Genomic DNA, 54,218 nt, shown 5'->3' with positions numbered 1-54,218 from the left:
CACTTGCGCTTGAGCGCTGCTTGCAGCAACGCCGCCCCCAGTGACCCGCCAAGATGTGGCCGGCGCATGCTCCAGTCCAGGCACGGGCAGGCAAATTTGCGCCGCAGTGCATTCAAGTCCTCGACCTCAATGCCCAACCCCGCAAACAGCGCCTTACCGTTGTCGCTCAAGCGATACGTCTGCTCGTCGGTTGCCACCAACCACCCCGCTTCGAGCAAACGGTCGTGCAGCATCACCGCCAGTGTCCCGGCCATATGGTCGTAGCACGTGCGGGCGAATTGCAGGCGATCGGGTGTGTGTGGCTTGAAGGTTGGCGCGGCGTTCTGGCTGATCACCATCAACGCTTCCAGCGCCTGTGCGACGCGTTTGTCGGCGAGGCTGTAATACCGATGGCGACCCTGAACATGCAGACGCACCAGCGCCAGGTCCTTGAGTTTGGCCAGGTGCGCACTGGCGGTGGAGGCGCTGACTTCAGCAACGGCTGCCAGCTCGGTGCTGGTGCGAGCTTGGCCGTCCATCAGCGAGCAGAGGATTTTCGTCCGCGCCGGCTCGGCGATGGCGGCGGCCACCTGCGAGACGCCGATGTCTTGATGTTCTGCGTGCATATTTCGCTCCCCGACGAATCATCGCCGTTACGGACTGCAGATAGTAGCAACACTTTCCTCATCGACAAGGCTGCGAACCATGGACCCGATCATCGCTGTGACTCACGTCGATCCTTATCCCTACTACGCAAAACTACTCAACATGGGCGGACTGACCTTTGATCCCGAACTGAGACTGTGGGTCGCCAGCAGCGCTCGCGCCGTCTGCGCGGTATTGGCTCATCCAGACTGCCGGGTACGGCCAGCGCTGGAGCCGGTGCCCAAAGCGATTGCCCGGGGCATGGCCGGCAAGGTCTTCGGCCACCTGATGCGGATGAACGACGGCGAACGCCAGCGCTGCCCACGTTCGGCATTCGAGCTGCCACTGGGGCTGATCGATCAGAACGAAGTCCTGGCTCGAGTCAACGCACGACTGCTCAGCACGGATGCGGACGGCTTGTACAAAGCCATGTTCCGCGGTCCGGTGTCGGTGGTGGCGGCGTTGCTCGGGTTTTCTCCGGCGCAGAGTCGGACGATCAGTGCGCTGACGGCGGATTTTGCGGCGTGCCTGTCGCCACTGAGCACCGACGTGCAACTGGCGGCTGCCCATGTCGCCGCCGAACAGTTGCGCGGGCAGTTCATAGAGTTGTTGGCCGAGCCCGCGGTGAACAGTTCTTTGTTTGCGGGTATCAGGCAGCGCTTTGAAGGGGATGAAGAAAACCTGATCGCCAACCTGATCGGCCTCTGCTCGCAGACGTTTGACGCCTGCGCGGGATTGATCGGCAATGCGCTGCTGGCGTTACATCGTCAGCCCGAGTTGCGTGGCGAATCAGTGGAAGCCTTGCTGAGTGAACTCCAGCGCTTCGACCCGTCGGTACAGAACACCCGGCGCTTTGTCGCCGCATCCTGCGAAATCGATGGTGTGCGCGTCGAGGCTGGCGCGGTGATTCTGGTGCTGCTGGCCTCGGCCAACCGCGATCCGGCCCTGAACGACAACCCAGACCAGTTTCTACTGGATCGCCCAAACCGCCGCAGTCTGAGCTTTGGCAGCGGTCGACATCAATGTCCGGGGCAAGCGCTCGCCATGAGTATTGCCAGTGCGACGGTGAAGGAAATTCTCACTCACGGCATTGAACTGGAACACCTGAACTGGCACTACCGCCCCTCCCTCAATGGGCGGATTCCACTGTTCACTGAAGTGAAGAATTAAGCGCTGTGCAGTTCGATGGTCAAGTGCGACAGCTCATGCACCGGTGCCAGCCGCGCGCGAACGGCTTCTGCGGTAACCCCTGCACTCGCTACCACGCTGACAATCGCCGCCCGTGCTTGCGGGCCAACCTGCCAGACGTGGAGATCGCTGATCCGCACGTCGCCCGAGGTTTCCAGCAGCTCGCGGATTTCGGCAGCCACCGGCTCATCGGTGGCGTCAAGCAACACAGCGGAGCTGTCACGCATCAGGTTGAACGCCCATTTGGCAATGACGATGGCGCCGACAATACCCATCGCCGGATCCAGCCAGACCCAGCCGAGATACCGGCCAGCCAGCAACGCGGCAATCGCCAGTACCGAAGTCAATGCATCGGCCAGCACATGAACGTAGGCTGAACGCAGGTTGTTGTCGTGATGGTGATGACCGCCATGTTCGTGGGCATGGTCATGATGATGGCCGTGGTCATGCCCGTGGTGGCCCATCAACACAAAGGCGCTAACCAGATTGACCGCCAGCCCCACAACGGCAATCACTGTCGCCTCGCCAAACGCCACGGTGGTCGGCTGGAACAGACGCAGGATCGACTCGCCGGCAATGCCCAGCGATACCAGCCCCAGCACCATGGCCGAGGCGAAACCGGCCAGATCACCGACCTTGCCGGTGCCGAAGCTGTAGCGCCTGTTGTTGGCATTGCGCCGGGCAAAACCATAGGCCGCAGCGGCAATACCCAACGCGCCGGCATGGGTCGCCATATGAAAACCGTCGGCCAGCAATGCCATGGAGCCAGTGATATAACCGGCGGCAATCTCGCCGATCATCATTACAAACGTCAGCGCGACCACCCAAAGTGTGCGACGGGCGTTTTCATCGTGAGAGGCGCCGAGAAACTGGTGATCGTGGCTGTGGCGATCAATCTGTGGAGTCAGATTCATGATGTTGGCGCTCTATTTGGAATAACGGCGGATAGCCTGAAGCAAGTCTTCGGCACCTTGTGCGCGCGCTTCGTCGCTGAGGTCGGGGTGCGCGACGTGCTCACGGGTGTGAGCTTCGATGAATTGCTCCATCAAGCCGTTGACCGCCCCCCGAATCGCCGCGACCAGATGCAGGGTCTTGGCACAATCGGCATCACCTTCGAGCGCTTTTTCCACCGCTTGAACCTGACCGGCAATGCGCCGGACGCGGTTGAGCAGTTCATCTTTGTGTTCATGAATATGCGACATACCTATACCCCCTACCCCTATACTTCTTGCATGCTCGCTGATTACATCGCCACCGGCAAGAGGCAACCGGATGAGAGGAGCAGACCCTTGCCGATCCTCCGCGTCTGCAAGATGGACGTGTGCGTATAAAGGTTATGCGGCATCGCTGATCGCCGACAGCGACGGCTTGAGCCTTGGTTGATGCAGTATTGGGATCAACCGTGACACTACCGGCCACTTCCGGCGGGCAGAACGGTGTAGTAGCGATTTCGTGCAAGCTGAGTTTCACCCGCACATTCGTAAATCAGTCGAAAACTCAGCTCAGGCGTTTCGACCTCGTTGACGAGAGCTCAAGATCCCGTCACACCCAGCAATTGCTGGCGCAGTTCGGGATTGCGCGTACGCGGATTCAACCAGATATCAAAAAACGCCCGGGCAAACTGCGGATCGTCGATCTCATGCTGCAACTGCTGACCGACAAAAAAACGTGCGCCCTGCCCCGGCAAATACACTCCGGTGATACGGGTGCCGGCCTGAACATCGACGAACGCCTGCTGCATCTGTGTCTGCCAGCCGGTCAGTTGTGCCGGGGTGACGGAGGCTCCATTCAGACGTTTGATTTCATCAACGCTGGCTTCGACCAGATCGTCGCGAGAAATCTTGCGCTGGTAGATCAACTCCAGGGCAAAAGGCTGCCCGTCTGCCAGAGGCTGCGCGGCACTCCACAGCCGTGCGTTATAAACGTCGAAACCGAACACACTGAAATCGCCGGTACCAATGATCCTGGCGCCGGGCACTTCGTCCTGCCAGTTGGCCCAGACAGGCGCCACCAGCAAGGCCCAAAAGCTTATGGCACAGCACCCACGCAAAACATTTTTTGATCGGCTCATTACGTCATCGACTCTGCGAATCCCTCATAAGCAAAGCATAGCCGGATATCAGACCAAAAATCTTGTATACAAAAATTGCACGCATCTGCAGCAATGTACGTGCAGCAATGCTACCGTGGCCGTCTCTCACTCACGGAGACACCCGCGTGCTGATCCTCAAACTGCTGCTGATTCCCGGATTTTTGCTGCTGATCTCATTGGCCGGCAAGCGCTGGGGGCCTAGCGTCGCCGGTTGGCTGTCGGGTTTGCCGGTGGTGGTCGGGCCGATTCTGTTTTTCCTGGCGATCGAACAGGGGCCGCAGTTTGCCGCGCAGTCAGCAGTGGCCGCGTTGTCGGCGATGTTCGCCATGATCGCCTTCTGCATCACGTACGCGCAGGTCGCGCAGAAGGCGAACTGGCCGTGGGCGCTGAGCGCTTCGCTGGCAGTCTGGGCGACGCTGGCGTTGGTCTTGTCGCTGATCCCGGCGTCGCTGCCGTTTTCTATAGGGGCGGCCGCAGTTGCTTTATTGGCGGCGCCCTACCTGTTTCCCAAGGTGCAACCGGTACTCAATCGCTCGGCGCCAAAGTCGGACAAACTGATCTGGCGGATGATCGCCGGTGCGGCGTTGACGCTGCTGGTGACGATGCTGGCCAGCACCGTCGGTGAACGCTGGAGCGGATTGCTGGCAGTCTTCCCGGTGCTCGGCAGTGTCATGGCGGTGTTTTCCCAGCAGACCCGCGGCCCCGAGTTTACCGCCGCGTTGTTGCGCGCGACGGCGACCGGGATGTACTCGTTTTCGGCGTTTTGTCTGGTGTCAGCGCTGACCTTGCCAAGCCTGGGCTTCAGCGGATTTGCTATTGGCGTGGCCGTGTCAGTGGCCATGCTTGGCGTCACGCGCAAACTGCTGGCCAAACCGGCACCGCAGCCGCAAGCCTGACGAGACGTGCTGGAGTGCCGAGGCGCTGCGTGGGATGATCGCCCGCCTGGCATGACCACTTCCCGGAGATTCGAATGACATTGTTGAGCAAGAAAGCCGTCGTCCTGTTGCTGGCGGCGGTTGCCGGCCTCGGCGCCATCAACGCTCAGGCCGCCAAGGCCAAGGAAAAAACCGCCACCGAGAAGGTTTCGATGCTGGGCGGCAAATTCGCCTTCACCCTGCCCAAAGGCTTCGTTGCCGAACCGCTGCCGGCCAGTCCGACCGGTGCCACGGGCACGATGTACACCAACCAGACCAGCAAAACCGTGGTCATCGCCGCAGAAAACCAGATCCCCGAAGGCAACAACGTCAAGGACAACGACAGCGAGTTCCTGGACGGCAGCGTGTCCGATTTCATCGAAGCCCAGCGCAAAGCGCTACCGGACTTCAACAAACTCAGCGAAAAAAGCCTGACCCAGAAAGGCACTGGCCTGGGCTTGCGTCAGGTCGACAGCACCGCCAGCCAGGGCGGTGGCCAAACCCTCAACACGACGTTGATGGCGGGTTCCGGCACACGCATGGCGCTGGTTCAGGTGATCTCCCGGGTCAGCGACAAGAAAGGTCACGATGCGCTGGTGAAGACCATCCTCAAGGATTGAGCTGCTGCAACCAAGCGTTCAAGTCCCGCAGTTCGGCCGCACTGATGCTGTGGCCGACGCCGGGATACGCGTGAAACTGCGGTTTGTAATCCAGTTTCTGGAGTAATGCATTGGCCTCAGTACCGAGGTGATACGGCACTGGATCATCGGCCGTGCCGTGACCGATGAAGATGCTCAGCGGCAGCGGTTGTTGCCCTGTCTTCAGCTCTGCCTTCAACACCGGCAATAAACGCCCGCTCAACGCCGCAATACCACCCACCGCCACGGGTGGTCGCAGGCCCACCTCGTAGGTCATCATCGCGCCCTGGCTGAACCCGATCAGGTACACCTTGTCCCGGGCAGCGTGATATTTCTTAGCCGCTTGCGCGACAAAATCCCGAAGTTTCTGGCCGCTGGTTTTCAGATCATCAGTCTCGCCGTTGTAGGCACCTTCGCCTTTCTTGCGAAACCACTGGAAACGCCCTTCGCCCAACGCCAGCGGTGCCTGCACCGAGAGGTAGTTGTACTGCGCTGGCAGCTGAAATTTCATGCCGATCAGATCGGCTTCATTGCTGCCGTAACCGTGCAGGAAAATCACCAACGGACGTGGATCGGCGTCAGGGTGAACCTGTTCGATGTACTTGAGCGGCAGATCGGATTGCAGTGTGATTTGAGCATGAGCGGCGGTGGACGCCAGGAGGGTCAGCAGAGCAAACACCTTCAACATAAATCTTCCTTCACAGGGTGCAGGGTTCGGGGGGAGCCTAACATCCTGAAGCGAGGATCCAAATGTTGTGGTGCCACTGATGCCGCCATCGCTGGCAAGCCAGCTCCCACAGGGATCTATGGTGCTCACATAACCTTGTGGGAGCTGGCTTGCCAGCGATGAGGCCAGCAAATACAGCAAAAATCGGTCAGTCGTTAGTCAATTTACCCGTGCGAAACGGTACCCGCCCCGCCACTTTCGCTTGCCAGATCCCCGGCTCGGTGTAACGCCCGCGATCAATCGCAAACAACACCCCGCTGGTTCCTGCACGCACGGTGGTGACGCGATCTTGCAATGGATCCACCACCTCGAACAACGCATCCCCCTGCTCTACCCACTCGCCCGCCGAGCGCAGAAAACTCACCACACCATGGTGCGGCGCGAAGAGGTATTCGGTGCCTTCGAATGGCATGCCTTCGCAGCATTCGCCTGGCGCCGCCGGCCATTCACCGCTGATGAAACCCTGCTCCGCCAGAAACCCGAGAATCGCTTCGCAGTTGGCCTGCGCCTGGTCGACCCGGGTATCGCCCATGCTGCCCAGCTCCAACGTGGTCGCGAGGTTGGCCGCTGGAATTGCCGCGTCCGGGAAGGCTCGTGCCAGACGCAGCCACGGCGTCGAACAGGATTCATCGAACGAGCTGCCACCGGAATCTTCACACAACAACGCCACGCCAGCCTTCAAGCGCGCCGCCAATGACTGCCACTGCGGCCAGTGCTGGGGCAACGCATACAGGTGGATTGAGGCTTCGAAATCACAATGCAGATCGAGGGTGATATCGGCATCGCAAGCGTGGCGCAGCAACAAACGATGCAGGGCTTCCAGTTGCGAGGCCGGGGCCGGCAGATCATCGAAGACCTGGAGCATGGTCTGGCGGATCAGCGCAATATTGGCGTCGGCATCAGAACCCAGGCGATCACCGATCAACGCTGCCACTGGCGCACTGAGTTCGACGAACGCTCGGTTGAAGTTCTTGCCGCTGCCCAATTCGAAGCGGCCCATGTGATTGCCTTGCAGATGCTGATCGAGTCCGATCGGGTTAGCCACCGGCACCAGTTCAATCACACCTTGCAAACGACCCTGCGCTTCTAGTGCATTCAGGCGCTGCTTGAGTTCCCACGCGGTGCGCATGCCCGGCAGTTCATCGGCGTGCAGGCTGGCCTGGATGTACACCTTGCGGGCACCCGCGCCGTAACGAAACACACTGAGGGAACGTTCGCTGCCCAAATGGCTCCAGGGCAGAAGATGGTCGATGCGTTGCATAAGAAAACTCCGCGAACTCTGTAGGAGCTGCCGCATGCTGCGGCAGCTCCTACATTGGAAAGGTGTTGTGCAGGATAAATCATGGGCATAAAAAAAGTGGCCACCGCGCAAACGGGGCCACTTTTTCTACGGCGTATTAATGGCCGTACACGTCAAAGTCGAAGTACTTGTCCTGCACTTTCTTGTACTCGCCGTTGGCGCGGATTTCAGTGATGGCTTTGTTGAACTGCTCAGCCAGGGCCGCATCGCCCTTGCGAACTGCAATCCCGGCGCCGCCGCCGAAGTATTTGGCGTCTTCGTAGGTCGGGCCGACAAATTCGAAGCCTTTACCCGCGTCGGTTTTCAGGAAACCGTCGCTGAGGTTGACCGAGTCGGCCAGCATCGCGTCCAGACGGCCAGACGTCATGTCGAGGTTGGCTTCCTGCTGCGAGCCGTAACGCACCAGATCGATCCCGGCCGGCACCAGCACTTCGGTGGCGAAACGGTCGTGGGTACTGGCGCGCAGTACACCGACTTTCTTGCCTTTGAGCTGGGTCAGCGGATCGGTGACACTGGAGCCTGTCTTCATTACGAAGCGGGCCGGTGTGTGGTAGTACTTGATGGTGAAATCGACGTTTTTCTTGCGGTCGTCAGTGATGGTCATCGAGGACAGGATCGCGTCGATTTTCTTCACTTTCAGCGCCGGGATCAGGCCATCGAATTCCTGCTCGACCCAGGTACATTTGACTTTCATCTGCTCACACAGCGCATCGCCGATATCCACGTCGAAACCGGTGAGTTTGCCGTCAGGGGTTTTCATCGAGAATGGCGGATAACCGGCTTCGATACCGATGCGGATCGGTTTGGCGTCTTCGGCCACAGCGGTCAGGGACAACATCGACAGTGCCAGGGCACCGAACATCACTAGCTTCTTCATTTATTACTCCTGTGTGCGGAGGCTTTTATTGGCAGCTTTCGATTCAGCGTTCGGTCATGGCCATATAGCGGCAAAAAACCGAAGTGGTCGGCAGTCTATGGCGGCGCGCACAGGGCAAATTGTTTTTAAGCGACAATTACTTACAGAACTTCGGCGCACTGATTGACCGGGGTCAACAGGTGCGCCGTCGTGGTGCAAAGACTGTAGGACAAGCCCTCAATCGGTACCAAAAATCTCGTGTAGGAGCTGCCGAAGGCTGCGATCTTTTGACTTTGCTTTTTAGAAGCAAGATCAAAAGATCGCAGCCTGCGGCAGCTCCTACAATGGGATCAGCATTCGCAGCCGATTGCGGTTTTGGCGGCTTGCTCATCGCTCAATTGAAAACCTTCGTCGAGCCAACCTGTCACGCCACCGATCATCTCCTTGACCGGGTAATCCAGCGCCGCCAGTTTCACCGCAGCCTTGTTCGCGCCATTGCAATGCGGGCCGGCGCAATAGACCACAAACAGCGTGGTTTTCGGGTAACCCGCCAAACCTTCAACGGTCAGCCGCCGCGTTGGAATATTGATCGCGCCCGGTATATGACCTCGCTCGAAGGCCACTGGTCCGCGAACATCGACCAGCACAAAGTCGACCGCACCGGCCTCAAGACTGCTGAACACGTCGGAACAATCGGTTTCGAACGTCAGACGACTGCTGAAATGCATGAGGGCGATGGCCGACGGGGCGGCAGGGATTTCGCAAACCAGGCTGGTCATAAGGTGTTGCTCCTTCATCTGAGTGGGTGTGAACAGACTTTATCCAGCCAACGCTTATCGCTAAAGTGGCGCACAAGACACCCACCGGGAATTTTCCGCCAAATGCCTACTTCACCAGGTTTGGTTGCGATTCTGGCCTACGACGGCCTCTGCACATTCGAGTTCGGCATTGCCGTGGAGATCTTCGGGCTCGCCCGGCCGGAGTTCGACTTTGCGTGGTACGAGCATGCAATTGCGGCGGTCGATCAAGGCCCGATGCGCGCCATGGGCGGAATTCAGGTGCTGGCTGACGGAGGGTTAGAGCTGCTGACCGAGGCCCGCACCATCATCATCCCCGGCTGGCGCGACCGGAATGCTGCGGTGCCTCCACCGTTAATCGACGCACTGTGCCGAGCCCATGCCCGCGGTGCGAGATTGCTGTCGATTTGTTCAGGTGTGTTTGTGCTGGCAGCCACCGGCCTGCTCGACGGCAATGGCGCCACCACCCATTGGCGTTACACGGCGGAACTGGCGCAGCGCTTTCCAGCCATTGCAGTCGATCCGGATGTGCTCTACGTCGACTCCGGCCAGTTGATCACTTCGGCAGGCAGCGCGGCCGGCATCGACGCTTGCCTGCATCTGGTGGCGCGGGACTTTGGCACTCAGGTTGCCAATTCCGTGGCACGGCGGTTGGTGATGTCGCCGCAGCGTACCGGCGGTCAAGCGCAATTCATTCCGACCCCCGTCAGCCAGACGCCGCGCAACGATCTGTCACGCGTGATGCAGTGGGCGCGCGAGCGCTTGCACGAGCCGTTGGAGGTGCGCGACCTGGCGAGTGAAGCAGCGATGAGCGAGCGCACGTTTTTGCGACGCTTTACTGAGGCCAGCGGTCAGTCGCCCAAGGCGTGGTTGCAGCATGAGCGGTTGGCGCGGGCGCGGGAGTTGCTGGAGAGCACTGACCAACACACCGAGCAGATTGCCGAGCGCTGCGGTTATCGGTCGGTGGAGAGTTTTCGCGTGGCGTTTCGCGGGGTGGTTGGAGTGCCGCCGTCGGTGTATCGCGAGCGCTTTGGGGGTGGGGTGAAGGTCAATTCTTGAGTGAATGTTGAAGGCCCCATCGCGAGCAGGCTCGCTCCTACATTTTGGAATGCATTCCCCATGTGGGAGTGAGCCTGCTCGCGATAGCGTTCTTTCTGCTCACGATATCCGAAAGCCAAACCTCAGGAGGACTTAAACCATGAAGGAACATCACCCCGGCTTCCTGAATACTGAAACAATTTTTGCTGCACTCGAATCAGTCAAGCGAACGCATCCTTCGCTGCAAGGGATCATTGAAGACACGCTCGACGATATAGACGTATTCACCTGATCAACACAGATGGTATTTGGATGAAGTAACGAACCTCACCCACATCAGCGCCCACAACCTCAATCCTCCCGCGTCAAAACCTCCAGCAACTCAATCTCAAACACCAGATTCGAATTCGGCGGAATTTTGCCCATGGTCCGTTCCCCGTACCCCAGATGCGCCGGCACCAGCAGTTTGCGTTTACCGCCCACCTGCATGCCCATCAGCCCCTGATCCCAAGTAATTCGCTTGTTACACCATCACTCTCTCCCAGCAAATGGCGCTGTCACGCGTTGCTGTGTGAAATCTGAGAACCGGTGTGAGTCAATACTCAGCAGATTTCGCGTACACAAGCACTGTCCTTTCATGACGTGAGTAAATCATCCATGGCGCTGTGATATGGTGATCCGGGTAGTATTACGACCTTAATCCAAGCTAAGGAGAAGCCGAGTGCTAGGCGAAAATGAAAAGTTTGTAAGCATGGCCTACCGTTACTACTACGGCGACGAGCTAATAACGGGTAGTGTGATTGTCTCGAAAGCAATGCAGTTCGCGTCTGTCTATGTGCAGTACGCCGTGGCGAAGCAAATTGCAGAGACGCTTAAGGAGCAGGGACAGTCTGTCTGGCGATATGGTCGAGCTTTAATCGGCGGCACATCTAACGTCGATAAGTCTACGGGTGTCGATATTGATATCGATGGTCTATTTGATACTTTTACTCTTCAGGTCTATGACGCTGGCGCCCCAATGCACCTAGTGAAGGATCAATAAAGAGTATTGCGATTGTTCGTTTCGGCGGGTGTTGACCACGTCTGCCACACCACCACAATTCCCTGAAATTCAGAATCGGCAATCTGGTGATACTTCGCGTGCGCGTGGTGCTGAATCCGAAGGATATTGGTCACGACTGTTTGACCGGCAGTAGAATGTGGGCAGTGGGGATGCCCAAGATTGCTCAAATCCATAGGTATGGCGTTTGATAGTCGGTGAGCAGTCTGAGAGTGCGCAGGATTGCGTGTGGGCTGTTTTAACTTGACATGAATGTCACGCACAGCCTTGGCGTTTGTCGTTGCTCACAGAGTCTATGCCTAAAATCAGAATACAAATTCATGGTACATGGCGGCAACTTCTGCGCGGGTGATACCGATGTACACCATTGTTACCGCTGGACTGGAATGGTTCAGGGTCTTGCAGATCATCTCGATTGAAACGCCACCGTTGTACATCAGCCAACCACGGGTCTTACGCATTGAGTGCGTACCCAGTTGAAGACTCATCTCATCACCCACGGCCTTGAATGCAGCGCCTACAGCAGCACGGCTGACAGCCTTTCCCTTCGCCCGGTTGCTATCCACCTGAAACAAGAAGGTGTGATCCGGCTGTGCCTTCCTACGACGTTCAATGATCGCCTTGGCTGAAGTATTCAAATCAATGTGCCGAGTCTTACCGGTCTTGCTCTCTTTGATGGTCAGGATGTCACCTTTCACATCGTCGAAGGTCAGGCTTAGTAAGTCACTGATACGGAGTGCAGTGTTCACACCGAAACGCCAGATGTCTGCGTACAGAGGATTACCTTTGGCATTGAGTGAAAGCTTGCGGGAGATTGTCTCTGCTTCACCGGTTGTCTTCACTGCTTCTACAATGTTCATCTAGTTGACACTCCGCGCTAAATCGCATGAATGTGTCAATTAGAGCATGGGTCACTACGCTATGGCAAGGGTTTACAAGGGTTCGTTTATTGACACAATTGTATTGTGTCAATTAGAGCCATGACTTATGACTACCACGATTGTGATTTCTGCTGATGTGCTGGTGATGGGTGCAGCCTTTGGTGATCAGGCTCAGGCTGCATTTCCCTCGGGGTTACGCGCTGGCGTTCAGCTCCTTCTGGTAGTCACGACCACGGAGCGTGATTGCGATTTTCAGAAAGCTGTCTCCATCGTCGGCGCCACTGTAGATCGCGGTGACGTAACCCGCGTCTCTCAACTCCTTGATGGTGGCGTAACTGGGTGTGGATGTTTCATCGACTGCGTACAGGTTTTCATCAGTGATGGCGTTCAGGGCATCTTTGTACAGGGACATATGCATCTCCAGCGAGGGATAAGATTACCGGACATCCGGTAATTCAGATTTCGCTTGACATATTGTACCACATGATTTTTCGACTAATTTTTGAGGCGGGAGGCTGCTGGTTTTGTTCCGGTTTTCAATCAGATTGAATCGGTGTGTGAGGGAATCGGGAGGGATTGTCAAACGTGCTTAACGCAAAATGGCTCAACCCCCTTATAAAATCAGGGCTGTAGCGAAGGTGGCTGCGCAAATTAAAGTTTTATGGTGTGGTGGTGATCCTGATGCGTTCCTGATAGCTATTCCTGATAGCTATTCCTGATCGTCAGGATCATGGTGCGCATGGCACCAGCATCGGCTTGTTCAACACTGAATATCTTTTGATCCTGACGTCACCAAATACTTTCTGAAGGTCGTGTGGTCTTTGGTTCTCGATTGCACTGGCTATGGTGTAAGGCTTCAAACCTTCAAGCTTCCTGCTTTTGACATTCATGACGGATGTGAATGACTTATCAGCAACTTCTTGTACGTCTGACTGGGCGGTTGTCAGGATCATCAGGTACGCCTGCAATCCCTTTTCACCTCTACCATTTCCCATCTTGGTTTGGATGCGTACCAAGAACGGTTGACCGGGGAATTGCTTTCGCAGCGTTTGCAGGAATGCTTCCTTGTCAGTCAGCAGTCGGTTACTCAGCGTAAGATCGTCATAGAACACTGAGTACTGATGTGACCACTTGTGTCCTTTCAGCAGTGTCAGGTATTTACGCTTGGTCTTGTCTTGGCTCGCTTCACTCACTTCTCTCTCTCCTTCTCTCTAAGGTTAATCTCTCAAATACATGCTCTCAAACACAGCACTAGAACTCTCAACCCCTCTCTTTCCTAGTTTACTACAAGGCTATTGCTGTGGTGTACGGTCACGCAATCCCGTAAACATTGGTCCAAACCGACATTTTTGGGAAAAAGTACAAAATTAATAGTGCGGCGATTTTCGCATTAATAGTGCGGCGATATCAACCCCGATTTTGTGGTGGTCGTTGCGCGCCCCGTACTTTCCTGAAGGCAGCAAAAAGCCCGTGCGGTCACATAGACTGCCGGGCGATTGCGTTGGATTGGCATTGGGATAAACGCTCTCAGAACGCGTTATACGAGGTTTTGTCTGGTATCGCCGTGTTAGTCGGGCACCAGCAGATTACCAAAGGTGGCCGATACTTCTTTCTCAATTTCTGAAAGTAATTTGGCCCGCTTATCTTCCTCTTTCTTTTTCTCTTTCGCTTCTGCCGCTTGCAGCAATTGAGCAGTCAGCAACTGCTTATAGTTCTCACGCTCGCTTTCAAGCCAAGCAACGTATTCAAGCTTCACTTGATCACCAAGCGCTTGACGTTCACTGATCTTAATTGAGTCAGGCTTTTCCATACGGCAACTGTAACTACCGGGAGCAGTTGACACCGGGTATTTCAGACATAGCATGTAGCCTTTGGTATGGTGATCAATTACATTACTCAGGAACTGAATCGGGATTTCACCACGCACGAGCACGGTACATTCATCAGTTTGATCATAAACATTATACCGAGCTTCTTGACGTCGCTTTAACACAGTCTCTTCAAAATTGGGCGGCACGCCCTTGATGGTTATTTTATCAGTCATTTCATTTTCCTTTTGTAGATAAGTGCGATCATCGTTTGTACGATGATTTGTTTGTATTGCTCCTCACTAAGCTTAGTGATGGTGTTATTAACGGTGGCGAGTGTATTTGCATCACCTGCAACGCTACCAGCGCCCTGTACGTGTACCACTTGATCTAGATGTTGTTTGGCTGGATGTTTAGCGCGCCGCTCAAAAGCTCTTGTGAGTCCACGAGTGAAGTGGTCAGAACTCCTCATTTGTATTGCTCCTGCGCTTGATGAAGCACCAGCACACCATACTCTGTCGCCATTTTATCGATGATGTCAGTCGTACGCCTAAACTCTGCTTTGTCGCCGGTTTCGATTGCCGACTGTTTCAAATGCATGAAATGAACCATTTGTTTGATGGCAAGCAAGCGATCCAGATCGAAACAAGTTTCGATAGTCATTTTTTATTCCTTTGATTGTTTTTGTGAAAGACACCTGAGATAAGGTGTTTTGGGCATTTCAGATGCCCGGTTTACAAGGGGTGTAGACATGACAAACACCGTACCCTGTAGGGTAGCCAGGAGTACGCATATTTAATCGGTTTGGGCCAATGAAATTGGCTTAGTGCTAGAGCTTTTAATCTGTCAGTGATTGCAAGAAACTTGGGCTAACATTCGCGAGGTCACCCACATTTACTAACACGCCATTGCGACGCGCTTTAGTTGCCAATTTATAGTACTTATCAAGCACGGTGGTTGATGCAGAATGAAACGCATGATGTTCATCTGGTGTTGGCGCATGAGATGTTGTGATTACTTTCAGGATCAACTGAGATGGTTTGTTTACAACAATATAGTTGGGCATTGACTTTCTTTATATGATGGTTATCCTCTTACTCTGGTGAAAAGTATTTGGGGGGGGGGGGTTAGATGGGTGTATCAGGTGTTTGTAGTTTTTTCTTCTCGTCACTACGGCGGATATTGTTGGTGGTCGTGGTAATCAAAACCTGTAGACAGTGCTGATGATTAGTATGACCCGCCCGACGCATCAGCTCTTCCAGTTGAAAAAAAGCACGCTCGTTCAGTTGCACTCGCATTTATACACACTCCATAGTTTTAGTTAGGCAATCATGTAGGTGATCATTAATCGAAACGCCAGCAGCATCAGCAGCTTTGGTAAAGAATGAATGGTTGGCAATACTGAGCATCAGTTGTACGGGCAACATGCTAACTTTCGATTGCCGCCAATACTTAGCACGACAGGCTGCGTCACACGTTTTTGTTTGTGGTCGTCGGTTAGCCAAAGGGGTATTGCAGGCGCGACAGACGTTAATATGCATAGATATTACCTCGTTAGTAATTGATAGTGTTTTGAACTGTTTACGGCAGACGAACTTAAACCCATATCCTCGTTTAAGAATATGGGTTTAGGTTCGGGAGAGAGATTGTTGGAGGATCAGACCACGTAACAAACCGAGAAGGCAAGGTTTGCTTGAAAGGTGCCGCAGTTGCTCGCTAAAACAACTGAAAAGAGTCGGGGTGATCTGTTCTCTCCAATGTATACATTCTATCATCAAATACGAATGATTGTCAATACCGTAACGACTGTTTTGAACACTTACTTCAACTATTTGTTTGTATCTGGTTAAACTCCTGACGTTAGGCGCTGCATTGCTGCATTTGCACTTTCGAATTTCTCAATAGTCATAACGTTGGTGTTTCGTAAACCGGTCGGATTGAGCAGTGTAGGTGACTTAACATGTTTGTATGATCGGTCAGCAACATGCTGCATCTCTCCATCTGGATTGTTCTTGTATGCCTGTACATCAACTGCTTCAGGTATAACATTTGAAATGGTGTATTCCATTTCACCATCTTGAATACGATACCCTAATGCAGTGTTCCCTTTACGAGCAACGCCGGTATAAACCCATGGTACATTTGACTCAGCAACGTAAAGCTTGCGTCCCGGTTGTACTGTTATTGAGTACCCTGCTTGTTTCAGCAAGGCAGACAGCTGTATAGGATCATGAAAGGCTAAGCGGTCATGCTCCAATGTTGCTTCATACCCCACAAAGATCGAGGTGGATTTAGATTCAACACCATTGTCTGCTTTACGATCCAGCACACTCAATTCAATGTCGATGGATGCACGTCTTTCATTTGCTAAATCAAACTCAGATTCTAACTCTGGCGAATCGGTCCTTGCCAACAACTTCGCCATCCTCAGAATTGAAGCTGTTAATTCCTCGCGCTCAGTAACAAGGTAAAGCTTACGTTTTTCATTGTCGGTTAATTGTATAACCTTCATTGCTTTATCAATCCACGACGGGGCACTCGACAAGTAGATAAAGTGAACAACTTGATATGGTATGGTTTCACTGTTCGTACAACCTGCATCTTTCAAACGATGGTGAGTAAGACACCGCATATTATTCGGTTTACCTTCCTTGTTATGAATAATGTAATTGGCATTACATACACCACACTTGACCATACCAACAAGAAAATTCTTTGATGTACGACTTCGTGACTGAGTTTTCACTTCCTGTCGTCGCTTCTGCGCCTGCATGAATACTTCGGGAGTTACAACAGGCTTGTAAACACCGGGTATATCATTCCAGAAACCAATTGCTGTTTTGTTCTGTAACCATGCGTCGATGGTTGGTGATGAAATCGACGCAAGTTCAGGCATACCAGATGCACGGAGGCGATTAGCAATAGTATTCTTACCGACACCACTAATATACAAATCAAATACTTGCTTAACATATGGTACAAGATGCGACTTCAATTTTCCGTCTGTTGTCAACCATGCGACAGCAAACCGCTTTATCGGCTCACCATTCTTTGCTTTCTCACGTCGTATGGCATAACTGGCTTTAGTTCGTTCACTTAGTGTTTTGGAGTAGCCCCATGCCGCTTGAACTTTGGCGACTAAAAGGAACAAGTGATTGTTGTTCACTGATTGTCTGTTGTAGGTGATTCCGTCGTCCAACGTCACAAGATCAACGCCAGCGTTCACGATACGAGAGAGTAGCGGGAACATTTCAAATGGCTCCATCCTGCCCACTCTGTCGATTTGCTCGATTAAAATGGTTGAACCCTTGGGAATGGTGCCGTCCTCGATTGCTGCTAACAGACGACCAAAAGCGTTATCGACATGATCACCACTGTAACCAGACCGTCCAAGATCGTCGTACGGTTTGTCGTATAGGGTGTAATCAGGGTGTTTTTCCAACCACCGAGTGACAGCTTGTCGCTGACGTTCATGGCTTGATCCAAGCGATTGTCTACCTGTTGAAAACCGGATGTAGCTGATTGCCTTTGGCATTGGGAAACCACACACCTTCGTCGAAAAGGTGGCAGTGTAACATTCAGATGATCTGATCCCAGCCCTTGATCACGCGGCCGGTGCCGATCACACACTGAAATGGTTTGCCACGGCTGTAGGAAGAGTCGAATTCGGTGCCGTCTTCCAGCCAGCCGGTGTATTGGGTGGTGATCAGCGCGCCTTTGACGGCGGCTTTGCCCTCGCCCGGTTGCAGCTCGATGATTTGTAGTTCGTCGGTCATGGCGCTTCACTCAGAAAGGATGGCCCGTTGGGGGCACGGACGGCGTTTTTCGCAGAATTCGTTGCCGATGGCAATGCATGGAACCGAAACACGCAGCGCTGCTCACATGTGTATCGACATCGTATTTAGCCAAGGAAGCTCTGATGACCGACTCACGTTTGCTGCGCAGTTTCATTCCGCCGTACATCCTCAATCGCATCATCGCCCACGGTTCGGAGCCGCAACGGACTGCGGCGATGCGCACCCTCAATCATGTGCGCAGCCTGCTGCCCAATCCCGGCCCGCCTTCGCGTCCGTTGGCCCAGGCAATCCTGCCGCCATCGAACAAACCCGGCATCGCACAGCGCAGCATCCATGATGCTCAAAACAAAATGCTGCTGCCCGGGATTGAGGTACGTGTGGAAGGACAGGCGGCAACAGGCGATCCGGCGGTCGATGAAGCTTATGAGGCGCTGGGTGCCAGCTATGATTTCTTCTGGAAGGTGTTGGGCCGCGACTCGATCGACAACAACGGGTTTGCCCTGATCGGCAGCGTGCACTACGGTCAAGGCTACGAGAACGCTTTCTGGAACGGCGCTCAGATGGTATTCGGTGATGGTGATGGCGAAATTTTCCAGCGTTTCACCCGCTCGCTCGACGTCATCGCCCACGAACTCGCACATGGCGTGACGGAAAGCGAAGCCGGTCTGATTTACGCGAACCAATCGGGTGCACTTAACGAATCACTGTCGGATGTGTTCGGCGTGTTGACCAAGCAATATTCGCTCAGCCACACGGCGGAGCAGGCTGACTGGCTGATCGGCGCTGATTTGCTGATGCCGCAAATCCACGGACAGGGTTTGCGCTCGATGTCGCATCCCGGCACGGCGTATGACGACCCGTTATTGGGCAAGGATCCGCAACCGGATCACATGCGCAAGTTCGTCATTACAACTGAAGACAATGGTGGCGTGCACATCAACTCAGGGATTCCCAACCGCGCGTTCTATCTGGCGGCTCGGGCATTGGGCGGCTTCGCCTGGGAGAAGGCCGGACGAATCTGGTACGACACGCTGTGCGACAAACGCTTGAGTCAGGACGCAACGTTTGAGGCGTTCGCCGGGTTGACGGTCGAAAACGCTGGCAAGCGTTTCGGTGCCAGAGAGGTGGCTGCAGTGCGTGAGGCCTGGGCTCAGGTCGGTATCGAATTGGTCTTGGAGGTTGTATGAAAATTCTGCCCGAGTTGGGTGACGATTCCGTGGTGCGGGTTTCACGCCAGGGTGGCGTGGCGGCCATTCATAGCCTGAGCCGCCCCCGTGAAATCGAATTCGCTCAATGCGACATCAGCGAACGCACCCGAATCTGCTCGGTGCTGGAGGGGTGCCTGCCGCTGGACAGCGTCGAAACCGGACGCGGCGATCAGCGCTTCTATCAGATAGAAGTGCGCTACCGGTCAGGGGAAATGGTGCTGAAAGTGCCGGAGGATCAGGCACCGGGGGATCTGGTTCATCTTTGGGACAAGGGGCAGTTGTTGTAAGCAAGATTCTACAAAGTTCAGCGCAAGGATATGGGTCCAATCGCGGTTTCAAACGGATTCCAACACCTGACGAAATCAGTCAGTCCCAAATCGCCGGCCAAAAACCACACCGTTAAAGGTGTGCGTACAGCACTGACAGCGCGGCGCCATGTCCTCAGCTTTCAATGCCGGATTGACAATTTGAAGGCGCTTTTGCTGATCGACGTACAAACCATTGAAGTAACTCGACTCGCCCAATCGTACGACTTCCTCGCGATCCTCCTCATAGATGGCGACCATCCAGAATACGGGCTCCGGTCGATCCAGACGCGACACCGCTTCGCTGAAAATCTCGTCCCAGTTACCGCCAACACGAGACAAAAGAAAGCGAAACAAGGGTGTGTAATCCATGCCGTAGCGTTTGCCTGCATGCATCGAACCACGTACGGCGTCGCTGCGATTTTCGCTCTTGGTATTACGCTGATCGCGGTATTGCGCGACTAACGCATTGCGACGCACCCCCCAAGTACGAGTGTTTTCTTTCCGATAAAGAGGTTTCTTGTCCAACTCATTGCTCCTGACTTCCCGTCACTCGAAACACCCCCAGGTTTTTACCCGAACGGTGCTCGATTGCAATCTGCCTTCCTTGGCCAATTGTTACCGAATGGCTTAACGCTCTACCGGCTGCATCTCGACAATCGTCCCGTTGGTGATCATCACCATCACGTACTGATCTTTGATCTGCACCCACTGCGCTTGCTCAACCGGTGCTTTCAAACCTTTCGCTTTCCAGTTTTTCAAGGCTTTGTCGCTGCGTTGATAAACGTCTGGCGCGCGGTCGTTGATCTTTAGTTCGCGATCGCTGACGGGGGACTGGACGGAGGGATCGTTCGAGGTTTGCGCCGCTTGAACAATCGGGCTGATCCCGGCAATGCCGGCGACCAGGGCCAGGCTGGCGAATAGGGTTTTGCTGTTCATCGGTGAACCTCCAGAGATATGTACTACCTGAACTCCGACTGCGCGGCGGCGAAATCATTCCTTGTTTTTTATTTGGACTGGCAGGGAGATTTCTTTCGTTAGACAGGCCTTCATCGCTGGCAAGCCAGCTCCCACAGGTTTCGATGGCGGTTACAAAACTTGAGCTCCTTACAGATCTTTGTGGGAGCTGGCTTGCCAGCGATGGGGACGGCACTTCCAATACATTGCAATGCCCGAAAACACGGCTGTCGCGAGCAGGCGTTTGCGCTAACATGCCGCGCCCCTTTCTGCCGCGTGAACAAGGACATCACCGTGAACAGCACCCTCATTATCATTCTGGTCGTTGCCGGGCTCCTCGCCCTCTATGCCATCAAACTCTTCAACGATCTCGTCGCCCGACGCAACCAGATCAAAAACGCCTTCGCGCAACTGGAAGTACAACTCAAGCGCCGCTACGACCTGATCCCCAATCTGGTGACCACTGCCAAGGGTTACATGGCTCATGAGCGCGAAACGCTTGAAGCGGTGATTGCTGCGCGTAACAGTGCGGTAGCCGGTTTGCAGGCGGCTCAAGCGCAGCCGGGTAATGCGCAGAATATGGCGCAACTGGGTCAGGCCGACAGCGCATTGAGCAGTGCCATGGGCCGGTTGAATGTCACGGTCGAAGCCTACCCGGATCTCAAAGCCTCACAAAACATGCAGCAACTGAGCGAAGAGCTGAGCAGCACCGAAAACAAAGTCAGTTTCTCCCGCCAGGCCTACAACGATGCGGTGATGACCTACAACACGCTCAAGCAAAGTTTCCCCGCCGCCTTGTTCGCCCCGCTGTTCGGCCACGGTGCCGATGCATCGCCGCTGACGTTTGCCGACAGCGCGGCCATTCAGGAAGCTCCAAAGGTTTCGTTCTGACCCTTGGCCAACGGATGGCGAAATGAATTTTTTTGAACAACAGCGTCAAGCCAAGCGACGCACCCTGCTGCTGATTTTTTTGATGATGCTCGCGGTACTCAGCCTGATCGCGATGTCTTGTCTGCTCATGGTCATTCCGGTCGAGGATGGTGACGGAAACGTCATTATGGATCTGGAGCTGAATCGGCAACTGGTCGGCACCGTGTCGGCGGTGATCATCAGCATTGTGTTGATGGGCAGCCTGTCGAAACACTGGGAGTTGTCCGAGGGCGGCAAAGTGGTTGCGCGGCGTCTCGACGGCCGGCTGATCAACCACAGCGCGCAGACGCTGGAAGAGCAGCGATTGCTCAACGTGGTGGAAGAAATGGCCATCGCTTCCGGCACCGCGGTGCCTTCGGTGTACTTGCTGCCGGATCTGGGCATAAACGCTTTCGCTGCGGGACTCACGCCACAGAATGCGGTCATCGGCGTAACCCAGGGCGCGATCAATCTGCTGACCCGTGAAGAGCTGCAAGGGGTGATCGCCCATGAGTTCAGCCACATCTATAACGGCGACATGCGCCTCAATACGCGGCTGGTCGCCATCGTCCACGGGATCATGGTACTGGGGTTGACCGGCTCCTATATCCTCCAAGGCACGGAGCACGTCGGTAAAACGCCGGCGAGTCGCAACAAGTTCGTGGCCATCCCGATGTTGATTGGTTTTGCACTGTTGATTGTCGGTATTGCGGGGACGATATTTGGCAATCGGATCAAAGCTGCAATCAGTCGGGAGCGCGAGTTTCTGGCCGATGCCACCGCGGTGCAATACACCCGCAATCCGCAAGGCATCGCCGGTGCGTTGAAGAAAATTGGCGGTTATGAACTCGGCTCGGCCATCAAATCCCCCCGCGCCGAGGAATACAGCCACCTGTATTTCGGCCCGGGCGCCACAAGCTCTGACTCGTTGGCATCGCATCCGGATCTGAATGAGCGAATCCGCCGGGTCGACGCGCAATGGGATGGCAGTTTCAGCAAGATCGCAGCACCGCTGACCGAGACCCAGCCCACTGTCGTTCTGCCCGTACCCGATGCGTTCGGCGGCGTGCCTGCTGCCGCCATGGCGGTGCTTTACGACATGAACTCGATTCAGGCTTCCGTTGCCGCCATCGGCGCGCCGCAAGCCGAACATCTGATCGAAGCGCGGCGCATGCTGGAAGACATTCCGCAATCGCTCAAAGCGGCGGCACGCACTGTCGACGGTGCGGAGGCCATCGTCTATGGACTGCTGCTGTCGCGCTCGGTTTCCTTGCTGGGCGTGCAACTGGAGATACTGCGCGAGGCAATCGACGACAGTATGTTCAGCACCCTGAATCTGCTACGTGAACCTTTGTCGTCGCTCAATCCTGGCCTGCGTCTGCCATTGCTGGACCTGGCCATTCCTAGCCTGCAACAACTCGGCAAAAAACCATTCGCCAAGGTCAAGCACAACCTGAATCTGTTGATCGAAGCCGACAACGAAACCGAGCTGCTGGAGTGGACGTTGTTACGGATTGTCGAGCGCAATGTCGAGGGCGCCGCACCTGTGCAATTCAAGTTTGGTTTGTTCCAGTGCGCCGAAGAACTCATGGCGCTGCTCACCGCACTCGCCCGCGCCGGGCAGCAGAACATGCCGGCAGCATCGCAGGCACTGCAATTTGCCTGGCAAGGCCTGACGTTCGAACGGCCACAGGAAATGCGCGTCGAGCTGGAGGAACTGACGGGGCTGGAAGCGGCGATCAAGCGTCTGCGCCACCTCATGCCAGAGGAGCGGCCCGCCCTGCTCAACGCCATGACCCGTTGCGTGATGCACGACGGCGTGATCACCGTGGCTGAAGCAGAACTGTTTCGCGCCGTGGCGGATTTGCTCGATTGCCCGCTACCGCCATTGCTGACTGCGCAGGCCTTGGCGGATGACAGCGTTAGCGAGCCTGCTCGTGACGAAGCCAGCGTCGCCTGACCCACCGCCATCGCTGGCAAGCCAGCTCCCACAGGGATCGAAGGTGAACTCACTATTTGTGCACATTGCAAATACCTGAGGGTTGGAACGCCAGCCCCAAAAAGGATGGGTAATGCATTCAACAGTTGTGCACACCACAAAACCCGTGGGAGCTGGCTTGCCAGCGATGAGGCCGGTACAGACAACATCTCCAGCGCCTGAACGCACGCCTTCGCGAGCAGGCTCGCTCCCACTGATGATCGCAATGCCAGCCCATTGATCCACTTTCAGCATCAATCCATGCCAACAATGCAATTAACAGATTGTTACATCTGCGCCACCATCCGCCTCAATAAAAACCGTGCGCCGCCTCCCCGTAGCGCACGTCATAAAAGCGGTGGAGTTCTTTTCTATGACAGCCTCAATCCCACACGGCGGCTCGCGGGCCGGTGCCATTTTCCGAGTGACCTCGGGTAACTTCCTCGAACAGTTCGACTTCTTTCTGTTCGGCTTCTACGCCACCCAGATCGCGGCGGTGTTCTTTCCGGCGAGCAGTGAATTCGCCTCTCTGATGATGACCTTTGCAGTGTTCGGCGCAGGCTTCCTGATGCGTCCGCTGGGGGCGATTGTGCTTGGCGCCTACATCGATGATGTCGGCCGGCGCAAAGGGTTGATCGTCACCCTGTCGATCATGGCCAGCGGCACGATATTGATTGTATTGGTGCCCGGTTACGAAACCATCGGCCTGTTCGCCCCGGCGCTGGTATTGATCGGGCGACTGTTGCAGGGTTTCTCGGCCGGTGCGGAACTGGGTGGCGTATCGGTGTATCTCTCCGAGATCGCCACGCCGGGCCGCAAAGGTTTTTTCACCGCGTGGCAATCAGCGAGTCAGCAAGTGGCGATCATCGTCGCGGCTGCCTTGGGTTACGCGCTGAACGCATGGATGGCGCCGGAAGTGGTTGCCGATTGGGGCTGGCGGATTCCGTTTTTCATCGGCTGCATGATCGTCCCGTTCATCTTTTTCCTTCGCCGTAATCTGGCGGAAACCGAAGAGTTCGCCGCACGCAAGCACCGCCCGAGCATGGGCGAAGTGTTCCGTACCCTCGGCCAGAACTGGGGCGTGGTACTCGGCGGGATGCTGATGGTCGCCCTGACCACCACCGCGTTTTACCTGATCACCGTGTACGCGCCGACCTTCGGCAAAACTGTGCTGCACCTGAGCACTTCCGACGCGTTGCTGGTGACACTGTTGGTGGGTGTGTCGAACTTCTTTTGGCTGCCGATCGGCGGCATGTTGTCCGACCGCATCGGTCGTCGTCCGGTGCTGATCGCGATGTCGCTGCTGGCCCTGGCCACGACCTATCCGGCGCTGTCGTACCTGGTGCAATCACCGAGTTTCAGCCACATGCTGCTGTCGCTGTTGTGGCTGTCGTTTATTTACGGTTTGTACAACGGCGCGATGATTCCGGCGCTCACCGAGATCATGCCGGTGGAAGTACGCGTCGCCGGTTTCTCCCTCGCCTACAGCCTGGCCACAGCGATTTTCGGCGGTTTCACGCCGGCGATGTCGACCTTCCTGATTCAGTACACCGGCGACAAAGCCGCGCCGGGCTACTGGATGAGCATCGGCGCGCTGTGCGCGTTGCTCGCGACGCTTTACCTCTATCGCCGCGCAGGCGGCCGTCTGCAACCGGCTACTGCATAAGGAACCACGACCATGAAAAAACTGTTGAATCTGGGCGCCCTCGCCCTCCTCGCTTTCAGCGCCCTGGCGCACGCCGAACAAGTAAACGTGATGACCTCGGGCGGCTTCACCGCGGCCTATAAAATCCTCGGCCCGAAATTCGCCGCGACCACGGGCAACACCCTCGACACCCAGTTCGGCCCGTCGATGGGCAAGGCGCCAGAGGCAATCCCCAATCGCCTCGCGCGTGGCGAGCATGCCGACGTGGTGATCATGGTCGGCTACGCCCTCGACGAATTGATCAAACAAGGCAAGGTCGACCCGGCGTCGCGGGTAGAACTGGCGGACTCGCGGATCGGCCTGGTGGTACGCGCTGGCGCGCCGAAACCGGACATCAGCAACGTCGAGAGCCTGAAGAAAACCCTGCTTGACGCGCAATCGGTGGCGTACTCCGACAGCGCCAGCGGCGTGTACATCGAGCAGCAGTTGTTCAAGAAACTCGGCATCGAAGATCAGTTGAAACCGAAGGCGAACATGATCGCGAAAATCCCCGTGGGCTCGGTGGTTGCCACGGGTGATTATCAACTGGGCTTCCAGCAGGTCAGCGAATTGCTGCCGGTGCCAGGCGTGAGTTTTGTGGCGAAGATTCCAGAGTCGGTGCAGTCGGTGACGCGCTTCGCTGCGGGGATTCCGGTCAACGCGCAACATCCCGCCGAGGCCAAAGCGTTACTCGCCTACCTCGCTGCGCCGGCCGCACAGGCTGACGTGCAGGCGACCGGGCTGGATTCGGTCAAGCGTTGATAATCGGCGGCTGGACTTTCATTTCCACCACCAGCCGCTCCAGTTCCAGTGCCGCCGGGGTCAGCGTGCGATCCCGGCGCTTGATAATGCCAACGCTGCGCATCACTTGCGGATCCGTCAGCGGTATCCGCGTCAGGATCGGATGATCCGGCCCCGGCATCGCCATCAGCGGCACCGCCGCTACGCCCAACCCCGCCTCCACCAGGCCAATCATCGTCGTCACATGCCGGGTTTCGCAGATGCTCTGACGCTGCGGCACCACGCTGCTCAAGGCCTGATCGAGTAAAAAGCGGTTGCCGGAAGTCTTGTCCAGCGAGATGTAATCCTGCTGGTAGAACTCGTCCCACGTCACGCTGCTACGCCCGGCCAACGGGTGATCGCGACGACACGCCACGACATAGCACTCCTGCACAAGCGGCTCGAAGTCGACTTTGGCATCCTGCGTGCCCATAAAACTCAAACCGAAATCGGCCTCGCCATTGACCACGGCGCTCAATACGTCGTGGGCGCTGGAGTCGAGGACTTTGACCTTGATGCGCGGGAACTGCTGGTGATAGCGGGCAACCACACGCGGCATGAAGTAGTACGCGGCAGAGGGCACGCAAGCGACGGTGACGTGGCCCAGTCGGGTCGAAGCAACTTCGCTGATGCCCAGCAGTGCAACGTCCAGATCATCCAGCAAACGTTCGACACTCGGCATGAAACCGCGACCGGCCTGGGTCAGGCTGACTTTGCGCGTGGTGCGCTCGAACAGTTTCACGCCCAGAGCGTCTTCAAGCTTCTCGATGCGACGACTCAAGGCCGGTTGCGAGAGTCGCACGGTGTCGGCGGCTTTGCGGAAACTGCCCTGCTCGACCACGGCGCGAAAGGCTTGCAGGTCGTTGAGGTCGAAGTTGATGGCCATGACGGGACTCGGGGATTGATTCGCTTGGGTTATAAATGTAACCAATTGATGCAATATGTTACAGATCTCAATCGCTCCTACGGGGGGATTGTGTTGATCATCCGAATCAGGGGGATTTGGTTTGACGAGGTTTCAGCCTTTATCCTTGTCGCCCCCCCGCCGTGCCGTTGTCAGGAGTAAACCCATGCCCCATGAAGGCAATTTGTTGCAAGCCGCCGTTGTTTTTCTGCTCGCGGCGGTGCTCACCGTGCCCTTGGCCAAACGTCTGCAATTGGGCGCGGTGCTTGGTTATCTGTTTGCCGGGGTGATCATCGGCCCGTCGGTGCTGGGCCTGATCGGCAATCCGCAGAGCGTGGCGCACATCTCGGAGCTGGGCGTGGTGTTGCTGCTGTTCATCATTGGTCTTGAGCTGTCGCCGCGACGCTTGTGGGTGATGCGCAAATCGGTGTTCGGTGTCGGTCTGGCGCAGGTGCTGCTGACCGCGTCGGTGATTGGCGTGCTGGCGTTGGCCGTGTTCGGTCAGCCGCTGAACAGCGCGATTGTGCTGGGCCTCGGTCTGGCGCTGTCGTCCACCGCGTTCGGCCTGCAAAGCCTTGCCGAGCGCAAGGAGCTGACCAGCCCCCACGGGCGCCTGGCGTTTGCCATTCTGCTGTTCCAGGACATCGCCGCGATCCCGTTGATCGCGCTGGTGCCGATGCTGGCCGGTGTCGATCATCACACCAGCACTGCCGACGATGTACGCCACAGTCTGCAGGTGCTCGGTGGTATTGCCGTGGTGGTGATCGGCGGGCGCTATCTGTTGCGGCCGGTGTTTCGCGTGGTGGCGAAAACCGGTCTGCCGGAAGTGTCGACGGCAACCGCGCTACTGGTGGTGATCGGCACCGCGTGGCTGATGGATCTGGTCGGTGTGTCGATGGCACTGGGGGCATTTCTTGCCGGTTTGCTGCTGGCCGATTCTGAATATCGCCATGAACTGGAAGCGCAGATCGAACCGTTCAAAGGCCTGCTGCTCGGGCTGTTTTTCATCAGCGTCGGCATGGGTGCCAATCTGAGTCTGTTGCTCAGCGCGCCGATTACCGTGCTGGGGCTGACGCTGTTGTTGATCGGCTTGAAACTGCCGTTGCTGTTTGTGGTGGGACGTCTGGCCGGTGGCTTGAACAAGGTCAGTGCGATTCGACTCGGCATCGTGCTCGCGGCAGGGGGCGAGTTCGCGTTTGTGGTATTCAAGATCGGGCGCGATCAGGGTCTGTTCGAGCCGCGTCTGTATGACCTGCTGGTGCTGACTATCACCCTGTCGATGGCCGTGACGCCGTTGTTGCTGTTGCTTTGCGCAAGGCTGGTCAGCCCAAAAGTGCAACCGGTGGAAGTACCCGAGAAATTCCGCGCGATCGACACGGACACGCCGCGGGTGGTGATCGCCGGCATGGGCCGGATGGGGCAGATCGTTGCGCGGATTCTGCGGGCGCAGAACATCAAGTTTGTCGCCCTCGACACTTCGGTGGAAACCATCGAACTGTCACGCAGTTTCGGTGGTGTGCCGGTGTTTTATGGCGACCCGATGCGCCCGGAAATTCTGCACGCAGCCAAGGTCGGTGAGGCGGAATATTTTGTGATCGCCACGGATGATCCGGAGACGAATATCAAGACCGCCGAGGTGGTGCGCAAGCTCTACCCGCACATGAAGATCATCGCCCGGGCCCGTAACCGTCAGCACGTTCACCGCTTGGTGGATGTTGGCGCCGAGGCGATTCGTGAAACGTACTACTCAAGTCTGGAAATGAGCCGGCGCACGCTGGTTGGCCTCGGGCTGACCCAGGCCCAGGCCGATGCGCGGATCAAACGCTTCAAGCACCACGACGAACAGGTGCTGGAGGCGCAACACGCGGTGTACGACGACGCAGCCAAAGTCCTGCAAACCGCCCAGGAAGCCCGGGCGGAACTGGCGCGGTTGTTTGAGTCGGATCAGCTTGAAGAAGAATCGCGCAAAATCTGAGAGATCAGGCGCCGCGCAGACCGCCATCGCTGGCAAGCCAGCTCCCACAGGATTCAGCGTCGCATACAAAATTTCGATACGACTCGGCCACTGTGGGAGCTGGCTTGCCAGCGAAGAGGCCGGCCTGTTCAACATCAATCTTGCTCAGGTCAGGCAGGTTCTAACTCGAGCGTCTGCTTGACCGGCGCAGTCTCGAAGCGATCCGCCAGAAACGGCGTGATGTCCAATGGCAGCGGCTCGTCGTTGACCATTTTATCCAGCAGCACACCGGTAATGGCCGAGGTCAGAATCCCGGTACGGAAGTGCCCGCACGCATTCAGATATCCCTCCACTCCACGCATTCGCCCAAGAATCGGCAACTCATCCGGCGAACCTGGGCGCAGTCCCGCCCAGGTGCGTTTGAGGTTGACGTGCGCAAGCTCCGGCAAGCAGCGCACCGCCCCCTGCACCAGCCCGGCGATTTCCGGGTAGGTGGTGGTGACGTCGAAGCCTTTGTCTTCGGTAGTGCTGCCGATGAGGATCTCGCCGTTGTCCTTTTGCGCCACGTAGCAGTCGCTGGTGGTCAGGCAGCCGTTGAGGATTTTCGGCATGCGCTCGGTCAGCAGAATCTGTCCTTTCACCGGTTTCACCGGAATGCGGATGCCGGTCGCCCATTCGCTCAGGTCCGCCGCCCAGGCACCGCCGGCATTGATCAGCGTCTTGCAGTGGAACACGCCCTCCTCGGCCGTTTGTACGCCGGTTACCCGCGTGCCGTGGTGCAACACGCCGGTGACGTTGGTGTTGACGAAGATATCGACACCATTCTGCCGCGCGCCTTCCATGTAGGCGTCGGCGAGGCGGAACGGGCTGACCTGATGGTCGCAGAGAAACTCCAGCGCCCCGCGTGCTTCATGACTGACGCTGGGCTCGGCTTCGCGCAGTGCGGCTTGATCGAGCCAGCGCACCTGATCGGCCAAATGCGGAATGCAGCCGACGATATGTTCGGCGTAGAGGCGGTCTTCATCGTCATAAATCACGAATTTGAGCCCGGTCTTTTCGAACTTGAAATCCATGCCGTGATTGTCTTTCAGTTCACGGTGCAGCGCCGGGTACAGCGCGTTGGACTGCAAGGCGAAATCAAAGAACGACTCTGGCAGGATGTGCGGCGTACTGGCGTCCACCGCCACCGCCGCGCCCTGGGTTTCGCGCTTGCGGTTGGCCGACATCATGCGGAAGAAAATCACCCCGCACCCCAGGCCCACCGACTCGCCGATCGCCCATAAACCACCGGCTGACGCGCGGGTCGCATTGCCCGGACGCTTGGCGTCGATCAAGGCCACCTTGAGGTTTTTGCGTTTGGACAATTGATAGGCGCAGGACGCCCCGATCACACCGCCGCCGGCGATGACCACGTCGTAGAACTTACTCATGGGAAGCGGCCTCCGTGCCGACAGACTGGAATGCGGAGAAAGGAATCGGATCGATCGGGAAGCGCGGGCGCAGCCAGCCGACATCCTGGCGTCCGGTGGACTGGCGCAAGCGGTCGCTACAGTAGCCAACGCACATCCGCCCCTGACAGTCGCCCATGCTCACGCGGGTGCGCATTTTCAGACTGGCAATGTCTTGCACGCCCTGCTCCAGCGCCAGATCGATGTCGGCGCGGGTCGCGTGTTCGCAGCGGCAAATCACTGTGTCGGCGTTCGGCAATGCGGTCTGGCCAACACCACGTTCGGTGTAACGATCCACCGCCGCGCGAAAACGCACGATGGATTTGAGTTTGCCCAGATAGCGGTCGCGGCGAACCTGCGCCAGATCCGCGTCGAGCACACCGCGTTGCAGCAGGATGGATGTCGCCGCGATCTTGCCGGCCAGCATCGCCGCTTCACCACCGCGAATCCCGCCCATGTCGCCGGCCAGATGGATGTGAGGCTGGTTGCTCTGCTGCCAGACATTTGAATGGGCGCGCAGATAACCGTCGTCGCTGAAGCCATGATCCAGGCCCATTTGCTGACTGAGTTGGGTGCGCGGAATAAAGCCGTAACCGACCGCCAGGGTCTGCGCCTCGAAGCGTTCGACACGGGACATGTCCGGCGTCCAGGTCTGCGAGTACGGCGCGACACTGACGCTTTTCAGTTCGCCTTCGCCGTGGGCTTCGACCACGCCCCAGCCGTAGTTCATCGCGATGCCGTGCAGTTTGAGGTAGGCGAGCATGCTCAAGCCGTCGAGGAACAATTGCGGCTTGTTCAGCAACGCCAGGCTTTCGCGGGCGATCTTGCCGAACGCGCAGGCCTCATACACGCCTGCGACTTTGACGCCCGACGCATGCAGTTGCGTCGCCACCAACGGCAGCAGTGGGCCGGTCCCCGCGATAATCACCGGGCCTCGCGGTTTGACCACGCCACTTTTGATTTGCAGTTGCAGGCCACCGAGCAGAATCACCCCTGGAAGGGTCCAGCCGGGAAACGGCACGCTGCGCTCATGGCAACCGGCCGACAGCAACAACTGTGGATACTCGATCTCGTGAAGCTGCTCGTCAGCGTCCAGCACTACCAGCGCGCGGGTGCCTTCGGCGCCGACCACGCGGTGATTGAGGCGCACGTCGATCAACCCCGATTGCTCCAGGAAATCACCGTGCAGTTTGCCCAGCGCTTCGGAGTAACGTGGCCCGAGATAATCCAGCTGCACGCCTTCACGCAGCGGCCCGCGATAGACCACCCCACCGAGGCGCGAGGCCTCTTCCAGCAAGGTGCAGCGCACGCCATGGCGCGCCAGTTCGATGGCCGCCGCCATCCCCGCCGGACCACCGCCGACGATCACCGGTTGCAGACTCATACGACCTCCTGCCCGGCGATGCGGTTGACCTGGGTTTCGATCTGCATGCCATCACGCACGACGGTCTGGCAGGCACGGCGTTTATGCCGGCCATTGATTTTCACCAGGCAGCACTGGCACACGCCCATGCCGCAGTACGCGCCGCTGATCTGATCATGATCGTTGCGCGCAATCTGGCGCACGCCGAGGGACTGGATAACGCTGAGGACGGTTTCGCCGATGGCGGCAGTGACCGGTTGACCGTTGATGTGCACGGTCATATCCGCCTGCGCCAAGGGCTGGATATCGAAGGTTCTTTCTAGGCAGTGCATTGCGATGTTCATCCGTGAAAAGGTTCGGTTGAGGTTGTGTCAGCTCCTTGCTGCACTACACCTTGCGTCCCGTTTGATTCTTGGCTCGGGCGGGCTCGCGAGGTACTCCGTCAGCGCAACGAGGTGCGCGCGAGAACAATGTAGTTCATGTTTTAGCAAAGGCCTGGATCATTTACGTTAGGCGATATCGCCAGCTGAAATATTGATCCAGGCCAGTGAAAGCAGTCGGATTGTTCAACGATCAGTTGGAGAAGACGAATTGGCCTTTGATCTTCTTTGCACCAATGAACCCAAGGTCGGGAAACAGTTTTGTCTTCAGCCAGGCAACGTAGAACACCAGTGCCAGAGTGATGCCCACCGCTATCGCCGTCGATACCGGATCCTCAGCGTAACCCTTGAACAGGCGCGACATCTGGCTGAGTGTCAGCAGGACGTAGGCGGTGTAAGCCGCTGCGGAGTTTTTGTAGAAACCCCACGCAAACAAAAGCGGGATGCCGCCAGCGATCAGCATGATGCTCAAGACCACGCCAATGCTGAACGAATAGCCAAGCGTCAACGCCGCCAATGCAGTGAGCGCTGCCTGAACGCACATCAGTCCAACGAGGATTTTGATCTTCAGTGAATGGCGCTCGATGAGGACCGGATCCGGACGGCCAGCGATCCAGGCGGCCAGCACCCGATCCTTGACCTTGCCGCCTGACAGCGCCTTGAAGGTTTCGGTCCTGGAGCGCCCGGCCTCGAGCATTTCCACCAACTGCCGTTTGATTTCCTTCTTGTCCAACGCATTCATCCTTAAACAGAACCTGAAGCGGCCCATCCGCTTGGGGCGCAGATTCTCGCTGTTGAACCCCCAGAAAGCAAAAAGCCGCTTCTACCCGAAGGTAGAAGCGGCCGAGGCATGAGCCTCAATAGAGCAATTAGTGTACGAACAGCGCAATCAGGATGATGATCGGGATCGGAATACCGAGGAAAAACAGCAGTAGTGAGCGCATGGTGATTCTCCCTATTTAACGAACTGGAGGCAGTGTGGAGGTAGTGGTGTAGGTGTCGACTTCAACGTACTCGACCGCATCCCGACGACGACCGCCGAAGATGGCTGCAAAGCTTGCGAAGAACGCACCGGCCAACAGCGCGACGAACATCCACAGCGAGGTCATGGCAGCGACTTTCGCGGCGGTATCGGCGGCTTGCTGAGCTTTCAGCTTGGCGTCGGCAATGGCTTTCTGAGTGCGGGCATACACTTCATCGACACGACGTTCGGCATCGGCCTGACTCAGGTTGGTCCGCTGTGCGACCAGTTGTGCGAGGTAAGTGCGGTCTTCGGCGCTGAGCTGACCATCGGCCAGGCTTTGGGTGAAGATCCGGGCCACTGCACCGTGTGCAGCGTCATCGCTGACGGACGCTGGACGGTCATCGCGGAACAGGTTGTCGATGTAGTAACCGTACTGGTTGCTATCGGTGTTGGCTGCAGCCGTGCCGGCCGCCTGGGTCATGGCGCTTGCTGCACCACCGGCAACACTGGCACCGGCCTGCACGCCGCCGCTGATGACACTGCTGACCGAACCAACGACCAGCACGGCCGTCACCAAGGTCGCCACACACCAGGCAAGGAAGCCATGAGCGGTGTCGCGGAAATACACTTCGTCACCGTGCATGTTCGCCCACTTCACCCGCAGGCGGCCGGCGATGTAGCCACCCAGCCCGGAGGCGATGATTTGCGTCGCCGCCAGCCAGACAATCGTTGAAATGCCCAGGCCTTTAGCGCTGATGCCCTCCCCGGCCCAAGGTGAAACGGCAGAGAAACCCAACCCGAAGCCCAGCAGCACCAGAATCATCGACAGTGCAGCGGCCGCCGCAGCACCTGCGAAAATCGCGCCCCAGGACACCCCTGAAACGTTGCTCGACTCTCCTTCGTAGGCAGCATAAAAACCATCAGAGGATCTATTCATTGTTGTAGTGCTCCAGGCATGAAAAATGGTGTTACAACTCGTCGGGTGAGGAATTGCAGCGACCGTGCCAGTTGCGCAAATTTAATAAATCCTTTTAATTCAACACGTTAGAAAATCTGAACTTCTTAGGACGTTGCAAATTGCAATAAGTCGCTGAATTCGGCGGGTTTTATGCATTGGCCAAAAGACGATCACTTACGCTTGTAACTCTTGTTGCCACTGGGGGTAAGACAGTACACCCCGCCCCGTGGCCCGGTGCAAAACGAACCCGTGCCACAGGCGCATCCATCGTCGCTTTGCAGCAGCGTTTGCGGTCGGCTCTGGCCCTGGTTGCCGTACATCGCCGCACAGCTTTTCTTCGAGCCACTGATAGAGCCGTCGTTGCACAGAAACAGGTCGCCGTCGCAGCGATCAATTCCACCTTTCTTGCCCGAGCACGGGGTATTGGCGGCGAATGCCGAAGCGCTGAGCAAGGCCAGCAACAAAGCGATAACAGGCATCCAGCCAAAGCGATTGAACATGCGCACGGAACCACTCCCTGTTGAGGTTATGGCCAGATGATATCAATGTTCCGGAAAATTAATCCTCGACCCCGCCCAATGGTGGCTACAACATGAAAGTTAATTTAAAGCGCCACGGAAAATTCTTGGCAAAATGCTGCCATTCCGTTTGAACCGATCAAGGCGAGCCCTATGACACGTATTTTGACCATCGAAGACGATGCCGTGACTGCCCGGGAAATCGTCGCCGAATTGAGCAGCCACGGCCTCGATGTGGATTGGGTCGACAATGGCCGCGAGGGCCTCGACCGTGCCGTGAGCGGCAACTACGACTTGATCACTCTCGATCGTATGCTGCCGGAGCTCGACGGTCTGGCCATCGTCACCACCCTGCGCACGATGGGCGTCGCTACGCCGATTCTGATGATCAGCGCCCTCTCCGATGTCGACGAGCGCGTGCGCGGCTTGCGCGCCGGTGGCGATGACTACCTGACCAAACCGTTCGCCACCGACGAGATGGCGGCGCGAGTCGAAGTCTTGCTGCGCCGGCAGAACAGCGGCGCCACCCAGGCCACCACTTTGCAGGTCGCCGATTTGCAACTGGACCTGATCAGCCACGAGGCACGCCGCGCCGAACAAGTGCTGACGCTGCTGCCGACCGAGTACAAGTTGCTGGAATTCCTGATGCGCAACAGCGGCCAGATTCTCTCGCGGATGATGATTTTCGAAGAGGTCTGGGGCTATCACTTCGACCCCGGCACCAACCTGATCGACGTGCACATCGGCCGTTTGCGCAAGAAGATTGACGCGGCGGGCAATGTGCCGCTGATCCGCACGGTACGAGGCTCCGGTTATGTCATTGCCGAACCCGTCTGACGGCTGGCGTTCTTCCAGCAGCCGCTTGCTGGCGCTGTACAGCTCGCTGTTCGTGGCCTGGAGCGCGATCCTCATGGGGGTCATGTATTACGAGGTTTCCGGCTACCTCGACAACCTCGCCAAACATTCGCTGATGCAACGTCAGCATCTGTTTTCGCACTTTCGCGGTGAGCAACTGGAAGACGCCCTCGCCGCCAGCATGACCTTCGATATTCGTGGCATCGACGCCTACGGCCTGTTCGATGCCCAAGGCGTCTACCTCGGTGGCGCCTTGCAGCAGATCCCCGAAGGCCTGCCGCTCGATGGCAAGATTCACATGCTCGCCGAATGCGCCGACTCCGATGATCCGACCTTGCCCAGCGACAGCTGCGACGCCGTCGCGACCCAGACCCGCGATGGCCGCTGGCTGGTGTTGCTGCGCGATAACGGTTCGCTGTTCGCGGTGACGAAGATCATTTTGCATGCGTTGCTCTGGGGCGTGTCGCTGACGATCCTGCCGGGGATTGCCGGTTGGCATTTGCTGCGACGGCGGCCGTTGCGGCGCATCCGGGCGATTCAGGCGAGTGCGCAGTCCATCGTGGCCGGAGACTTGACCCACCGTTTGCCGCTGTCCAATCGCCGCGATGAACTGGACATGCTCGCCGCCATCGTCAACGCCATGCTTGAGCGCATCGAGCGTTTGATGAACGAAGTCAAAGGCGTTTGCGACAACATCGCCCATGATTTGCGCACGCCGCTGACCCGCTTGCGCGCGCAGCTGTATCGCATGCAACAGCAGGCGGGCGAAGGCTCGCAAGAAGCGGCGCAACTGGATCTGGTGTTGGCCGAAGCGGACACCCTGATGGCGCGGTTTCGTGGGTTGTTGCGGATTTCCGAACTGGAGGATCGTCAGCGCCGTTCCGGTTTTGTCGAGCTCGACCCGGTGTCGTTGCTGGAAGAACTGCACGAGTTTTATCTGCCACTGGCCGAGGAAGGCGAACTGCGCTTTGAACTGAACATGCCGGAGACCTTGCCACCGCTCAATGGCGATCGGGCATTGCTGTTCGAGGCTTTGGCGAACCTGCTGAGCAATTCGATAAAATTCACGCCCCCCGGTGGCACGGTCATATTGCGCGGGGTGAATGATGCCGGGCACACGCGAATCGAAGTGCACGACTCAGGGCCGGGTATACCGGAGGCCGAGCGTGAAGCGGTGTTCCAGCGTTTCTATCGCGCCGAGGCTGGGCAACCGCAAGGCGGGTTTGGTCTGGGGCTGTCGATTGTGGCGGCGATTGTCAGCTTGCATGGCTTCAATCTGGCGGTGGGCAGCAGTGATGTGGGTGGGGCGAAACTGGTGCTGGATTGTCGGCAGAGTCTGATTCCACAGACTTGATCAATGGGCTCACTCCTCAGGTTTTTGGGTTGCCAGCAGACTCTGCGAACAGCACAAAAAACCTGTGGGAGCTGGCTTGCCAGCGATAGCGGTGTGTCAGTCGGTATGAATTTGACTGGTCTACCGCCATCGCTGGCAAGCCTGCTCCCACAGGGTTTTGTGTTGTGGCTATCAGGCCGGGAAGTTGGCGCGCAGCGCCTCTAGGCCGCCTTGATAGATGCCGGTGAACAGCGCCACCACTTCCTCATCACTCACGCCTTTGGCGGTGAAACGGCCCGACCAGGTCACTCGCGCGCCCTGCCCTTGGGCCTCGACCTTGATTGTCGCCAGATAGTCGGTGGCCGGGAACGGTGCCTGTTCAATCGAGTAGCTGTAGGTCTTCGCCGCGTTATCGAACGTTTGCAGACGCTCGACCACCACCGCGCCATCCGCGGTTTTCAAGCTGCGCACACGCCCGCTATCGCTCAGTTCGCTGCTTGGAATAAACGGCAGCCAGTCCGGCAGCGTGTTGAAGCCGCCGATCAATTGCCAGACCTGATCGGCCGAAGCCGGAATATCGATTGTTGCTGATGCAGTTGCCATAAAAACGTCTCTCTTAAGAAATTCAGATAGTCAGGCTGTCGACCACACCGCCATCAACCCGCAGGGCGGCGCCAGTGGTGGCCGAGGACAGCGGCGAGGCGATGTACGTCACCAGATGCGCGACCTCTTCAACATCGGCCACCCGCTGGATGATCGAGGTCGGACGGGCCTTGCGCACAAAGGCGTCGGCCTCATCGCGCAGGCTGCGGCCGGATTCGGCGGCGGCATCCTTGAGCATCTCCTCCAGGCCATCGGTGAAGGTTGGGCCCGGCAGGATCGCATTGACCGTCACGCCGGTGCCAGCCAGACGTTTGGCCAAGCCGTGGGAGACCGCCAGATTGGCGCTTTTGGTCACGCCATAGTTGATCATGTCGGCCGGCGTCGCCACCCCGGATTCCGAAGACAGGAAGATCACTCGCCCCCACCCCTGTTCGACCATCGCCGGCACATAATGCCGCGCCAGGCGCACGCCGGAGATGACGTTGACTTCATAGAAGCGCGTCCACTCGCTGTCCGGTGCGTCGAAGAAATCGACGTCATTGAAGATGCCGAGGTTGTTCACCAGAATGTCGGCTTTCGGTTCCGCAGCGAAGAGTTTCTCTGCACCTTGCGCCGTGCCCAGATCCGCAGTCAGACCGCGCAACTGTGCGCCCGGCACTTTCTGGCGAATGCTCGCCAGCGCCTGTTCGACCTTGGCCGTGTCGCGGCCGATCACTACCACCGTGGCGCCGGATTCGGCCAGCGACTGGCTGATGCCCAAGCCAATGCCTGCGGTGCTGCCGCTGACAATTGCCAGTTTCCCGCTTAGATCAATCTTCATGCTTTCACCTCATCGATGGGCAATGGTGCACGTTCGGACACCAGTTTCGCTTCACGCATGGCCTGCCAAAACCCCGCAGGAATTACTGCTGACAGTGCCGCGACATCTTCAGCAATCCGCCCCGGTTTGCTCGCCCCGGGAATCACCGCGGCAACCGCTGGATTGGCCAGAGAAAATTGCAGGGCCGCGGCTTTCACCTCAACGTTATAAGCGGCAGCAATGCGTTTGATCTGCTCCACTTTGGCGATGACTTGAGGGCTGGCCTTCTGGTATTCGAAGTGCGCGCCGCCCGCCAGAATGCCCGAGCTGTAAGGACCGCCGACGACGATTTCGACGTTTTGCGCCAGTGCCGAATCCATCAGGCGTTGCAGCGCACGCTCGTGGTCCAGCAGCGTGTAGCGGCCGGCCAACAGGAAGCCATCCGGCTGCGCTTCGGTCAGGTCCAGCGTCAGTTCACACGGCTCGACCTTGTTCACGCCCAGCCCCCAACCCTTGATCACGCCTTCTTCGCGCAAACGGGTCAGCACCTTGAAGGCGCCGGTGCGGGCCTGATTGAAGTATTCCAGCCATTGATCGCCGTAGAAGTCTTGAGCGATGTCGTGGACCCAGACGATATCGAGGCGATCGGTTTGCAGACGTTTGAGGCTGTCTTCAATCGAGCGCAGGGTCGCGTCGGCGCTGTAGTCGTTGATGATCTTGTTCGGGCGACCGTGTTCGAACACCCCGCTCTTCTCACCCAGATCACGGGCGGCAGCGTCTTCGATTTCATCGAGAATGATCCGGCCGACCTTGGTGCTGAGCACGTAGTCATCGCGGTTGTACTGCTTGAGTGCTTCACCCAAACGAATTTCCGACAGACCCGAGCCGTAAAATGGAGCGGTGTCGAAGTAACGCACGCCGGCATCCCATGCGGCATGCACGGTGGCTTGCGCTTCTTCTTGCGCGATGGCGCGGAACATATTGCCCAACGGGGCGGTGCCAAAGCCCAGCTGGCCGGGCAGTTTGTCTTTCAAACTCATTGGATTGTCCTCATTCGTTCGTGATCTGCGTGACCGTTGAGCAAATCCTAGATTGCGACGACTAGACCGTCCAAGACATAATTCACAGCACTTGAGTCCCCAGAGGTCTGACATGATCGACATTCGCCAATTGCGCTACTTCGTCGCCGTCGCCGAGGAAGAGCACGTCGGCCGTGCAGCGGAACGCCTGCATATTTCCCAGTCGCCGCTGAGCCGGCAAATCGCCCAGCTCGAAGAGCGCCTGGGCCTGACGCTGTTCGAGCGCAGCCAGCAGCGCATTCGCCTGACCCGCGATGGCCAGACTTTTCTCGCTGAAACCCGCGCCCTGCTGACTCATGCCAATCGCCTCGAATCTCTCGGCAAGCGTCTGGGCCGTGGCGAAGAAGGCGGCTTGTGCATCGGCTACATCGAGAACGCTATGCACGCCGGCGTCCTGCCCAACGCTTTGCGCGTGCTGCGGGTCGATCGGCCCAATGTGCATGTCGCGCTGTACAACTTGAGCTGCGCCGAACAATTGGAAGGCCTGCGTCAGCGTAGTCTCGATATTGCCTTGGTGAGCGAGCCGCCGACCGATGACGATCCGGATCTGCTCGGCTTTCAGGTGCTGGATGATCCGATGCTGCTGGCATTGCCGGAGCAGCATCCGTTGGCCCAAAAGGCCTTGCTGAAACCGGAGGATCTGGCCGATCAGGAATGGATCGGCGTGCAGCCGCGCCAGGGTGCAAACGACGAGTTTGTCAGCGCGTGCATCCGTGCAGGCTTCACCCCGGATGTGCGCATGCAGGCCACCGAGCCCTTTACCGCGCTGGGGCTGGTGGCGTCGGAGCTGGGGATTGCGATGATTCAGAAGGGGCTGAGCCACAACGCGCCACCGGGTGTGGTGCTGCGCGAAGTTCCGTGGCTGGCGTTTACCACACCGTTATGGGCGGCGTGGCACCGGATCAATTTGCGACCGTTGGTGGAGACGTTTCGCGAAGTCCTGACGGACTCCAACAGCCTTGGCAACTGACCATCCGCAGCCCCTCACCCTAGCCCTCTCCCAAGGGAGAGGGGCAGATTCCGACGCGGGCACTAGTCCGGAAGCTTAGGGGTCAGGTTTTTTGCAGTCGAAGTTGGCCGTCGCTGTCGACGCTGGCGCTGATTGCGTCGTAACTGGCCAGGGTCGCGTGCGAAGTTTCAAGCGGGTGCTGATGCGTTGTAGTGATGATCATCAGCGGCGCACCGGCGGCTTCGGCGGCCTGAATGCCGACGGTCGCGTCTTCGAAGATCAGGCAGTCGCCGGGCTCAATTCCCAGGCGGCTAGCCGCCAGCAGGTAACCGGCGGGGTTGGGCTTGCCGGCCAGTACATCCTCGGCGGTGATCAACAATGCAGGCGCGCCAATGCCAGCCGCTGCCATCCGGCGCAAGGCCAGATCCCGCGGGGCCGACGTCACCATCGCCCAGCGCTCGGCGGGCAGGCTATTGAGAAACGCCCTCGCGCCGGGAATCTCGACAACACCTTCAACGTCTTCGATTTCCGCTTGCGCGATGAACGCCGCTTGCGCCTCGGCGTCCACACCCGGCAGGTTCAGGCGCCGGATGGTGTCGATGGCACGTGCGCCATGAATGGTCGGCAAAAACGTCGCGACGTCCACGCCATGACGCTCCGCCCACGCTGCCCAGACACGCTCGGCGGCTGCGATGGAATTGAGGACGGTGCCGTCCATGTCGAACAAAAACGCGCCAAAGGCGCGATCAAAAATACAATCGTGAGCAGACAAAGGTTCGCATCCTCTGGCAATAGAGCGGGCTGGCAATGTAGCACTTGCCCGCCGCTTGCACCCAGCGCATCAATGCAGCAACGGCGCCTTCGACTTCAACGCGCTGTCGACACAATCGAGCAATTGCCCGAACGTCCAGGGCTTTTTGATGAATGCCACCGGATGCTTTACCCCAGAGGACTCAGGGGTTTCATAACCGGACATGACCATCACCGGTTTCTCCGGCCAGCGATCGCCGACCAGGTTGGCCAGATCCGCACCATTCATGGTGCCGGGCATGGTGATATCGGTCAGCAATAACGCTACTTGCTCCGCATGCTCCTTCAGATAGATCGATGCCGTATCGGCACTGGTATACGGCTCGACCTTGAAACCTTCCTCCTGAAGAATTTCGCAAAGAAACTCCAGAATCAACGGATCATCCTCAACCACCAGAATCAATCCGTCAGGAAGGTGCGTGTCCGCCATCGGTGTTGGGCACATGGAACTGCACTCCCTGAATTGCATTAACGATTTAGCGGCTCAAATCCGCTGCTTAACTGGTATGAGCGACGACTTTTGCAGAAATTCATTTTTGATACAGGTCTTTTCCGAAAGTCTTGCCGGTCTGCCCGCGACAGCCGTTCGCGATGGCGTGATTGTGGTTAAAATGCCGGCCCTTTTGCTTGCCGACCGTGACCGATGAACCCTGAAGCCCTCGCCACCCTCCACGCCCATTTGCTGCCCGCGCTCGCGGCGGCGCCGAGCGAAACCCGTCGTCTGTTCCACGGGCGCGGGCGTTGCTGGCCAGGACTGGAACAGCTGACCGTGGACTGGTTGCAAGGCGTGGTGCTGGTGTCGCTGTTCAAAGAGCCTGCGCCCGAACAGCTTGACGACCTCAAGCGCTTGCTGATGGACATCAGCGGTTCAACCGAGTGGCAGCAATCTGGCGCGCACACCCTGTTGATCCAGCATCGCTATCTGCCTCAAAGCACTGCCGAATGGCTGCTGGGGGATGAGATCGACGAAATGACCATCGTCGAGGGCGGCCTGCAATACCGCGTTGATCTTGGCCGCAAGCAAAACGCCGGGCTGTTTCTCGACATGCGTTATGGGCGCGATTGGGTACGCGAGCAGGCCAACGGCAAACGCGTGTTGAACCTGTTCGCCTACACCTGCGGCTTTTCGGTAGCGGCCATCGAAGGCGGCGCCAGTCATGTGGTCAATCTGGACATGTCCCGCGCAGCCTTGAGCCGCGGCCGCGACAACCATCGGTTGAACGGGCATGACCTGAGCAAAGTCACTTTCCTGGGCCACGACCTGTTCAAGTCCTGGGGCAAGGTGATCAACAGCGGCCCGTACGATCTGGTGATCATCGACCCGCCATCGTTCCAGAAAGGCAGTTTCCTGCTGACCAAGGATTACCAGCGCGTGCTGCGCCGCCTGCCGGAACTGCTGACCGCCCAAGGCACTGTGCTGGCGTGCATGAATGATCCGGCATTCGGCCCGGACTTTTTGATCGATGGCGTGACGCAGGAGGCGCCGAGTTTGCGCTTCGAGCAGCGCCTGGAGAATCCACCGGAGTTTCCGGACATCGACGCCGAAAGTGGCCTCAAAGCCCTGATCTTCAAACACACATCAGCGGGCGGCTTAGCCTCGCGGTGATGAGTGTTCTGAACCCAGCCTGGAATGCCGATGACTGATCAGTGCACGGTCAGGCGCTGACGGACAAATTCTTCGGTATGACGCGTGGTCTGGTCCAAATGCCGATCACGCTGCTTCTCGGCATCGAGCATGGCGCGCTTGCTGTTCTTGTTCAGCAGATAAGTATGAATCTGCTGCACCTCCAGCGAACGGTAGATGGGCGTGGTGTCGATATATCCGCGCAGGCCGTTGCTGCGGTAATGCCGTGTACTCATCAGCACTTGCGTCTCGCGTTGACCGATCACTTCAAAGCCCAGCGCCTCGAAATACGGGACCTTGCCGACGGTGCACACCAGTTCGGCGTGGGGATAGCGCCCCACCATCTCGCCGATCATCGCCCGCGCCACACCCTGACGCCGATGCCCTTCACGCACCGCCATGTAGGCGACGCTGCACGCCTCCCAATCGCCCTGTACCGGCAGGTACAACAGGAAGCCGATCACCTGTTCCGGATCTTCCTCATCGGTTGCCACCAGCAGCTCCACCTCGGTGCCCTTCTCGCCATTCAACGCTTCGAGATACAGATGCATCTCGTAGCCAACCGCGTACTGATAGACGTTGTACAGCAGGTTGCTCGGGCCGAGGCCGACCGCGCTGATGTCGGTCAGGTAGTCAACGACCATCTGCAGAATCTGGCTGTTGACGGCCTCGGGGCAAGGGGATTTGTAGTGGGTGATGCGGTGCATGGCGGCTGAACTCCGACGGAAAACCGCGACATCATAACCTGTCAGAGCACTTGCCTCTGCAGGAGCTGCCGAAGGCGACCAGATTGGGCTGGCGTCACTGCTGTGGCGCCACCACTTTGAACTTGATGGCGATGTCTTTGGACACCACGGTGTCCGCCCACTCCCCCGCGCCGAGGCCGAAATCGTCGCGTTTGAGCACCAGTTCGCCGTCGAAAATGCCGATGGCGTTGCCTGCTTTCAATTCCACCGGGGCCGCAATTTCTCGGCTGATGCCCTTGAGGGTCAATCGACCCGTGATTAGATATTGGTTTTCGGAAACCTGCGTGAAATGGCTCGATTCAAACACCGCCACAGGAAATTTCGCAGTGTCGAACCACGCCGGTTTCACCAGTTCGGTATTGGCGTCTTCGCTGCCGGCGTCGATGCTGGTGAGGTCGATGTGCAACGTGGTGTGGGCGTTGGCAAGGTTGGTAGTGTCGAAGTCCAGCGTCGCGTCGAACTTGCCGAAGGTGCCGTACATCCGCGAGCCCATCTGGTTGTAGGTGAAGCTGATCTGGCTGGCGGTGGTGTTGACCCGGGTGTATTCGACGGCCTGCGCGGCGGGAATGGCCCACAGGTAAAACGCGGCAGCGAGCAGCAATCGAATTGACATGGGATTCTCCGAACAACGCTTGCCGTCGAGGGCCTCGATTGACTTAAGCAAACATCAGGCAGTTGCGCCAGCTGACCTGCCTACCCTGTAGGAGCTGCCGCAGGCTGCGATCTTTTGACCTTTGCTTTCAAAAAACAAGATCAAAAGATCGCAGCCTGCGGCAGCTCCTACACGGGCTAAACAAGGCGTTCGATTTTCTGATGCTGCCAGACCAGTTTGTAATACAGCGTCTGCAACACCAGCATTCCCAGATAAGCCACCGGGAACGCCATCCAGACACCTTGCAAACCAAACTGCCCGTCCAGCCAATAGGCCGCCGGCAATTGCACGCCCACCACGCAGACAATGGCGATCACCACCGGCACCAGCACCGTGCCACTGGCGCGCATGATGCCGCCAATGATCGCCTGGAAGCCGAACAACAACAGGCTCCAGAGCATGATGTGCAACAGATGCTCGGCCATGGCCCGAGTCGAGTCCTCGGTCAGGAACAAACCGAGCAACCAGTGCGACAGCAGGTAACCCAGCACGATCAAGCCGCCGGTTAAACACACGTTGATCAACAGACCGGTGCGCAAGATCGGCCCCATCCGTTCCAGTTGCCCCGCGCCGATGGCCTGTGCGCCGAGGATCGAAGCGGTGATCGCAATCGACAACGCCGGGAACTGCACATAGTTGACGATCTGCGTCACCGCGCCGTACGCCGCCGTCGCTTGCGAGCCATGCTGGTTGACCAAGGCCAGGATCACCAATTCCGACAGCGACAACACAATCATCTGCACGCCGGTCGGCAAACCGATACGCAGGACTTTGCCAAGAATCACCCTGTCGAGCCGCAACGCCGCAAAAAACTCGCGGTCCGGCGCCAGTGGATGGTTCTTGCGAATCAGCCGCCACGCCAGCCATGCCATCGCCGCCAGGTTGCCCGCGAGCCCCGCATACGCTGCACTCTGAATGCCCAGTTGCGGCAAGCCGAACCAGCCACGAATGAATGCCGGTGTCAGCGCCAGCCCGACACAGGTTGACACCACCAATGCCAGCAACGGCGACACCGTATCGCTGACCCCGCGCAGCAACTGCGTGAACAGCACAAACACCAGCAGCGACGGCAGAATCCACATCATCACGTGGGCGTATGCCACCGCATCGTCCAGGACATCCGCGGGCGTCCCCAACCCCGTCAACGCCTGCCGCGCAAACACACTGCCCAACACCGCAGCGACCAAACCAATCAAAACACCCAGCAACAGCGTCGCCCCGGCAATCGCCTTGACCATGTGCGGCTCACGCGCCCCCCAGGCCTGGCCGATCAACACCCCCGCACCCGCGCCGAGGCCGATCACCAACGCGATAAAGAAGAACACCACAGGAAACATCCCCGACACCGCCGCCAGCGCCTGAGTGCCAAGCATCTGGCCGATGTAAATGCTGTTGACCGTGCCGGACATGGACTGCAGGAAGTTCGACAACACCATCGGCGCCAGAAACAGCAGGTAGGTTTGCCAGAGGGGTTTGGTGACGCTGGGGGTCTGCATTGAGTAGAGGTCCATCTCGACGGCGGGAAAGCTGATGGAGGATAGCTTCGGTGAGTTGTGAGCGGGGTGCAATTAACATTTAAGACAGGTGTTTATATTTGCCCATCAACCATCCCGGCCATTTGTTTAGCGGTCAGCGTGCATTGCAAATGGGCTGCCCGATGACAGTGGGCCGGGCGGCAAGCAGGAGGATTGCCTAAAGGTTGAGAACGGGTGAAGGTCAAAAAATCGCAACCTGCGGCGGCGGTCAGTGCTCAGCCCTGAGGATGTCAAAGAGTGCCTGCGCCGCCGCCGACAGTTCATTGCCCGGTTCAGTCAGCACGCCAATCGCTCGCTCCACCGAGTCATTCAACGTCAGGCAGCGCGCACCCAATTCCTGCATCTGCTCGGCACACAGCGCCGGCACAGCGCTCACGCCCAGCCCACTGGCAACCATCCGCCCCACGGTCGCCAATTGATGGCTTTCAAACTCCACCGGCAACTTCATGCCCCGCGCCTGCAAGTGCTCTTCGAGCATCACCCGCACCGTGGACGGCCGCTGTAGCGTAATGAAAGGTTCCTGTAACAACGTTTTCCAGTCGATCTCGGTGCGCGCGGCCAGCGGTGAATCCTGTGGCACCACCGCGACGAACCGGTCCATATAAAGCGGTGTGAATGTCATCGAGGTGTTCTGCATCGGTTCGAACGCCACGCCCAGTTCCACCTGGCGGTCGCGCACCATCTCCAGCACTTGCTCGTTGATCACATCGTTGACCGTCACATTGACGTTGGGATAACGCGCGCGAAAGGTCTTGAGGATCGGCGGCAGCAGGTTGCCGGCAAACGACGGCATCGCCGCTAGCGTCACCCGCCCGCGTTGCAGGCTGAAGCGCTGACGCATTTCGTCTTCGGCGTTGTCCCAGTCGGCGATCAGGCGCCGGGCCAGCGGCAGCAGGGACTCACCTTCTGCGGTCAGTGCCACATTGCGCGTGTTGCGACTGAACAGCCGCCCACCCAAGCCCTCTTCCAGCGCTTTGATAGTCAGGCTCAGCGCTGATTGCGACAGGTGCAACCGCTCGCAGGCCACGGCGAAACTCAGGCTCTGGGCCACAGCAAGAAAGGCACGGATTTGTTTGATGGTCATGGGCGCTGTACGTCCTTAATGTAGGAGCTGGCGAAGGCTGCGATCTTTTGATCTTGAAAAACAAAATCAAAAGATCGCAGCCTTCGGCAGCTCCTACAGGATTTCGTCGATTCGGCTATTTCGGTCATTAGGCAAATCGTCGATTCAGTGAGTTTGGCGATTGTTGAGTTTTATCTATCAATCAACCTTAAAAATCAACTTAACAAATATATCCTTCAGCGAGACACTCCAACCATTCGGCTAGCCAGCCGCCCGCAAATAATAAAAGAGGTGCATATGGCAGGTTTCGACAAGCGCGTGAGTTCCTACGAGGAAGCCCTCGCCGGGCTTGAAGACGGCATGACCGTTATCGCTGGCGGCTTCGGTCTGTGTGGGATTCCGGAAAACCTGATCGCCGAGATCAAGCGCAAGGGCACCCACGACCTCACCGTCGTCTCCAACAACTGTGGCGTCGACGGTTTTGGCCTCGGCGTGCTGCTGACCGACCGCCAGATCAGCAAAGTCGTCGCCTCGTACGTCGGCGAAAACAAGCTGTTCGAAGAGCAACTGCTCAAAGGCGAAATCGAAGTCATCCTGACCCCGCAAGGCACCCTCGCCGAGAAAATGCGCGCAGGCGGGGCTGGCATTCCAGCCTTCTTCACGGCTACTGGCGTTGGCACTCCGGTGGCCGATGGCAAGGAAGTCCGCGAATTCAACGGTCGCAAGTACCTGATGGAAGAGTCCATCACTGGCGACTTCGCCATCGTCAAAGGCTGGAAAGCCGACCACTTCGGCAACGTCATCTACCGCCACACCGCGCAGAACTTCAACCCGCTGGCCGCCACTGCCGGCAAGATCACCGTGGTTGAAGTCGAAGAGATCGTCGAGCCCGGCGAACTGGACCCGGCGCACATCCACACCCCCGGCATCTACGTCGACCGGGTCATTTGCGGCACGTTCGAAAAACGCATCGAACAGCGCACCATCCGCAAATAATTCAGGCCTACGGAGAACAACAACATGGCACTTACCCGCGAACAAATGGCTCAGCGCGTCGCCCGCGAAATGCAGGACGGCTACTACGTCAACCTCGGCATCGGCATTCCGACCCTGGTCGCCAACTACATCCCCGAAGGCATGGAAGTCATGCTGCAATCGGAAAACGGCCTGCTCGGCATGGGTCCGTTTCCTACTGAAGAAACCATCGATGCCGACATGATCAACGCCGGCAAGCAAACCGTGACCGCGCGTATCGGCGCCTCGATTTTTTCCTCGGCCGAGTCTTTCGCGATGATCCGCGGCGGCCATGTCGACCTCACCGTGCTGGGCGCATTTGAGGTGGACGTCGAAGGCAATATCGCCTCGTGGATGATCCCCGGCAAACTGGTCAAGGGCATGGGCGGCGCCATGGACCTGGTAGCTGGCGCAGACAACATCATCGTGATCATGACCCACGCATCCAAGGACGGTGAGTCCAAACTGTCATCCCGTTGCAGCCTGCCGCTGACCGGCGCCGGGTGCATCAAGCGTGTGCTGACCGACCTCGCCTATCTGGAAATCGAGAACGGTGCGTTCATTCTCAAAGAGCGCGCGCCGGGTGTCAGTGTTGAAGAGATCGTGGCCAAAACCGCCGGTAAACTGATCGTGCCTGATCACGTACCGGAAATGCAGTTCGCTGCCCAGTGAGGAATTTGAAAATGCAAGACGTCGTCATTGTTGCCGCTACGCGTACTGCGATCGGCAGCTTCCAGGGTTCCCTGGCCAGCGTATCCGCGGTTGATCTGGGCGCAGCGGTGATTCGCCATTTGCTCGAACAGACCGGTCTGGACGGTGCGCAGGTCGATGAAGTGATCATGGGCCAGGTACTGACCGCCGGCGCCGGCCAGAACCCGGCGCGTCAGGCCGCCATCAAGGCTGGCCTGCCCCACGCGGTGCCGGCCATGACCCTGAACAAGGTCTGCGGCTCGGGCCTCAAGGCTTTGCACCTCGGCGCGCAAGCCATCCGTTGCGGTGACGCCGACGTGATTATCGCCGGCGGCCAGGAAAACATGAGCCTGTCCAACTACGTAATGCCGGGCGCACGCACCGGTCTGCGCATGGGTCACGCGCAAATCGTCGACACCATGATCAGCGATGGCCTGTGGGATGCGTTCAACGATTACCACATGGGCATCACCGCGGAAAACCTCGTCGACAAATATGAGATCAGCCGCGAACAACAGGACGCCTTTGCTGCCGCCTCCCAGCACAAAGCCGCTGCCGCCATCGAGGCCGGGCGTTTTGTCGATGAAATCACCCCGATCCTGATTCCGCAGCGCAAAGGCGATCCGGTCGCCTTCAAGGTCGACGAACAACCGCGTGGCGAGACCACCGCTGAATCGCTGGCCAAACTGCGCCCGGCGTTCAAAAAGGACGGCAGCGTGACTGCTGGCAACGCATCGTCGCTCAACGACGGCGCCGCGGCGGTGATCCTGATGAGCGCCGAGAAAGCCAAAGCCCTGGGCTTGCCAGTACTGGCGACCATCGCTGCTTACGCCAATGCGGGCGTTGACCCGGCGATCATGGGCATCGGCCCTGTATCGGCCACCCGCCGCTGCCTGGACAAGGCAGGCTGGTCAATCGAGCAACTTGACCTGATCGAAGCCAACGAAGCCTTCGCCGCACAATCGCTGGCCGTGGCCAAGGATCTGCAATGGGATCTGGACAAGGTCAACGTCAACGGCGGTGCCATCGCGCTGGGTCACCCGATCGGTGCGTCGGGTTGCCGGGTGCTGGTGACCCTGCTGCATGAAATGATCAAGCGTGATGCGAAAAAAGGTCTCGCGACCCTGTGCATCGGCGGCGGACAGGGCGTGGCCCTGGCGCTGGAACGCGCATAAAGAGCACTACTGACAGCGGGCGGATCCACGACATCCGCTCGCTGTCTCCCCTATACACAGATCCTTAGGAGATCAATGTCCGCCGCAAGATTTGTGTACGACACTGATCAACTGTAGGAGCTGCCGAAGGCTGCGATCTTTTGATCTTGCTCTTGAAAAACAAGATCAAAAGATCGCAGCCTCGTTTCACTCGACAGCTCCACAGAGGTCGATGTGGGAGCGAGCCTGCTCGCGAAGGGGCCCATTCAAGCACCAAAGATCTAGGGCTTGCGCAGCAAATAAGTATCCATGATCCATCCATGCTCCAACCGCGCAGCCTTTCTCACGCGCTCGATTTCGTCCGCCACATCGCCCAGTTTGCCGCTGATCAAGATCTCATCCGGCGTGCCCAGGTAAGCCCCCCAGTAAATCTCTGTCTGCGGATCAGCCACGTGGTGGTAGGAATCTTCGGCATCGAGCATCACGACCAAACTGTCGGCATCACTCACCTGCCCTGCTGCCAGGCGACGGCCCGTGGTGATTTCAACGGAGCGGCCTATCGTGTTCAACGATACTTTGTGTTGCGCGGCCAACGCCTGAACGCTGGTAATCCCGGGAATCACTTCAAATTCGAAGGCACAGCGACCCGACGCCAGAATCGCCTGCAGGATACGAACGGTGCTGTCGTACAACGCCGGATCGCCCCACACCAGAAAACCTCCGCACTCGCCGTCAGACAATTCGTCGTTGATCAGCCGTTCGAAGGTTTGCTGCTTGGCGCGGTTCAGATCATCGACGCTGGCGGTATAGTCCACGTCGCCGCGCTCGCGTTCCGGGCTGCCGGCTTCGGCGAAGCGATACCCGGGATCGGTGATATAGCGCTCACAAATCTCGCGACGCAGATCGATCAGTTTGTCCTTGCTCTGGCCCTTATCCAGCAAAAAGAACACATCCACCCGATTCAGCGCTTTCACCGCTTGCATCGTGATGTAGTCCGGATTACCGGCGCCGATGCCGATCACCAACAGCTGCTTCATCAGCGTGCTCCTTCAAAGTCGAGACCAGGCAAGCGTAGCCGCCAGCGCCCGGTGAAGCGCAACTCGACCACTGACAACGGCTCGACATCAATGTCATGAAAAGCCATGCTGCGCAGGGTCTGGATCAACGCGGCACGGATGATGAACGGATGCGTGACCGCCACCACATGGCCTGGCGTGGTTTGCAGACTCTCCAGCCACCTCGACACTCGCTCGCACACCTGCGCGATCGATTCACCGCCATGGGGCGTGGCGTCTGGATCTTCCAGCCATGCCTGTAGCGCCGCGGTTTGCGAATGTTGCAGATCCTTGATCGCCTGCCCGCGCCACTGCCCCCAATCGCAATCGCGCAGCGCTTGATCGATATGTGCGTCGGCCCCCAGCCACGCGGCGGTCTGACGTGTACGCAGTTCAGGCGCACAGATCAGGCGCCGTGGGGCGTCGAAGCGCGCAGCCAACGCGTCAGAAGCCAGGCCGATATTTTCAACAGGCTCATTCGTAGGAAAACGCGCCAGTTTTTGTGCGACGGTTCGCGCATGGCAAATCAGGGTTAAACGGGTGGTCTGCACGATCAATCACTCTGTCGAGAGTCATGAAAAACAACGGCGCAAGGCCGATTAGTGGGCAATTGTGCCGTACATCAAGGGCTTCAGGGCTGTCCGGTGCATCGCCCTATCACTTGTGTATGCCAAAAAATCGGCAATGTCTCACATCTTCATGGGACATGGACTACAAAGCTTGTCGCCTTCCGTGTAGCCCTTGTTACACGGGCATCTTGCCCCATTTTGGAGCCTTTTCAACACACCGAAAAATTCACTAGACATGTAGCGTCAGTTACATAAATACTGTTTTAACGGATTGTGAAGCGAATTCGACACACCCATCCAGCAGGAGCCAGGATGCCCCCTCTCAGAGACCTGATCACCGATCCCGGCCTCGATCTGACACCGTCAGAACGCAAAGTCGTTCGCGCCCTGCTTGATCAATACCCACGCAACGGTCTGGGACCGATGGCACGACTGGCCGAACACGCCGGCGTCAGCGACCCGACCATCGTGCGACTGGTGAAAAAACTCGGTTTCGGCGGTTACGCCGAGTTCCAGGATGCGCTCCTGAGCGACATGGATCATCGCCTGCGCTCACCACGCACCCTGCTGCAACCTCGTGCCCAGCAAAACAAGGACGACGCCTGGAGTCATTATCTGGCCGACAGCCATCGCCTGCTGGTTGAAACGCAATCACTGACTCAACCTGAAGACGTACGCATCCTCACGGACTGGCTGCTCGATACCCGGCATCAGGTGTACTGCTTCGGCGGACGCTTCAGCAGCCTGATGGCGAGCTACTTGCTCAATCACTTGCGCCTTCTGCGCACCGGCTGCTTTGCACTGGAAGACAACGCGCAATTGCCTGATCGCTTGTTCGATCTGCAACGCCAGGATGTGGTGTTGCTGTTTGACTATCGCCGTTACCAGTCCCAGGCCCTGCGCGTGGCCAGCGCGGCGAAAAACAACAACGCACGCGTGGTGCTCTTCACCGACATCTACGCCTCGCCACTGCGCGAACTGGCCGACCTGATTATCAGCGCGCCCGTAGAGTCAGCCTCGCCGTTCGACACTATGGTGCCGGCGCTGGCGCAAGTCGAAGCACTGATCGCCAGCCTGACCCTGCGCACCACGAATCTGGCCGATCGCCTGGAAGGCATCGACGCCCTGCGCAACGACTTCAATACGCACCTTCTGGAGGATAAATAAGGATGTTCACCCTTCCACACCGCTCGCCGCGAGACCTGCCATTTGTCACTGACCACACGGCCTTGTTGCTGGTGGACATGCAGCGTGCCTGGCTCGATCCGCAGTTCGACCCGCACCTCACTGAGCCGGGTGGTGAGTATTTTCGCAGCCGTGTGCGTACGCAGGTCGTGCCCAATCAACAACGTCTGCTGAATGGCTTTCGCGCAGCGCAACAGAACGTGCTGCATACCGTCATCGAGAGCCTTACCGCCGATGGCCGCGACCGCTCGCTGGACCACAAACTGTCGAATCTGAACGTCCCCAAAGGCAGCCCGCAGGCACAGATCATCGCCGAACTGGCGCCCGCAGAAAACGAAATCTATTTGCCGAAAACCTCGTCCGGGGTCTTCAACTCGACCAACATCGATTATGTGCTGCGCAACCTCGCGACCCGCCATTTGATCATCGCCGGCATCGTTACCGACCAGTGCGTGGACATGGCCGTGCGCGATGCTGCCGACCGTGGCTATCTGGTGACTCTGGTCGAGGACGCCTGCGCCACCCACACTGTCGAACGCCATCACGCCTGCCTGAACGCGATCAAGGGTTACTGCTGGATCACCGACACCGACACCGTGCTCGGCCGGTTGCAGGAGATGCAGCCATGAGCGCCCGCCTGACGCCGCTGCCGATGACCACTATCGTCACCACTGATCTGATCGGCATTACCCGTGGACGCTCGTTCCCCACCGACGAACTTGAGCACTATCAGGCCCCCGGTTGTGGCTGGGTGCCGGCCAACAGCGCCCTGACCCCGCAGGACTCCATTGCTTCGACCAGCCCGTGGGGCGCTTATGGCGACTTGCGTTTGATCCCGGATCTGGGCAGCCGCGTTACCGTGAGCAACGGGCCGGATGTGAACGCCCCGCCGCTGGACTTCATCCACGGCGATCTTCGCGAAACCGACGGTCGGCCATTCGGCGCCTGTCCACGCACGCTGCTGCGCGATGAGATCGAGCGTTACCGCGACGATTTGGGCTTGCAGGTCAACGCTGCGTTCGAACACGAATTCAACCTGCATGCAGACCTGGCTGAACCTCCGGCGTTTTCGCTTGAAGCCCAGCGTCAGGGCGCCGAGTTCGGCGGCTGGCTGCTCAGCGCTTTGCGAGCCGGTGGCGTCGAGCCGGAAATGTTTCTGCCCGAATACGGCAAGCATCAATTCGAAATCACTTGCCGACCAGCGCTGGGGGTCGCGGCCGCAGACCGCGCGGTGAATGTGCGCGAAATTGCCCGTGAGATCGCCCGGCAAATGGGCCTGGACCTGAGCTTCGCACCGAAGACCGCCGCTGATGCGATGTGCAACGGTGTGCACCTGCACGTCAGCCTGCTTGATCTGGACGGCCAGCCGATGCTTTACGACGCGGGCACCAGCAATGGTCTGTCGAGCCTCGGCCAGCATTGGGCAGCGGGTATCCTGCATTACTTGCCGGCACTGTGTGCAATCACCGCACCGACACCGCTCTCGTACGAGCGCTTGCAGCCAAATCACTGGAGCGCCTCTTACGCCTGCCTGGGGCAACAGAACCGCGAAGCAGCGTTGCGCATCTGCCCGACCTCGACGCTGGGCAACAAAGCCGTGGCGAAGCAGTTCAACCTGGAATTTCGCGCCATGGACGCCACCGCCTCGCCGCATCTGGCGATGGCCGCGCTGCTGATCGCCGGACGGCTGGGCATCGAACAGCGCCTGGCGCTGAACGCAATCACCAATGAAATCCCCGATTCACTCAATGACGAGCAACGTCAGGCGCGGGGCATCGTCGCCCTGCCCGCCTCGCTGGCTCAGGCACTGGATTGCCTGCGCGACAGTGCAGCCCTCAATGAATGGCTGCCCAAACCGTTGCTCGACAGTTATTACGCCCTTAAAACCGAGGAACTGGCGCTGACGGAACAGCTCTCGATCGCTGAACTTTGTGAGCACTATGCACGCGTGTACTGAATCCGCCGAGCTGGGGTTGTTTACCAGACCGGTCTACAACCTGAGCCGCGCCGACTCGACGCATCCATTGATTCTGGTGTGCGAGCACGCCAGTCGCTACATCCCCGAGGCCCTGAATAATCTGGGCCTGGACGATACAGCCGCCCGCGAGCACATCGCCTGGGACATTGGTGCGCTGGAACTGGCCGAGCAATTGTCGGCAACACTCGGCGCCACGCTGTTGAGCGCCAACTATTCGCGGCTACTGATCGACCTCAATCGGCCACGGCATGCCCCCGACAGCATTCCGCTGCAGAGCGAGATCTATCAGGTGCCGGGCAATCGTGAGCTGGACGAAGCCACACGCGAGTACCGCCGGCAGACGCTGTTCAAGCCGTTTCACACGCGCTTGCAAACACTGATCGACGCGCGCATTGCCAAGGGTCAACCGGTGCGCATAGTCGGGATTCACAGCTTTACGCCGGTGTATTACGGCCAGCCGCGCGCCATGGAAGTCGGTGTGCTGTTTGGCCAGGC

Annotated in this window: 62 protein-coding genes and 2 pseudogenes (2 of these 64 running past the window's edge); 25 read left to right on the top strand and 39 right to left on the bottom strand. The window is 58.0% G+C overall.

Annotated features, from left to right (window positions below):
• A protein-coding gene (locus tag AB4P97_RS06740; RefSeq protein ID WP_042559690.1) for a helix-turn-helix transcriptional regulator crosses the window boundary here: on the bottom strand, positions 1-605 show its 5' portion. 145 nt of this gene lie to the left of the window's left edge; the window shows 605 of its 750 coding nt (coding positions 1-605); its start codon is at positions 603-605; the stop codon falls past the left edge of the window.
• Positions 606-684: 79 nt separating this feature from the next.
• Here AB4P97_RS06740 and AB4P97_RS06735 point away from each other — a divergent pair, with 79 nt between their 5' ends.
• Positions 685-1,794 (top strand): cytochrome P450, encoded by a 1,110-nt coding sequence (locus AB4P97_RS06735; protein ID WP_042559691.1) that lies wholly within the window; start codon positions 685-687, stop codon positions 1,792-1,794.
• Here AB4P97_RS06735 and dmeF read toward each other — a convergent pair.
• The 3 genes from dmeF to AB4P97_RS06720 form a co-directional block, all read right to left on the bottom strand.
• Positions 1,791-2,726: a CDF family Co(II)/Ni(II) efflux transporter DmeF gene (gene dmeF, locus AB4P97_RS06730; protein ID WP_042559692.1), complete on the bottom strand. Its 936-nt coding sequence runs from the start codon at positions 2,724-2,726 to the stop codon at positions 1,791-1,793. The genes AB4P97_RS06735 and dmeF overlap by 4 nt on opposite strands.
• 12 nt (positions 2,727-2,738) lie before the next feature.
• Positions 2,739-3,014: a metal/formaldehyde-sensitive transcriptional repressor gene (locus tag AB4P97_RS06725; RefSeq protein WP_042559693.1), complete on the bottom strand. Its 276-nt coding sequence runs from the start codon at positions 3,012-3,014 to the stop codon at positions 2,739-2,741.
• A 329-nt stretch (positions 3,015-3,343) separates the two neighbouring features.
• Entirely contained in the window at positions 3,344-3,883 is a 540-nt protein-coding gene (locus AB4P97_RS06720) for a chalcone isomerase family protein (RefSeq protein ID WP_042559694.1), read from the bottom strand.
• A gap of 146 nt (positions 3,884-4,029) precedes the next feature.
• On the opposite strand from AB4P97_RS06720, the gene AB4P97_RS06715 reads away from it, so the two are divergent.
• Positions 4,030-4,800, top strand: coding sequence for a hypothetical protein (locus tag AB4P97_RS06715; protein WP_042559696.1), 771 nt, complete (start codon positions 4,030-4,032; stop codon positions 4,798-4,800).
• A gap of 74 nt (positions 4,801-4,874) precedes the next feature.
• Positions 4,875-5,438, top strand: a complete 564-nt coding sequence (locus AB4P97_RS06710) for a hypothetical protein (RefSeq protein WP_042559697.1) — start codon at positions 4,875-4,877, stop codon at positions 5,436-5,438.
• On the opposite strand, the gene AB4P97_RS06705 is transcribed toward AB4P97_RS06710, so the two are convergent.
• From AB4P97_RS06705 to AB4P97_RS06690, 4 genes are all read right to left on the bottom strand, one after another.
• Positions 5,428-6,144, bottom strand: coding sequence for an alpha/beta hydrolase (locus AB4P97_RS06705; RefSeq protein ID WP_042559698.1), 717 nt, complete (start codon positions 6,142-6,144; stop codon positions 5,428-5,430). The two genes, AB4P97_RS06710 and AB4P97_RS06705, sit on opposite strands and share 11 nt — an antisense overlap.
• 187 nt (positions 6,145-6,331) lie before the next feature.
• Positions 6,332-7,444 carry a succinylglutamate desuccinylase/aspartoacylase family protein gene (locus AB4P97_RS06700; protein WP_042559699.1) on the bottom strand — a complete coding sequence of 371 codons (1,113 nt, stop codon included), beginning with the start codon at positions 7,442-7,444 and terminating at the stop codon, positions 6,332-6,334.
• 136 nt (positions 7,445-7,580) lie between these two features.
• Entirely contained in the window at positions 7,581-8,360 is a 780-nt protein-coding gene (locus AB4P97_RS06695) for an ABC transporter substrate-binding protein (protein ID WP_042559700.1), read from the bottom strand.
• 329 nt (positions 8,361-8,689) lie between these two features.
• Complete coding sequence (locus AB4P97_RS06690) at positions 8,690-9,118, bottom strand: rhodanese-like domain-containing protein (protein ID WP_042559701.1); 429 nt, start codon at positions 9,116-9,118, stop codon at positions 8,690-8,692.
• A gap of 102 nt (positions 9,119-9,220) precedes the next feature.
• Here AB4P97_RS06690 and ftrA point away from each other — a divergent pair, with 102 nt between their 5' ends.
• Both ftrA and AB4P97_RS06680 read left to right on the top strand, forming a co-directional pair.
• Positions 9,221-10,195: a transcriptional regulator FtrA gene (gene ftrA / locus AB4P97_RS06685; protein ID WP_042559702.1), complete on the top strand. Its 975-nt coding sequence runs from the start codon at positions 9,221-9,223 to the stop codon at positions 10,193-10,195.
• Between the two features lie 139 nt (positions 10,196-10,334).
• Positions 10,335-10,466: a hypothetical protein gene (locus AB4P97_RS06680; protein WP_263596710.1), complete on the top strand. Its 132-nt coding sequence runs from the start codon at positions 10,335-10,337 to the stop codon at positions 10,464-10,466.
• A gap of 59 nt (positions 10,467-10,525) precedes the next feature.
• Here the strand turns inward: AB4P97_RS06680 and AB4P97_RS06675 are convergent.
• Positions 10,526-10,684, bottom strand: a pseudogene (locus tag AB4P97_RS06675) (FKBP-type peptidyl-prolyl cis-trans isomerase); the annotation flags it as partial.
• 211 nt (positions 10,685-10,895) lie between these two features.
• Here AB4P97_RS06675 and AB4P97_RS06670 point away from each other — a divergent pair.
• Entirely contained in the window at positions 10,896-11,216 is a 321-nt protein-coding gene (locus AB4P97_RS06670) for a hypothetical protein (protein ID WP_042559703.1), read from the top strand.
• Positions 11,217-11,539: 323 nt separating this feature from the next.
• Here the strand turns inward: AB4P97_RS06670 and AB4P97_RS06665 are convergent, their stop codons facing one another.
• The 10 genes and pseudogenes from AB4P97_RS06665 to AB4P97_RS06620 form a co-directional block, all read right to left on the bottom strand.
• The gene (locus AB4P97_RS06665; RefSeq protein WP_042559704.1) at positions 11,540-12,094 is read right to left on the bottom strand and encodes a tyrosine-type recombinase/integrase; all 555 of its coding nucleotides are present in this window, start codon (positions 12,092-12,094) and stop codon (positions 11,540-11,542) included.
• A gap of 214 nt (positions 12,095-12,308) precedes the next feature.
• Positions 12,309-12,527, bottom strand: a complete 219-nt coding sequence (locus tag AB4P97_RS06660; protein WP_042559705.1) for a hypothetical protein — start codon at positions 12,525-12,527, stop codon at positions 12,309-12,311.
• A gap of 316 nt (positions 12,528-12,843) precedes the next feature.
• Positions 12,844-13,308 (bottom strand): hypothetical protein, encoded by a 465-nt coding sequence (locus AB4P97_RS06655; RefSeq protein WP_042559706.1) that lies wholly within the window; start codon positions 13,306-13,308, stop codon positions 12,844-12,846.
• A gap of 374 nt (positions 13,309-13,682) precedes the next feature.
• A complete protein-coding gene (locus AB4P97_RS06650) occupies positions 13,683-14,159 on the bottom strand; it encodes a hypothetical protein (protein WP_042559707.1) in 477 nt (158 codons plus the stop codon).
• Entirely contained in the window at positions 14,156-14,395 is a 240-nt protein-coding gene (locus AB4P97_RS06645; RefSeq protein ID WP_042559708.1) for a hypothetical protein, read from the bottom strand. Before AB4P97_RS06645 ends, AB4P97_RS06650 begins: the two co-directional genes overlap by 4 nt.
• Positions 14,392-14,586, bottom strand: a complete 195-nt coding sequence (locus AB4P97_RS06640) for a hypothetical protein (RefSeq protein WP_042559709.1) — start codon at positions 14,584-14,586, stop codon at positions 14,392-14,394. The genes AB4P97_RS06645 and AB4P97_RS06640 overlap by 4 nt, the downstream gene beginning before the upstream one ends.
• Positions 14,587-14,761: 175 nt before the next feature.
• Positions 14,762-14,989 carry a hypothetical protein gene (locus AB4P97_RS06635; RefSeq protein ID WP_155401135.1) on the bottom strand — a complete coding sequence of 76 codons (228 nt, stop codon included), beginning with the start codon at positions 14,987-14,989 and terminating at the stop codon, positions 14,762-14,764.
• 61 nt (positions 14,990-15,050) lie between these two features.
• Complete coding sequence (locus AB4P97_RS06630) at positions 15,051-15,221, bottom strand: hypothetical protein (protein ID WP_155401136.1); 171 nt, start codon at positions 15,219-15,221, stop codon at positions 15,051-15,053.
• 548 nt (positions 15,222-15,769) lie between these two features.
• Positions 15,770-17,458: a recombinase family protein gene (locus AB4P97_RS06625; protein WP_395602286.1), complete on the bottom strand. Its 1,689-nt coding sequence runs from the start codon at positions 17,456-17,458 to the stop codon at positions 15,770-15,772.
• Positions 17,459-17,510: 52 nt separating this feature from the next.
• Positions 17,511-17,699 (bottom strand): annotated as a pseudogene (locus tag AB4P97_RS06620) (FKBP-type peptidyl-prolyl cis-trans isomerase); the annotation flags it as partial.
• Positions 17,700-17,842: 143 nt separating this feature from the next.
• On the opposite strand from AB4P97_RS06620, the gene AB4P97_RS06615 reads away from it, so the two are divergent.
• The gene (locus AB4P97_RS06615) at positions 17,843-18,907 is read left to right on the top strand and encodes a M4 family metallopeptidase (protein ID WP_395602285.1); all 1,065 of its coding nucleotides are present in this window, start codon (positions 17,843-17,845) and stop codon (positions 18,905-18,907) included.
• Positions 18,904-19,215, top strand: coding sequence for a protealysin inhibitor emfourin (locus tag AB4P97_RS06610; protein WP_395602284.1), 312 nt, complete (start codon positions 18,904-18,906; stop codon positions 19,213-19,215). The genes AB4P97_RS06615 and AB4P97_RS06610 overlap by 4 nt, the downstream gene beginning before the upstream one ends.
• Before the next feature lie 75 nt (positions 19,216-19,290).
• On the opposite strand, the gene AB4P97_RS06605 is transcribed toward AB4P97_RS06610, so the two are convergent.
• The gene (locus AB4P97_RS06605; RefSeq protein WP_210555096.1) at positions 19,291-19,761 is read right to left on the bottom strand and encodes a hypothetical protein; all 471 of its coding nucleotides are present in this window, start codon (positions 19,759-19,761) and stop codon (positions 19,291-19,293) included.
• 102 nt (positions 19,762-19,863) lie between these two features.
• A complete protein-coding gene (locus AB4P97_RS06600; protein ID WP_042559713.1) occupies positions 19,864-20,172 on the bottom strand; it encodes an RcnB family protein in 309 nt (102 codons plus the stop codon).
• A 312-nt stretch (positions 20,173-20,484) separates the two neighbouring features.
• Here AB4P97_RS06600 and AB4P97_RS06595 point away from each other — a divergent pair, with 312 nt between their 5' ends.
• From AB4P97_RS06595 to AB4P97_RS06580, 4 genes are all read left to right on the top strand, one after another.
• Positions 20,485-21,081: a LemA family protein gene (locus AB4P97_RS06595; protein WP_181818474.1), complete on the top strand. Its 597-nt coding sequence runs from the start codon at positions 20,485-20,487 to the stop codon at positions 21,079-21,081.
• 22 nt (positions 21,082-21,103) lie between these two features.
• A complete protein-coding gene (locus AB4P97_RS06590) occupies positions 21,104-23,059 on the top strand; it encodes a M48 family metallopeptidase (protein WP_395602283.1) in 1,956 nt (651 codons plus the stop codon).
• Between the two features lie 391 nt (positions 23,060-23,450).
• On the top strand, positions 23,451-24,743 hold the full coding sequence (locus AB4P97_RS06585; RefSeq protein ID WP_042559715.1) for an MFS transporter: 1,293 nt from the start codon (positions 23,451-23,453) through the stop codon (positions 24,741-24,743).
• A gap of 12 nt (positions 24,744-24,755) precedes the next feature.
• Positions 24,756-25,523 (top strand): substrate-binding domain-containing protein, encoded by a 768-nt coding sequence (locus tag AB4P97_RS06580; RefSeq protein WP_395602282.1) that lies wholly within the window; start codon positions 24,756-24,758, stop codon positions 25,521-25,523.
• Here the strand turns inward: AB4P97_RS06580 and AB4P97_RS06575 are convergent.
• Entirely contained in the window at positions 25,513-26,427 is a 915-nt protein-coding gene (locus AB4P97_RS06575; RefSeq protein ID WP_395602281.1) for a LysR family transcriptional regulator, read from the bottom strand. The genes AB4P97_RS06580 and AB4P97_RS06575 overlap by 11 nt on opposite strands.
• Positions 26,428-26,611: 184 nt before the next feature.
• Here AB4P97_RS06575 and AB4P97_RS06570 point away from each other — a divergent pair, with 184 nt between their 5' ends.
• Positions 26,612-28,420 carry a monovalent cation:proton antiporter-2 (CPA2) family protein gene (locus AB4P97_RS06570; protein ID WP_047300593.1) on the top strand — a complete coding sequence of 603 codons (1,809 nt, stop codon included), beginning with the start codon at positions 26,612-26,614 and terminating at the stop codon, positions 28,418-28,420.
• A gap of 149 nt (positions 28,421-28,569) precedes the next feature.
• Here AB4P97_RS06570 and hcnC read toward each other — a convergent pair whose 3' ends face one another.
• From hcnC to AB4P97_RS06540, 6 genes are all read right to left on the bottom strand, one after another.
• Positions 28,570-29,829, bottom strand: coding sequence for a cyanide-forming glycine dehydrogenase subunit HcnC (hcnC, locus tag AB4P97_RS06565; protein WP_047300592.1), 1,260 nt, complete (start codon positions 29,827-29,829; stop codon positions 28,570-28,572).
• Positions 29,822-31,231 carry a cyanide-forming glycine dehydrogenase subunit HcnB gene (hcnB, locus tag AB4P97_RS06560; RefSeq protein ID WP_395602280.1) on the bottom strand — a complete coding sequence of 470 codons (1,410 nt, stop codon included), beginning with the start codon at positions 31,229-31,231 and terminating at the stop codon, positions 29,822-29,824. The genes hcnC and hcnB overlap by 8 nt, the downstream gene beginning before the upstream one ends.
• Positions 31,228-31,542 carry a (2Fe-2S)-binding protein gene (locus AB4P97_RS06555; RefSeq protein WP_042562120.1) on the bottom strand — a complete coding sequence of 105 codons (315 nt, stop codon included), beginning with the start codon at positions 31,540-31,542 and terminating at the stop codon, positions 31,228-31,230. Before AB4P97_RS06555 ends, hcnB begins: the two co-directional genes overlap by 4 nt.
• 241 nt (positions 31,543-31,783) lie before the next feature.
• On the bottom strand, positions 31,784-32,323 hold the full coding sequence (locus AB4P97_RS06550; RefSeq protein ID WP_042562121.1) for a hypothetical protein: 540 nt from the start codon (positions 32,321-32,323) through the stop codon (positions 31,784-31,786).
• 226 nt (positions 32,324-32,549) lie between these two features.
• The gene (locus AB4P97_RS06545) at positions 32,550-33,491 is read right to left on the bottom strand and encodes a hypothetical protein (RefSeq protein ID WP_042559721.1); all 942 of its coding nucleotides are present in this window, start codon (positions 33,489-33,491) and stop codon (positions 32,550-32,552) included.
• Between the two features lie 191 nt (positions 33,492-33,682).
• Positions 33,683-34,012: a hypothetical protein gene (locus AB4P97_RS06540; protein ID WP_395602912.1), complete on the bottom strand. Its 330-nt coding sequence runs from the start codon at positions 34,010-34,012 to the stop codon at positions 33,683-33,685.
• 171 nt (positions 34,013-34,183) lie between these two features.
• Between AB4P97_RS06540 and AB4P97_RS06535 the strand changes: the two genes are divergently transcribed.
• Together AB4P97_RS06535 and AB4P97_RS06530 are read left to right on the top strand one after the other, a co-directional pair.
• Complete coding sequence (locus tag AB4P97_RS06535) at positions 34,184-34,867, top strand: response regulator transcription factor (protein WP_042559723.1); 684 nt, start codon at positions 34,184-34,186, stop codon at positions 34,865-34,867.
• The gene (locus AB4P97_RS06530; RefSeq protein WP_395602279.1) at positions 34,845-36,239 is read left to right on the top strand and encodes a sensor histidine kinase; all 1,395 of its coding nucleotides are present in this window, start codon (positions 34,845-34,847) and stop codon (positions 36,237-36,239) included. The genes AB4P97_RS06535 and AB4P97_RS06530 overlap by 23 nt, the downstream gene beginning before the upstream one ends.
• Before the next feature lie 171 nt (positions 36,240-36,410).
• Here AB4P97_RS06530 and AB4P97_RS06525 read toward each other — a convergent pair whose 3' ends face one another.
• From AB4P97_RS06525 to AB4P97_RS06515, 3 genes are read right to left on the bottom strand one after another with little or no spacing between them, the layout of a single operon-like run.
• A complete protein-coding gene (locus tag AB4P97_RS06525) occupies positions 36,411-36,821 on the bottom strand; it encodes an SRPBCC family protein (protein ID WP_395602278.1) in 411 nt (136 codons plus the stop codon).
• Between the two features lie 22 nt (positions 36,822-36,843).
• The gene (locus AB4P97_RS06520) at positions 36,844-37,641 is read right to left on the bottom strand and encodes an SDR family NAD(P)-dependent oxidoreductase (protein WP_042559726.1); all 798 of its coding nucleotides are present in this window, start codon (positions 37,639-37,641) and stop codon (positions 36,844-36,846) included.
• Positions 37,638-38,660, bottom strand: coding sequence for an aldo/keto reductase (locus AB4P97_RS06515; protein WP_395602277.1), 1,023 nt, complete (start codon positions 38,658-38,660; stop codon positions 37,638-37,640). The genes AB4P97_RS06520 and AB4P97_RS06515 overlap by 4 nt, the downstream gene beginning before the upstream one ends.
• Positions 38,661-38,772: 112 nt before the next feature.
• Between AB4P97_RS06515 and AB4P97_RS06510 the strand changes: the two genes are divergently transcribed.
• A complete protein-coding gene (locus AB4P97_RS06510) occupies positions 38,773-39,669 on the top strand; it encodes a LysR substrate-binding domain-containing protein (protein ID WP_395602276.1) in 897 nt (298 codons plus the stop codon).
• A gap of 82 nt (positions 39,670-39,751) precedes the next feature.
• On the opposite strand, the gene AB4P97_RS06505 is transcribed toward AB4P97_RS06510, so the two are convergent.
• Together AB4P97_RS06505 and AB4P97_RS06500 are read right to left on the bottom strand one after the other, a co-directional pair.
• Positions 39,752-40,420 (bottom strand): HAD-IA family hydrolase, encoded by a 669-nt coding sequence (locus AB4P97_RS06505; protein ID WP_395602275.1) that lies wholly within the window; start codon positions 40,418-40,420, stop codon positions 39,752-39,754.
• A gap of 69 nt (positions 40,421-40,489) precedes the next feature.
• Positions 40,490-40,903, bottom strand: a complete 414-nt coding sequence (locus tag AB4P97_RS06500) for a response regulator (protein ID WP_395602274.1) — start codon at positions 40,901-40,903, stop codon at positions 40,490-40,492.
• Between AB4P97_RS06500 and AB4P97_RS06495 the strand changes: the two genes are divergently transcribed.
• Positions 40,902-41,105: a hypothetical protein gene (locus tag AB4P97_RS06495; RefSeq protein ID WP_395602273.1), complete on the top strand. Its 204-nt coding sequence runs from the start codon at positions 40,902-40,904 to the stop codon at positions 41,103-41,105. The genes AB4P97_RS06500 and AB4P97_RS06495 overlap by 2 nt on opposite strands.
• Entirely contained in the window at positions 41,102-42,064 is a 963-nt protein-coding gene (locus AB4P97_RS06490) for a class I SAM-dependent methyltransferase (protein WP_395602272.1), read from the top strand. The genes AB4P97_RS06495 and AB4P97_RS06490 overlap by 4 nt, the downstream gene beginning before the upstream one ends.
• 38 nt (positions 42,065-42,102) lie before the next feature.
• Here the strand turns inward: AB4P97_RS06490 and AB4P97_RS06485 are convergent, their stop codons facing one another.
• The 4 genes from AB4P97_RS06485 to AB4P97_RS06470 form a co-directional block, all read right to left on the bottom strand.
• Entirely contained in the window at positions 42,103-42,789 is a 687-nt protein-coding gene (locus tag AB4P97_RS06485) for a GNAT family N-acetyltransferase (RefSeq protein ID WP_395602271.1), read from the bottom strand.
• Between the two features lie 94 nt (positions 42,790-42,883).
• Positions 42,884-43,441 carry a YceI family protein gene (locus tag AB4P97_RS06480; RefSeq protein ID WP_395602270.1) on the bottom strand — a complete coding sequence of 186 codons (558 nt, stop codon included), beginning with the start codon at positions 43,439-43,441 and terminating at the stop codon, positions 42,884-42,886.
• A 176-nt stretch (positions 43,442-43,617) separates the two neighbouring features.
• Positions 43,618-44,976 (bottom strand): MATE family efflux transporter, encoded by a 1,359-nt coding sequence (locus tag AB4P97_RS06475; protein ID WP_042559734.1) that lies wholly within the window; start codon positions 44,974-44,976, stop codon positions 43,618-43,620.
• A gap of 247 nt (positions 44,977-45,223) precedes the next feature.
• A complete protein-coding gene (locus AB4P97_RS06470; protein WP_042559735.1) occupies positions 45,224-46,099 on the bottom strand; it encodes a LysR family transcriptional regulator in 876 nt (291 codons plus the stop codon).
• 276 nt (positions 46,100-46,375) lie between these two features.
• Between AB4P97_RS06470 and AB4P97_RS06465 the strand changes: the two genes are divergently transcribed.
• From AB4P97_RS06465 to AB4P97_RS06455, 3 genes are read left to right on the top strand one after another with little or no spacing between them, the layout of a single operon-like run.
• The gene (locus AB4P97_RS06465) at positions 46,376-47,074 is read left to right on the top strand and encodes a CoA transferase subunit A (protein ID WP_395602269.1); all 699 of its coding nucleotides are present in this window, start codon (positions 46,376-46,378) and stop codon (positions 47,072-47,074) included.
• 24 nt (positions 47,075-47,098) lie between these two features.
• Positions 47,099-47,764, top strand: coding sequence for a CoA transferase subunit B (locus AB4P97_RS06460; RefSeq protein ID WP_395602268.1), 666 nt, complete (start codon positions 47,099-47,101; stop codon positions 47,762-47,764).
• Positions 47,765-47,775: 11 nt separating this feature from the next.
• On the top strand, positions 47,776-48,957 hold the full coding sequence (locus tag AB4P97_RS06455; RefSeq protein ID WP_395602267.1) for an acetyl-CoA C-acetyltransferase: 1,182 nt from the start codon (positions 47,776-47,778) through the stop codon (positions 48,955-48,957).
• A 260-nt stretch (positions 48,958-49,217) separates the two neighbouring features.
• Here the strand turns inward: AB4P97_RS06455 and cobF are convergent, their stop codons facing one another.
• Together cobF and AB4P97_RS06445 are read right to left on the bottom strand one after the other, a co-directional pair.
• Positions 49,218-49,973, bottom strand: a complete 756-nt coding sequence (gene cobF / locus AB4P97_RS06450) for a precorrin-6A synthase (deacetylating) (protein WP_395602266.1) — start codon at positions 49,971-49,973, stop codon at positions 49,218-49,220.
• The gene (locus AB4P97_RS06445) at positions 49,973-50,542 is read right to left on the bottom strand and encodes a histidine phosphatase family protein (RefSeq protein WP_395602265.1); all 570 of its coding nucleotides are present in this window, start codon (positions 50,540-50,542) and stop codon (positions 49,973-49,975) included. The genes cobF and AB4P97_RS06445 overlap by 1 nt, the downstream gene beginning before the upstream one ends.
• A 330-nt stretch (positions 50,543-50,872) precedes the next feature.
• Here AB4P97_RS06445 and AB4P97_RS06440 point away from each other — a divergent pair, with 330 nt between their 5' ends.
• The 4 genes in view from AB4P97_RS06440 to AB4P97_RS06425 are tightly spaced (at most 2 nt apart) and all read left to right on the top strand, a layout consistent with a single transcriptional unit that may run on beyond the window.
• Positions 50,873-51,727 (top strand): MurR/RpiR family transcriptional regulator, encoded by an 855-nt coding sequence (locus tag AB4P97_RS06440; protein ID WP_047300574.1) that lies wholly within the window; start codon positions 50,873-50,875, stop codon positions 51,725-51,727.
• Positions 51,728-51,729: 2 nt separating this feature from the next.
• Positions 51,730-52,374, top strand: coding sequence for an isochorismatase family cysteine hydrolase (locus tag AB4P97_RS06435; RefSeq protein ID WP_395602264.1), 645 nt, complete (start codon positions 51,730-51,732; stop codon positions 52,372-52,374).
• The gene (locus AB4P97_RS06430; RefSeq protein ID WP_395602263.1) at positions 52,371-53,702 is read left to right on the top strand and encodes a glutamine synthetase; all 1,332 of its coding nucleotides are present in this window, start codon (positions 52,371-52,373) and stop codon (positions 53,700-53,702) included. The genes AB4P97_RS06435 and AB4P97_RS06430 overlap by 4 nt, the downstream gene beginning before the upstream one ends.
• A protein-coding gene (locus AB4P97_RS06425; RefSeq protein WP_115146783.1) for an N-formylglutamate amidohydrolase crosses the window boundary here: on the top strand, positions 53,686-54,218 show its 5' portion. 220 nt of this gene lie beyond the right edge of the window; the window shows 533 of its 753 coding nt (coding positions 1-533); the start codon lies at positions 53,686-53,688; its stop codon lies beyond the right edge, outside the window. The genes AB4P97_RS06430 and AB4P97_RS06425 overlap by 17 nt, the downstream gene beginning before the upstream one ends.

Source organism: Pseudomonas sp. A1230 (genome assembly GCF_044218825.1).
Classification (GTDB): domain Bacteria; phylum Pseudomonadota; class Gammaproteobacteria; order Pseudomonadales; family Pseudomonadaceae; genus Aquipseudomonas; species Aquipseudomonas iridis.
The sequence above is the reverse complement of the archived record's forward strand: the minus strand, read 5'-3'. Positions and strand labels throughout refer to the sequence as shown.

Bases quoted from the DNA above. Each gene is read 5' to 3' on its own strand.
- AB4P97_RS06735 (WP_042559691.1), top strand. From the start codon at position 685: ATGGACCCGATCATCGCTGTGACTCACGTCGATCCTTATCCCTACTAC.
- dmeF (WP_042559692.1), bottom strand. From the start codon at position 2,726: ATGAATCTGACTCCACAGATTGATCGCCACAGCCACGATCACCAGTTT.
- AB4P97_RS06725 (WP_042559693.1), bottom strand. From the start codon at position 3,014: ATGTCGCATATTCATGAACACAAAGATGAACTGCTCAACCGCGTCCGG.
- AB4P97_RS06720 (WP_042559694.1), bottom strand. From the start codon at position 3,883: ATGAGCCGATCAAAAAATGTTTTGCGTGGGTGCTGTGCCATAAGCTTT.
- AB4P97_RS06710 (WP_042559697.1), top strand. From the start codon at position 4,875: ATGACATTGTTGAGCAAGAAAGCCGTCGTCCTGTTGCTGGCGGCGGTT.
- AB4P97_RS06705 (WP_042559698.1), bottom strand. From the start codon at position 6,144: ATGTTGAAGGTGTTTGCTCTGCTGACCCTCCTGGCGTCCACCGCCGCT.
- AB4P97_RS06700 (WP_042559699.1), bottom strand. From the start codon at position 7,444: ATGCAACGCATCGACCATCTTCTGCCCTGGAGCCATTTGGGCAGCGAA.
- AB4P97_RS06695 (WP_042559700.1), bottom strand. From the start codon at position 8,360: ATGAAGAAGCTAGTGATGTTCGGTGCCCTGGCACTGTCGATGTTGTCC.
- AB4P97_RS06690 (WP_042559701.1), bottom strand. From the start codon at position 9,118: ATGACCAGCCTGGTTTGCGAAATCCCTGCCGCCCCGTCGGCCATCGCC.
- ftrA (WP_042559702.1), top strand. From the start codon at position 9,221: ATGCCTACTTCACCAGGTTTGGTTGCGATTCTGGCCTACGACGGCCTC.
- AB4P97_RS06680 (WP_263596710.1), top strand. From the start codon at position 10,335: ATGAAGGAACATCACCCCGGCTTCCTGAATACTGAAACAATTTTTGCT.
- AB4P97_RS06665 (WP_042559704.1), bottom strand. From the start codon at position 12,094: ATGAACATTGTAGAAGCAGTGAAGACAACCGGTGAAGCAGAGACAATC.
- AB4P97_RS06660 (WP_042559705.1), bottom strand. From the start codon at position 12,527: ATGTCCCTGTACAAAGATGCCCTGAACGCCATCACTGATGAAAACCTG.
- AB4P97_RS06650 (WP_042559707.1), bottom strand. From the start codon at position 14,159: ATGACTGATAAAATAACCATCAAGGGCGTGCCGCCCAATTTTGAAGAG.
- AB4P97_RS06645 (WP_042559708.1), bottom strand. From the start codon at position 14,395: ATGAGGAGTTCTGACCACTTCACTCGTGGACTCACAAGAGCTTTTGAG.
- AB4P97_RS06640 (WP_042559709.1), bottom strand. From the start codon at position 14,586: ATGACTATCGAAACTTGTTTCGATCTGGATCGCTTGCTTGCCATCAAA.
- AB4P97_RS06635 (WP_155401135.1), bottom strand. From the start codon at position 14,989: ATGCCCAACTATATTGTTGTAAACAAACCATCTCAGTTGATCCTGAAA.
- AB4P97_RS06630 (WP_155401136.1), bottom strand. From the start codon at position 15,221: ATGCGAGTGCAACTGAACGAGCGTGCTTTTTTTCAACTGGAAGAGCTG.
- AB4P97_RS06625 (WP_395602286.1), bottom strand. From the start codon at position 17,458: ATGCCAAAGGCAATCAGCTACATCCGGTTTTCAACAGGTAGACAATCG.
- AB4P97_RS06615 (WP_395602285.1), top strand. From the start codon at position 17,843: ATGACCGACTCACGTTTGCTGCGCAGTTTCATTCCGCCGTACATCCTC.
- AB4P97_RS06610 (WP_395602284.1), top strand. From the start codon at position 18,904: ATGAAAATTCTGCCCGAGTTGGGTGACGATTCCGTGGTGCGGGTTTCA.
- AB4P97_RS06600 (WP_042559713.1), bottom strand. From the start codon at position 20,172: ATGAACAGCAAAACCCTATTCGCCAGCCTGGCCCTGGTCGCCGGCATT.
- AB4P97_RS06590 (WP_395602283.1), top strand. From the start codon at position 21,104: ATGAATTTTTTTGAACAACAGCGTCAAGCCAAGCGACGCACCCTGCTG.
- AB4P97_RS06585 (WP_042559715.1), top strand. From the start codon at position 23,451: ATGACAGCCTCAATCCCACACGGCGGCTCGCGGGCCGGTGCCATTTTC.
- AB4P97_RS06580 (WP_395602282.1), top strand. From the start codon at position 24,756: ATGAAAAAACTGTTGAATCTGGGCGCCCTCGCCCTCCTCGCTTTCAGC.
- AB4P97_RS06575 (WP_395602281.1), bottom strand. From the start codon at position 26,427: ATGGCCATCAACTTCGACCTCAACGACCTGCAAGCCTTTCGCGCCGTG.
- AB4P97_RS06570 (WP_047300593.1), top strand. From the start codon at position 26,612: ATGCCCCATGAAGGCAATTTGTTGCAAGCCGCCGTTGTTTTTCTGCTC.
- hcnC (WP_047300592.1), bottom strand. From the start codon at position 29,829: ATGAGTAAGTTCTACGACGTGGTCATCGCCGGCGGCGGTGTGATCGGG.
- hcnB (WP_395602280.1), bottom strand. From the start codon at position 31,231: ATGAGTCTGCAACCGGTGATCGTCGGCGGTGGTCCGGCGGGGATGGCG.
- AB4P97_RS06555 (WP_042562120.1), bottom strand. From the start codon at position 31,542: ATGCACTGCCTAGAAAGAACCTTCGATATCCAGCCCTTGGCGCAGGCG.
- AB4P97_RS06545 (WP_042559721.1), bottom strand. From the start codon at position 33,491: ATGAATAGATCCTCTGATGGTTTTTATGCTGCCTACGAAGGAGAGTCG.
- AB4P97_RS06540 (WP_395602912.1), bottom strand. From the start codon at position 34,012: ATGTTCAATCGCTTTGGCTGGATGCCTGTTATCGCTTTGTTGCTGGCC.
- AB4P97_RS06535 (WP_042559723.1), top strand. From the start codon at position 34,184: ATGACACGTATTTTGACCATCGAAGACGATGCCGTGACTGCCCGGGAA.
- AB4P97_RS06530 (WP_395602279.1), top strand. From the start codon at position 34,845: ATGTCATTGCCGAACCCGTCTGACGGCTGGCGTTCTTCCAGCAGCCGC.
- AB4P97_RS06525 (WP_395602278.1), bottom strand. From the start codon at position 36,821: ATGGCAACTGCATCAGCAACAATCGATATTCCGGCTTCGGCCGATCAG.
- AB4P97_RS06520 (WP_042559726.1), bottom strand. From the start codon at position 37,641: ATGAAGATTGATCTAAGCGGGAAACTGGCAATTGTCAGCGGCAGCACC.
- AB4P97_RS06515 (WP_395602277.1), bottom strand. From the start codon at position 38,660: ATGAGTTTGAAAGACAAACTGCCCGGCCAGCTGGGCTTTGGCACCGCC.
- AB4P97_RS06510 (WP_395602276.1), top strand. From the start codon at position 38,773: ATGATCGACATTCGCCAATTGCGCTACTTCGTCGCCGTCGCCGAGGAA.
- AB4P97_RS06495 (WP_395602273.1), top strand. From the start codon at position 40,902: ATGGAACTGCACTCCCTGAATTGCATTAACGATTTAGCGGCTCAAATC.
- AB4P97_RS06500 (WP_395602274.1), bottom strand. From the start codon at position 40,903: ATGTGCCCAACACCGATGGCGGACACGCACCTTCCTGACGGATTGATT.
- AB4P97_RS06490 (WP_395602272.1), top strand. From the start codon at position 41,102: ATGAACCCTGAAGCCCTCGCCACCCTCCACGCCCATTTGCTGCCCGCG.
- AB4P97_RS06485 (WP_395602271.1), bottom strand. From the start codon at position 42,789: ATGCACCGCATCACCCACTACAAATCCCCTTGCCCCGAGGCCGTCAAC.
- AB4P97_RS06480 (WP_395602270.1), bottom strand. From the start codon at position 43,441: ATGTCAATTCGATTGCTGCTCGCTGCCGCGTTTTACCTGTGGGCCATT.
- AB4P97_RS06475 (WP_042559734.1), bottom strand. From the start codon at position 44,976: ATGCAGACCCCCAGCGTCACCAAACCCCTCTGGCAAACCTACCTGCTG.
- AB4P97_RS06470 (WP_042559735.1), bottom strand. From the start codon at position 46,099: ATGACCATCAAACAAATCCGTGCCTTTCTTGCTGTGGCCCAGAGCCTG.
- AB4P97_RS06465 (WP_395602269.1), top strand. From the start codon at position 46,376: ATGGCAGGTTTCGACAAGCGCGTGAGTTCCTACGAGGAAGCCCTCGCC.
- AB4P97_RS06460 (WP_395602268.1), top strand. From the start codon at position 47,099: ATGGCACTTACCCGCGAACAAATGGCTCAGCGCGTCGCCCGCGAAATG.
- AB4P97_RS06455 (WP_395602267.1), top strand. From the start codon at position 47,776: ATGCAAGACGTCGTCATTGTTGCCGCTACGCGTACTGCGATCGGCAGC.
- cobF (WP_395602266.1), bottom strand. From the start codon at position 49,973: ATGAAGCAGCTGTTGGTGATCGGCATCGGCGCCGGTAATCCGGACTAC.
- AB4P97_RS06440 (WP_047300574.1), top strand. From the start codon at position 50,873: ATGCCCCCTCTCAGAGACCTGATCACCGATCCCGGCCTCGATCTGACA.
- AB4P97_RS06435 (WP_395602264.1), top strand. From the start codon at position 51,730: ATGTTCACCCTTCCACACCGCTCGCCGCGAGACCTGCCATTTGTCACT.
- AB4P97_RS06430 (WP_395602263.1), top strand. From the start codon at position 52,371: ATGAGCGCCCGCCTGACGCCGCTGCCGATGACCACTATCGTCACCACT.